The 57,671-nt window shown below is 44.2% G+C and carries 51 protein-coding genes (1 of these 51 running past the window's edge); 14 read left to right on the forward strand and 37 right to left on the reverse strand.

Annotated elements, in window-relative coordinates:
* Positions 1-447: 447 nt before the first annotated feature.
* Complete coding sequence (locus tag AAC006_RS11965) at positions 448-951, reverse strand: hypothetical protein (protein ID WP_339891415.1); 504 nt, start codon at positions 949-951, stop codon at positions 448-450.
* Positions 952-980: 29 nt separating this feature from the next.
* Positions 981-1,223 carry a DUF2798 domain-containing protein gene (locus AAC006_RS11970; protein ID WP_339891417.1) on the reverse strand — a complete coding sequence of 81 codons (243 nt, stop codon included), beginning with the start codon at positions 1,221-1,223 and terminating at the stop codon, positions 981-983.
* A gap of 160 nt (positions 1,224-1,383) precedes the next feature.
* Between AAC006_RS11970 and AAC006_RS11975 the strand changes: the two genes are divergently transcribed.
* Positions 1,384-2,301: a LysR substrate-binding domain-containing protein gene (locus AAC006_RS11975; RefSeq protein WP_339891419.1), complete on the forward strand. Its 918-nt coding sequence runs from the start codon at positions 1,384-1,386 to the stop codon at positions 2,299-2,301.
* A 455-nt stretch (positions 2,302-2,756) separates the two neighbouring features.
* On the opposite strand, the gene AAC006_RS11980 is transcribed toward AAC006_RS11975, so the two are convergent.
* Positions 2,757-3,191: a DUF1499 domain-containing protein gene (locus AAC006_RS11980; protein ID WP_339891421.1), complete on the reverse strand. Its 435-nt coding sequence runs from the start codon at positions 3,189-3,191 to the stop codon at positions 2,757-2,759.
* Positions 3,192-3,486: 295 nt separating this feature from the next.
* On the opposite strand from AAC006_RS11980, the gene AAC006_RS11985 reads away from it, so the two are divergent.
* Positions 3,487-3,867 (forward strand): glutaredoxin domain-containing protein, encoded by a 381-nt coding sequence (locus tag AAC006_RS11985; protein ID WP_339891422.1) that lies wholly within the window; start codon positions 3,487-3,489, stop codon positions 3,865-3,867.
* Positions 3,868-3,927: 60 nt separating this feature from the next.
* On the opposite strand, the gene AAC006_RS11990 is transcribed toward AAC006_RS11985, so the two are convergent.
* Positions 3,928-5,631, reverse strand: coding sequence for a protein adenylyltransferase SelO family protein (locus AAC006_RS11990; protein WP_339891424.1), 1,704 nt, complete (start codon positions 5,629-5,631; stop codon positions 3,928-3,930).
* A 243-nt stretch (positions 5,632-5,874) separates the two neighbouring features.
* Here AAC006_RS11990 and AAC006_RS11995 point away from each other — a divergent pair, with 243 nt between their 5' ends.
* On the forward strand, positions 5,875-6,231 hold the full coding sequence (locus tag AAC006_RS11995; RefSeq protein WP_339891426.1) for a HopJ type III effector protein: 357 nt from the start codon (positions 5,875-5,877) through the stop codon (positions 6,229-6,231).
* A 4-nt stretch (positions 6,232-6,235) separates the two neighbouring features.
* Here AAC006_RS11995 and map read toward each other — a convergent pair whose 3' ends face one another.
* The 4 genes from map to AAC006_RS12015 form a co-directional block, all read right to left on the reverse strand.
* Positions 6,236-7,006 (reverse strand): type I methionyl aminopeptidase, encoded by a 771-nt coding sequence (gene map, locus AAC006_RS12000; protein ID WP_339891428.1) that lies wholly within the window; start codon positions 7,004-7,006, stop codon positions 6,236-6,238.
* The gene (locus AAC006_RS12005) at positions 6,999-7,205 is read right to left on the reverse strand and encodes a ParD-like family protein (protein ID WP_057792933.1); all 207 of its coding nucleotides are present in this window, start codon (positions 7,203-7,205) and stop codon (positions 6,999-7,001) included. Before AAC006_RS12005 ends, map begins: the two co-directional genes overlap by 8 nt.
* Positions 7,206-7,357: 152 nt before the next feature.
* Complete coding sequence (locus AAC006_RS12010) at positions 7,358-8,734, reverse strand: amidohydrolase (RefSeq protein ID WP_339891429.1); 1,377 nt, start codon at positions 8,732-8,734, stop codon at positions 7,358-7,360.
* Between the two features lie 6 nt (positions 8,735-8,740).
* The gene (locus tag AAC006_RS12015) at positions 8,741-10,093 is read right to left on the reverse strand and encodes a nucleobase:cation symporter-2 family protein (protein ID WP_339891430.1); all 1,353 of its coding nucleotides are present in this window, start codon (positions 10,091-10,093) and stop codon (positions 8,741-8,743) included.
* Positions 10,094-10,190: 97 nt separating this feature from the next.
* On the opposite strand from AAC006_RS12015, the gene AAC006_RS12020 reads away from it, so the two are divergent.
* Positions 10,191-11,075, forward strand: coding sequence for a LysR family transcriptional regulator (locus tag AAC006_RS12020; protein ID WP_339891432.1), 885 nt, complete (start codon positions 10,191-10,193; stop codon positions 11,073-11,075).
* A gap of 151 nt (positions 11,076-11,226) precedes the next feature.
* Positions 11,227-11,718, forward strand: a complete 492-nt coding sequence (locus AAC006_RS12025; RefSeq protein ID WP_339891433.1) for a VOC family protein — start codon at positions 11,227-11,229, stop codon at positions 11,716-11,718.
* A 52-nt stretch (positions 11,719-11,770) separates the two neighbouring features.
* Here the strand turns inward: AAC006_RS12025 and AAC006_RS12030 are convergent, their stop codons facing one another.
* The 10 genes from AAC006_RS12030 to AAC006_RS12075 form a co-directional block, all read right to left on the reverse strand.
* Complete coding sequence (locus AAC006_RS12030) at positions 11,771-12,652, reverse strand: TauD/TfdA family dioxygenase (protein ID WP_339891434.1); 882 nt, start codon at positions 12,650-12,652, stop codon at positions 11,771-11,773.
* 17 nt (positions 12,653-12,669) lie between these two features.
* Positions 12,670-13,995 carry a hypothetical protein gene (locus tag AAC006_RS12035; protein ID WP_339891436.1) on the reverse strand — a complete coding sequence of 442 codons (1,326 nt, stop codon included), beginning with the start codon at positions 13,993-13,995 and terminating at the stop codon, positions 12,670-12,672.
* On the reverse strand, positions 13,992-14,633 hold the full coding sequence (locus AAC006_RS12040) for an isochorismatase family cysteine hydrolase (protein ID WP_339891438.1): 642 nt from the start codon (positions 14,631-14,633) through the stop codon (positions 13,992-13,994). Before AAC006_RS12040 ends, AAC006_RS12035 begins: the two co-directional genes overlap by 4 nt.
* Positions 14,626-15,681, reverse strand: coding sequence for an LLM class flavin-dependent oxidoreductase (locus tag AAC006_RS12045; RefSeq protein ID WP_339891440.1), 1,056 nt, complete (start codon positions 15,679-15,681; stop codon positions 14,626-14,628). The genes AAC006_RS12040 and AAC006_RS12045 overlap by 8 nt, the downstream gene beginning before the upstream one ends.
* A 25-nt stretch (positions 15,682-15,706) precedes the next feature.
* Complete coding sequence (locus AAC006_RS12050; protein ID WP_339891441.1) at positions 15,707-17,005, reverse strand: MFS transporter; 1,299 nt, start codon at positions 17,003-17,005, stop codon at positions 15,707-15,709.
* Positions 17,006-17,061: 56 nt separating this feature from the next.
* Positions 17,062-19,533: a TonB-dependent receptor gene (locus AAC006_RS12055; protein WP_339891443.1), complete on the reverse strand. Its 2,472-nt coding sequence runs from the start codon at positions 19,531-19,533 to the stop codon at positions 17,062-17,064.
* A gap of 141 nt (positions 19,534-19,674) precedes the next feature.
* Entirely contained in the window at positions 19,675-22,041 is a 2,367-nt protein-coding gene (locus AAC006_RS12060) for an acetamidase/formamidase family protein (RefSeq protein ID WP_339891445.1), read from the reverse strand.
* Positions 22,042-22,218: 177 nt separating this feature from the next.
* The gene (locus AAC006_RS12065) at positions 22,219-23,307 is read right to left on the reverse strand and encodes an acetamidase/formamidase family protein (protein WP_339891447.1); all 1,089 of its coding nucleotides are present in this window, start codon (positions 23,305-23,307) and stop codon (positions 22,219-22,221) included.
* A 105-nt stretch (positions 23,308-23,412) separates the two neighbouring features.
* Positions 23,413-24,216 (reverse strand): 4,5-DOPA dioxygenase extradiol, encoded by an 804-nt coding sequence (gene ygiD / locus AAC006_RS12070; RefSeq protein ID WP_339891449.1) that lies wholly within the window; start codon positions 24,214-24,216, stop codon positions 23,413-23,415.
* 70 nt (positions 24,217-24,286) lie between these two features.
* Entirely contained in the window at positions 24,287-25,489 is a 1,203-nt protein-coding gene (locus tag AAC006_RS12075) for an SRPBCC family protein (protein ID WP_339891451.1), read from the reverse strand.
* A gap of 342 nt (positions 25,490-25,831) precedes the next feature.
* On the opposite strand from AAC006_RS12075, the gene AAC006_RS12080 reads away from it, so the two are divergent.
* Positions 25,832-26,440 (forward strand): NAD(P)H-dependent oxidoreductase, encoded by a 609-nt coding sequence (locus AAC006_RS12080; RefSeq protein WP_339891453.1) that lies wholly within the window; start codon positions 25,832-25,834, stop codon positions 26,438-26,440.
* Between the two features lie 2 nt (positions 26,441-26,442).
* On the forward strand, positions 26,443-27,249 hold the full coding sequence (locus AAC006_RS12085) for a TauD/TfdA family dioxygenase (protein ID WP_339891454.1): 807 nt from the start codon (positions 26,443-26,445) through the stop codon (positions 27,247-27,249).
* Positions 27,250-27,285: 36 nt separating this feature from the next.
* Here AAC006_RS12085 and AAC006_RS12090 read toward each other — a convergent pair whose 3' ends face one another.
* Genes AAC006_RS12090 through AAC006_RS12100 form a run of 3 tightly spaced genes read right to left on the reverse strand, consistent with a single transcriptional unit; the run spans position 27,286 to position 30,630 of the window.
* Entirely contained in the window at positions 27,286-28,374 is a 1,089-nt protein-coding gene (locus tag AAC006_RS12090) for a serine hydrolase (RefSeq protein ID WP_339891455.1), read from the reverse strand.
* Positions 28,375-28,398: 24 nt separating this feature from the next.
* The gene (locus AAC006_RS12095; RefSeq protein WP_339891456.1) at positions 28,399-29,403 is read right to left on the reverse strand and encodes a carbon-nitrogen hydrolase family protein; all 1,005 of its coding nucleotides are present in this window, start codon (positions 29,401-29,403) and stop codon (positions 28,399-28,401) included.
* Positions 29,404-29,430: 27 nt separating this feature from the next.
* Complete coding sequence (locus AAC006_RS12100) at positions 29,431-30,630, reverse strand: MFS transporter (RefSeq protein ID WP_339891457.1); 1,200 nt, start codon at positions 30,628-30,630, stop codon at positions 29,431-29,433.
* Between the two features lie 406 nt (positions 30,631-31,036).
* Here AAC006_RS12100 and AAC006_RS12105 point away from each other — a divergent pair, with 406 nt between their 5' ends.
* Positions 31,037-32,200, forward strand: coding sequence for an iron-containing alcohol dehydrogenase (locus tag AAC006_RS12105; RefSeq protein WP_339891458.1), 1,164 nt, complete (start codon positions 31,037-31,039; stop codon positions 32,198-32,200).
* Positions 32,201-32,258: 58 nt separating this feature from the next.
* Here the strand turns inward: AAC006_RS12105 and AAC006_RS12110 are convergent, their stop codons facing one another.
* A complete protein-coding gene (locus AAC006_RS12110) occupies positions 32,259-33,215 on the reverse strand; it encodes a LysR substrate-binding domain-containing protein (protein ID WP_339891459.1) in 957 nt (318 codons plus the stop codon).
* A gap of 130 nt (positions 33,216-33,345) precedes the next feature.
* Between AAC006_RS12110 and AAC006_RS12115 the strand changes: the two genes are divergently transcribed.
* The 4 genes from AAC006_RS12115 (at position 33,346) to AAC006_RS12130 (ending at position 38,212) form a co-directional block, all read left to right on the forward strand.
* Complete coding sequence (locus AAC006_RS12115; protein WP_339891461.1) at positions 33,346-34,254, forward strand: arginine deiminase family protein; 909 nt, start codon at positions 33,346-33,348, stop codon at positions 34,252-34,254.
* Positions 34,255-34,263: 9 nt separating this feature from the next.
* Complete coding sequence (locus AAC006_RS12120) at positions 34,264-35,493, forward strand: Zn-dependent hydrolase (protein ID WP_339891463.1); 1,230 nt, start codon at positions 34,264-34,266, stop codon at positions 35,491-35,493.
* Positions 35,494-35,513: 20 nt separating this feature from the next.
* The gene (locus tag AAC006_RS12125; protein ID WP_339891465.1) at positions 35,514-36,944 is read left to right on the forward strand and encodes an aldehyde dehydrogenase family protein; all 1,431 of its coding nucleotides are present in this window, start codon (positions 35,514-35,516) and stop codon (positions 36,942-36,944) included.
* Between the two features lie 71 nt (positions 36,945-37,015).
* Positions 37,016-38,212, forward strand: a complete 1,197-nt coding sequence (locus AAC006_RS12130) for an aminotransferase class I/II-fold pyridoxal phosphate-dependent enzyme (RefSeq protein WP_339891466.1) — start codon at positions 37,016-37,018, stop codon at positions 38,210-38,212.
* Positions 38,213-38,328: 116 nt separating this feature from the next.
* Here AAC006_RS12130 and AAC006_RS12135 read toward each other — a convergent pair whose 3' ends face one another.
* From AAC006_RS12135 to AAC006_RS12185, 11 genes are all read right to left on the reverse strand, one after another.
* Positions 38,329-38,652, reverse strand: a complete 324-nt coding sequence (locus AAC006_RS12135) for a 2Fe-2S iron-sulfur cluster-binding protein (protein WP_339891468.1) — start codon at positions 38,650-38,652, stop codon at positions 38,329-38,331.
* A 2-nt stretch (positions 38,653-38,654) separates the two neighbouring features.
* Complete coding sequence (locus AAC006_RS12140; protein ID WP_339891470.1) at positions 38,655-39,878, reverse strand: FAD-dependent oxidoreductase; 1,224 nt, start codon at positions 39,876-39,878, stop codon at positions 38,655-38,657.
* Entirely contained in the window at positions 39,875-41,179 is a 1,305-nt protein-coding gene (gene gabT, locus AAC006_RS12145) for a 4-aminobutyrate--2-oxoglutarate transaminase (RefSeq protein ID WP_339891472.1), read from the reverse strand. The genes AAC006_RS12140 and gabT overlap by 4 nt, the downstream gene beginning before the upstream one ends.
* A gap of 22 nt (positions 41,180-41,201) precedes the next feature.
* A complete protein-coding gene (locus AAC006_RS12150) occupies positions 41,202-42,653 on the reverse strand; it encodes an NAD-dependent succinate-semialdehyde dehydrogenase (RefSeq protein ID WP_339891474.1) in 1,452 nt (483 codons plus the stop codon).
* A gap of 17 nt (positions 42,654-42,670) precedes the next feature.
* Positions 42,671-43,804, reverse strand: coding sequence for an aromatic ring-hydroxylating dioxygenase subunit alpha (locus tag AAC006_RS12155; protein ID WP_339891475.1), 1,134 nt, complete (start codon positions 43,802-43,804; stop codon positions 42,671-42,673).
* 102 nt (positions 43,805-43,906) lie between these two features.
* Complete coding sequence (locus tag AAC006_RS12160; RefSeq protein WP_339891477.1) at positions 43,907-45,277, reverse strand: nucleoside recognition domain-containing protein; 1,371 nt, start codon at positions 45,275-45,277, stop codon at positions 43,907-43,909.
* Positions 45,278-45,279: 2 nt separating this feature from the next.
* A complete protein-coding gene (locus AAC006_RS12165; RefSeq protein ID WP_339891479.1) occupies positions 45,280-46,254 on the reverse strand; it encodes an NAD(P)-dependent oxidoreductase in 975 nt (324 codons plus the stop codon).
* 11 nt (positions 46,255-46,265) lie between these two features.
* The gene (locus AAC006_RS12170) at positions 46,266-47,882 is read right to left on the reverse strand and encodes a 5-guanidino-2-oxopentanoate decarboxylase (RefSeq protein ID WP_339891480.1); all 1,617 of its coding nucleotides are present in this window, start codon (positions 47,880-47,882) and stop codon (positions 46,266-46,268) included.
* A gap of 88 nt (positions 47,883-47,970) precedes the next feature.
* Positions 47,971-48,828, reverse strand: a complete 858-nt coding sequence (locus AAC006_RS12175) for a hypothetical protein (protein WP_339891482.1) — start codon at positions 48,826-48,828, stop codon at positions 47,971-47,973.
* Positions 48,829-48,841: 13 nt separating this feature from the next.
* Positions 48,842-50,434, reverse strand: coding sequence for a sulfotransferase (locus AAC006_RS12180; RefSeq protein WP_339891484.1), 1,593 nt, complete (start codon positions 50,432-50,434; stop codon positions 48,842-48,844).
* Positions 50,435-50,472: 38 nt separating this feature from the next.
* On the reverse strand, positions 50,473-52,908 hold the full coding sequence (locus AAC006_RS12185; protein WP_339891486.1) for a TonB-dependent receptor: 2,436 nt from the start codon (positions 52,906-52,908) through the stop codon (positions 50,473-50,475).
* Between the two features lie 293 nt (positions 52,909-53,201).
* Between AAC006_RS12185 and AAC006_RS12190 the strand changes: the two genes are divergently transcribed.
* Both AAC006_RS12190 and AAC006_RS12195 read left to right on the forward strand, forming a co-directional pair.
* Positions 53,202-54,110 (forward strand): LysR substrate-binding domain-containing protein, encoded by a 909-nt coding sequence (locus tag AAC006_RS12190; protein WP_339891488.1) that lies wholly within the window; start codon positions 53,202-53,204, stop codon positions 54,108-54,110.
* Entirely contained in the window at positions 54,111-54,929 is an 819-nt protein-coding gene (locus AAC006_RS12195; RefSeq protein WP_339891489.1) for a helix-turn-helix transcriptional regulator, read from the forward strand.
* A gap of 31 nt (positions 54,930-54,960) precedes the next feature.
* On the opposite strand, the gene AAC006_RS12200 is transcribed toward AAC006_RS12195, so the two are convergent.
* The 4 genes from AAC006_RS12200 to AAC006_RS12215 all read right to left on the reverse strand — a co-directional run.
* Positions 54,961-55,638: a hypothetical protein gene (locus AAC006_RS12200; protein ID WP_339891490.1), complete on the reverse strand. Its 678-nt coding sequence runs from the start codon at positions 55,636-55,638 to the stop codon at positions 54,961-54,963.
* A gap of 174 nt (positions 55,639-55,812) precedes the next feature.
* Entirely contained in the window at positions 55,813-56,529 is a 717-nt protein-coding gene (locus tag AAC006_RS12205; protein ID WP_339891491.1) for a HupE/UreJ family protein, read from the reverse strand.
* On the reverse strand, positions 56,530-57,048 hold the full coding sequence (locus AAC006_RS12210; protein ID WP_126873980.1) for a DUF6644 family protein: 519 nt from the start codon (positions 57,046-57,048) through the stop codon (positions 56,530-56,532).
* Positions 57,049-57,059: 11 nt separating this feature from the next.
* Positions 57,060-57,671 carry the 3' portion of a DUF6152 family protein gene (locus AAC006_RS12215; RefSeq protein WP_126873979.1) on the reverse strand. Its footprint extends 1,149 nt past the window's final position, so 612 of the gene's 1,761 nt are visible here — the last part of the coding sequence; the start codon falls outside the window, past its right edge — the gene reads right to left on this strand; its stop codon occupies positions 57,060-57,062.

Here is a 57,671-nt window from a genome sequence, read left to right on the forward strand (position 1 = left end):
CTGCCGATGTATTGCTGAGCGAAATGTGTACAGCAAAGATCAACAGGCCTTAGCACTTTTAATTAATGTAAATCTGTAGATAAGAAAGAGAGGGGCCAGAACTGAAAGGAATATTCCCCATCCGAGACCGAGTATGAATCCTCGAACTTTGTTTTCTTCTAGTTTAGACGCGATTGCTAAGTTCAGCACACCTGTAACCAAACCCATAAAGATCAAAGTGTAACCTGCGACAGTACCATCGATATCATAGCTTCCATTCCAAAACTCCATCTTTAAATCCTTCTATTAATCACTAATGATAGGTGCATGTATGAATTTCCCCTAGTTCAGTAGACACATCATAACCATAATTTGGAGTGGAATTGAAACTGATTCCTTGACGACCGCTCTACGTACGTTTCAGCCCCAAATGTGCCAATAGTAGATATGGGCAAAGTACAACGATTCTTAACTATTACGTTTGTTCACGATAAATATACCAAGAGAAATGAACATCACTATTAGCGTCAACAGTGGCGGCTTGGATTGAAATGGTAATACTTCAGCAGGTACGTTTGGCAATAAATGAACATAAACGGCAACAGTCATAATTACTACAGTTAACAATGTTGCGCTCTTAAGTAACGTATCAGCGCTCCTTGCGGGGATTAACTTACCTTTGGCTAGTGCAAGTAAATACAGTACACCAGCAGTGATTTCACCCATTTGCCCTGCAAATTTGGCGAGTTTAGGCAATGGCAAGCCGCTTAGCTCAATTTGAGACGCGAACATAGTTGCAAAAGGTTCAAAGAACTTTGCTGTTCCACCTAACACCATAAAACCGCCTAATAACGCAATAGCGAAGGTTTGAACCTTGTTTCCTGCACTTGCGTTTGAGCGAAAGAGGTAAGCTATTGTGATTAATGCCATTACGCTAATCATACTAACTTCCAATACAACTTGAGTATTCATAAGGTTAAAACTCCAATCTAGAAAGAAACCTATGCTTCTTCTGGCTTCAAAAGGAATTTAGTAACAAACAACCTAACGATAGGTGCCACTACAGCCAAAAGTAATAATGCAGGCGGTACTACTTGCGCAATAGCAGCCCCCCAAGCACCAAAGAAATCTCCATCAAGTGGTAAATTACGATAGGCCATTATTCCAGACATTCCCAATAACATGGTTGGTAACACCATAGACATCATTAATGGATATTGAAATTTACGTGGAAACTTTTTCATCTTTAACTCCAAAACTATTCACTTAATTTAGTCACTGCGACTAATCAATGGATCTATTCTAACCACCCATCATTAATTCAAAAATAGACAATAATGAGTTTTATAAGTACAAATATGTAATCATTAACTAACTGCAACTCTAAAGATGAAAGATGGATATATGATAAATACAAAGCAAATGACAAATTTATATTGGTTTTGCTTATCTGTTGAATTTGGAGGGTTTGCAGCTGCAAGTATCAAGGCTAAAACCTCTGCACCTACGGTTTCTCGGTCAGTTGCTCATCTTGAAGAATTGCTTAATGAAAAACTTCTTCATAGAGATGCGAAAAACTTCAGACTGACCAACGCTGGAGAAGAGGTCTACAAGAAGTTTTCTCATGTTTTCGCTCAACTAGATGAACAATGGCTCAGCTTATCAAATAGCCAAGGAGAACTTACTGGAGATATTCATATATCCTGTCCAGAGCCTTTTGCTGATTTCTTTTTACAACCGCTAGCCATAGAGTTTATGAAACAGCACCCTCAAGTGAATATTTTCGTTCATTTCGCTTCCGATGCTGAAGGCTTTATCGATGAGCAAATTGATTTAGCAATAGTAACTATGCCAGCTACATCCCCAAATTTGGTGCAAAAACGCTTATTCGAGGCCGAGCTAGCCTTGGCTGCTTCTCCTGAGTATTTAAAACATCATCCTGCTCCGCAATCGGCAGATGCATTGTTAGACCACCGACTTTTGGCAGGAAATAACTTTCCCTATTGGCACTTAATAGAGGAAGGAAAGACGATAAAAGTCCCCGTAAAACCAAAGTATGCAATTAATAGCTTGCGTTTAAATATTCAGGCGGCTGTGGCTGGAGCAGGTATATGTTTATTACCTAAAGTGGCACTAAAGCGTTTAGCTAAAGATAACAAGTTAACTCCTATTTTACCCACGGTAGAGTGCCCCAAAGGAACCGCATACATTGTCTGGGCTGACAGGAAAATGATAGCGTCCCGTGTAGTAGCTTTTCGAGATGAGGTTTTTAATCAAATGAATACGGGGGCTGATAATCTCTGGGGAGCGATGTTTAAATAAGTGCTGCCACTTTATTTATGAAGCTAAAAAAAGAAACCGACCTGTGGAAAGGTCGCTTTATACGATACATAAACTAGCAGATATTACTGCGAAAACTTTTTAACGGTTACGGGATTTTGAAAGCGTTTCTAATGTCCGCTTCACGTACACAAGAGACTGTCAGCTTTGGTAATCACACTAATCTACATAAATCTACTTGGATTAGCTCATTTCAATCCTTGGAGGGACCTTGACTCTGTCACAAACCTCTGTCACATTGAATGCATACTTACTCACAGACCACGAGTTCTGTAGGCTTCAGTTTTGTGGAGGAGAATCTCTCTCTCCGCCAAATAAACAAAAAAGCCCCGTTTTCTTTGCGAAGAGCGGGGCTTTTTTGTGTCTGTAATTCTATGTTTTATAAACACTTGAATAAACAAAATCCCTTAGTTATTTGGGTTTTATAGTATTCAGTATCACTGTGCGAACAGAGCTTTAATCTTTTTCATTCGCGCTTTGTTTACGCCAAGATCGGAAAGGCCCAGCCGCGATGCCGATCTAAAGTCAATCTGCGTCCTACCACCTTGTTCTTGTGAAAGTAAAAATTCAACGTCATCTACAAAACCAATTAATTGCGACCTAAATTCTACTCTTATGTAGTTACTTCGTTCTTCAATTATTGTGGTTCGAGGTAGGGAATTAACAATGCCAACTAGTTTTTCTCTTGCTTTTGCCCTTGAACCCTCAAATATAATAGGTGCATTATCTTGAGAGTCATTATCCATACTGCTAAAGCAGTTAGGGGTAATAGGGCAGTCCTTAAGCGTTTCTCCGCTTACACCTAGTTCGGGTGGAGTAACAGAGCAACCGACAAGAGGTAACGAACAAAGTAGCAAATACCGCTTTTTCATAATTTCTCTTTTTGTTTGAACATCGTTTTATACTACAGGTACAGACTAGCACATGTTTTTCCCGCTTTTACTATTCAGCGGTCTGCGTGTTGTTTGTTTGGTGTTTAGCCCGTAAGTAGTGTTGGCATATTATGTTTCAAACTCAGCTTATCGACATACCAAAATTAAAGCCCTTTTGAATGAGTAGATTTGTACAAACGATACATAAATAAATTTCATGATCTTAATTATCAAAGAGCGGCATCAAGTAGTACAATCGCGTTTTTGTTTCATCATTTGTTAGTAGAGCCGTAAAATGAAATTCTTTATCACCCTTATTCGCAACTTACTTGGGGCTATCATTGCATTTGTCGATGTAATAACCCGTGGCACTAAACTAAAACGTTCGCCAGAAAAACAAGTGCAGGTGGCAGAAGAAAGCCAAAAATTGGCTTTATACCAGTTCTTTGGTTGCCCTTTTTGCATTAAAACTCGCCGAGCAATGTACAAGTACAATGTGCCCATTCAAAAGCGAAATGTGTCAGAAGGTTCGCCGTATAGGGAAGAGTTGTTACAAGGCGGCGGAAAAATTCAAACGCCATGTCTTCGAATTGAAAATAACGATGGCGTTGAGTGGTTATATGACTCTAAAGCAATTATCGGCTACTTAGAAGCGCGCTTTGTTGAAGCAAAGTAACCGCACGCAGTAGTATCTAACTTCACTGTAACTGCTGGCCCTACAAATAGGGCTCACCTTCTACGAAGAACAGCTGTAGTGGGAAATACCGCCAGCACCAAAATATTCTCTAGGGCGCAAACGGTAGTAATCACTTTCTGTTTGCGCTGATTGTTCTTCATAGGGCTTGGTAAGCACTTCTTGTAGTGCTTGAATGCGTTCAAAGGTACCCACTTCCGCCTCTTTATACGCTGGCACTACTAGCCATTCACGCCAGGTAAACTTAGGGTTCGTAAGCTTCATTTTTGTCGCGCATTCGTTAATATCACCCGACTTTTCAAGTTGAGCTCGCCAATGTTGAAGCCATTCATTCCACTGGGAAATCATGTCTTCTTTTAACGGAGCATAAAAACTCGTTTTCAGCGCATCAACATCATTAGGAAGGTTAGATAGCTCTCTGAAAAAGTGGTTATAGTCCACCCCGGTGCGCATCATTAAGTGTAACAGTTGCAGTAAAAGGTCATTGTCGTAAACCGCAAGCCCGAGTTTTGCGGCCCACATGTTGTTCATTTTTTCTTGCATGACCGTGGCAAAGTTGCTGCTCACATCGCGCAATGCTGCTAGTTTATCTGGTGTATCGGCAAGCAATGGTTCGATGGCGCGACAAAACATAGCAAAGTTCTTTTCTGCTGCTACAGGTTGATTAAGAAACGAGAAGTGACGACCTCCGCCAGTCCATGGTTGGTAAGCAGGGTCGAACAACTCACAGAATCCAAATGGCCCATAATCTAATGTATATCCTCCCGCCGCGCAGTTGTCGCTATTGAAATTCCCTTGGCAGTAACCTACTCGAACCCAATGGGCCACAAGTGATGTGAGCCTGTCTTGAAACGCAGTAGCAAGGGCAACAAGCTGATCTTCAAAGGGTTGCGCTGTATCGATATCACTTTTATATTCACGTTCAATCAAATGTGCTGCCAACAGCTGAAGCTCTTTTAAAGCCGTAGGATGTTGGTTACTTCGCGCTCGTCTGCCAAAAAGCTCTAGCTGACCCACTCGAATAAATGAAGGGGCAACACGGGTGGAGATGGCCACAAGGTTTGGCACCATAACTTCTGGGTCTTGAGAGTTCGAGCCCTCTAAATACCAAGGCCTGTCGACAGTTTCCGACTGAGACATGAATAAACTAAGAGAACGAGACGTAGGAACGCCCAATGCGTGCATATGCTCTTGTACTAAGAACTCTCGCACACTGGAGCGCAATACCGCTCTGCCGTCTGCACCTCGGCAGTATGGCGTTCTTCCTGCGCCTTTCAACTGCATTTCAAAGCGCTTTCCACTGGTAACCGTTTCAAGCACAGAAAGGGCTCGACCATCTCCATACCCATTGCCCGTTGAAAATGGACATTGCTGAATATATTCGGTGCCATAAATAGACAGTGCGTAGCCGGTAGCCCACCCATAGGGCTTTATCTTGGCGGGAAGGGAAGACATGTCACCTGCAAACAAGCGCATGAATTCAGGGGTTTGAGCAAGGCTATTATCAAACCCTAATTCTTCAAAGAAAGTGTGGCTATGAGCAACGTATTTGGGGTTTTCTATGGGGGTTGGTGTTACCGGTACATAATGACCAGAGAATACCTGCCTTGGGTTATGCTCATTGCCGTCATCTTGCGCTTGTGGATCTACAACTAGGCTGTTAAGAAACGAATAATCAACGTAGTTTGCAAGGTCGCTAATAGTTTGAATTGGCTGTTCAGTTTTACTTTCTTGATTATCTAACATTGGCGCCTCTTTAAAACGTTTGATTTAAACGGCATTGTACTACATATGAATCTCGTTGCTTTACACTGCGATGAGTAAATGAAGTAGCACTGCATAAAAATGTTCGCCGATAAGCGGCATCATTAGCTATTGCTTCCAGGCTTAGCCATGAAAAACGCGTTCTTCTTGAATAAAAGCTGCTTGCAACCCTATAGATACGATTTTAAACTCTCATTTTTTTCAGATCCGTTACGGAAATTTTATATGAGCTACAATAATGTCGATGCGTTAACAAAGCACCTTAATGATTCTCCCGAAAGCGTTGAGTTTGGTGATGTTATTGCTCTTATCGATAGTGCATTTACTTTCACGCCAACGGCTTTTACCAATGGCGAAGTAACCAATGATGCTAACCAAAACAATGGTTCGTGCAAGTTACTCGCGCTAGGGCAGCACCTTCAACTTAGCCAAGGGCAAACGTTGGCACTGTTTGGTGGCTTCTATCGTGATGACGTTTTGAAAAATCCTGATGGTGATGACCACGCAAATATTCGCAATTTTATGCAGTCAGGGCATGAAGGCGTGAGTTTTGATACTTTCCCGCTATCCGTTAAAGGCTAGGCTTTTATCTGGTCTCAGAAGCCCTTAGCGTTAGCACTTCTGCGCCGGTCGCCGTTACCAATACCGTGTGTTCCCATTGAGCAGATAGCTTCTTATCTCTTGTCACAACGGTCCAACCGTCTTTTTTAAGCTTTGTTTTGTAAGTTCCTTGATTAATCATGGGCTCTATTGTGAATGTCATACCTGCTTCCAATTTAAGCCCAGTTCCCGCGCTACCAAAGTGGAGAATTTGAGGCTCTTCGTGCATTTCCTTCCCAATGCCGTGGCCACAATAATCTCGAACAACACTGTAACCATGTTTCTGCGCATGCTGTTGAATAGCAAAGCCAATATCACCAATTGTCGAGCCGTGCTTAACGGTGTCTATGCCTTTGTACATCGCTTCATACGTTACATCAATCAATCTTCTCGCTATGGGTGACACAGTGCCAATAGCGTACATTTTGCTGCTATCCGCAATATAACCATTTTTTTCAAGGGTAATATCTATGTTGACGATATCGCCATTTTTGAGCTTTTTGGCAGCAGATGGAACGCCATGGCAAACAACGTCATTCACAGAACTGTTAAGCACAAATTTATATCCGTATTGCCCTTTACTTGCGGGTCTCGCATTAAGGCAGTCAACAATGTACCGCTCTACAAAGCTGTCAATTTCAAGGGTGGTAATACCTGGGGCAATAAAACTATCTAGTTCACTGAAAACCTTTGCCAGTAATTTGCCAGACTCTCGCATGAGTGAAATTTCACTCGCTGATTTTATAAGGCTATTCACTGACTAACCTTACTGAAAATACGTTTTGAGAGCGCATCTCCAAATCAATGATCTGTTCGTAAGATAATTTAGGGTTTTGCTCTGCTAGCCGACCGACTTTCATCCAAAATTCTGCTTGCGAATTAATAGAGCGTTCCATAACCGCGCTGGTTTTACGCACCTCTTCATGTAGAGCATCAGATATTTTAACAATTCCCATAATCAATCCATATAATATATGCAATGCTACATAATGTACTAATGCGTATGTTATGTCTAACGAAAAGTAGTCAATAAGCGCAGATTAAACCGCGCTACTAAATGCACAAACTTGAGTTTGGTCCTTTAATTTATTGGTAGAAAGCCTTAAAACTATTCGGGCTCATAGAGGGCATTTTTCCCGCCACCTGACTGGTGAAGCCAGTTTTCTCTACGTGTAAATAGGGCAGGGGCTGCCACGTTAACCTTATCAATTAACGCATTGATATCGTGGTGAACGAGTTCACCATTTTCTACTACTATTTTACCTGCCACCATGGTCATATCCACATCTTGCCCTTGTACTGCATGCACTACATTATGGTGAATATTCATAAGCGGGCCGTCATCGATAAGGGGGGTCATTCGCGGTGTATCGGTACGAATGCTAATGATATCTGCTGATTTCCCCACTTCTAGCGAGCCGGTTACGTTATCCAATCCAAGAGCTTTGGCGCCATCAATGGTTGCCATGCGACATATGCTCCAAGCGTCTAAGGCGGCGGCGTCTAAATTAGAAAACTTAGCAAGTAACGAAGCGGTTTTCATTTCTTCAAACATATCCAAGTTGTTGTTTTCTTTTTCGCCATCAGTGCCTAATCCAACTGAAACGCCAGCGTTTAACATGGCAACTACTGGGGCTGCGCCAGAAGCGAGTTTCATATTACTCACAGGGTTGTGCGCTACCCCTATTTTCCGTTCAGCCATTAGCGCTATTTCACTGCTATCAGCCCAAACACAATGCGCTAGCAATGTTTTTGGCGCATTGAGTAAGCCGAACTTTTCCAATGCGTGAATAGGTCGAATATTGTAGCGTTCAAGCGTTTGCTCTACATCAAAATGACTTTCGTTACTGTGGGTATGAAAACCTACCTGATAGTCGCGACACATATCGCCTATGCGTGTAAGTGCTTTGGGCTCTGCATAGAATAAATGTTCTAAGCCTACCCATACGTGAATACGACCCTCTGCCTGCTGATGCCACGTATTAATAAGTGATTCATTACTGTCGAGAGTTTCGAAATAATTATGCTCTGGGTGCTCCGCAACATAAGGCACTAAACATGCTCTTATGCCTAATTGTTTCGCAGCCTCAGCACTACCTTCCATATAGCGCCACATATCAACAATACAGGTTGTCCCAGACATCAAGGCTTCTGCGTAGCATAGCCACGATGATAGACGTGCATCTTCTGGGGTTAAAACCCGGTGCATGGGGTCGATAAATTGTTGTAACCAGTCCCACACCGGCAAGCCTTCAGCTGTGCCGCGCAACATGCCTGAATGGCAGTGTGTATTAATTAAGCCAGGCATTAAAATACGCTTAGCCATACGAGTTATGTTTGCATGGGGATAGCGGGCTATTACATCATTTGCTTTTCCTATGTGCGCTATCTTGCCGTGCTCTACTACGATTGCGCCGTCTTTAATAACCGTATTTTCACGGTCCATAGTCACGATGTAATCTGCGTGATATAACATTTGAGTCATGATGGTTTACCTTTTTAAATCTTGATTTAATAGCGCGTTAAGCACAATAGCGGTACATACACTTAAAATAATGCCACTGTCGGTAAACACGTGGCTCCATTCAGGTAAATACTGAAAATAGGTAGGGGTAAGCATGGGGATTAAGCCAATACCTAAGCTTGAAGAAACAATGAGCAAATTTGAGCGTGAGTGATTGAACTCAACCTGACTTAAAATCCGCACGCCCATGAGTGCCACTGTGCCAAACATCACCATAGCGGCGGCGCCTAACGCGTATTGGGGGATAGAGGCAACAATAAATGCCATTTTAGGCACACAGCCAAGGGCAATTAAAATAAGCCCGCCCGCTGCCGTTACATACCTACTTTTTACTCCGCTAATGGTTACTAAACCTATATTCTGAGAAAAAGAGGTATACGGGAACGCGTTAAAAATTCCCCCAATCAAGGTGCCTAAGCCATCTGACCTAAGACCGCGAATAAGATGTGGTTGATCTACTTCTTTGTCGACAAGCTTTCCCAAGGCTAAAAACATTCCTGTCGACTCGACCATGGTGACCAACATCACCAAGCTCATTGAAACAATGGCAAAAATATCAAAAGTTGGCATCCCTAAACTGAGGGGCTTGATAATGTGAAACCACGATGCTTCATGCAACCCATCTAGTTTTACATCACCGAGTAACCAGGCGGAAAAGAAACCGATTAACATGGCCAATAGCACAGCAACATTGGCGATAAACCCGGTTGCAAACCTATTAATAACTAAAATAACGGCTAATTGTATTAAGCTAATAAATAGGTAAATGGGTTTGCCGAAGTCAGGGTTTGGCGAACCGTCCATTAACGTAGGGCTGCCTCCTGCAGACCACTCAATCGCTACTTTCATCAGGCTAATGCCGATGACTAACAACACAGATCCCGTGACTACGGGAGGGAAAAATCGGATAAATCGCCCCATGAGGGGAGCACACACAATGCCGACTATGCCAGAAACAATAATAGCGCCATAAATACCCGGCAAACCCAGATCTGGGTTCAGCCCTATCGCAATCATGGGGGAAATAGAGGTAAAGGTTACGCCCATCATGATAGGTAGTCGTATACCAAAGTATTTATTGCCAAAGCACTGGACCAGCGTGGCTAAACCAGCGGCAAATAAATCGGCATTAATAATAACAGACAGGGTGTCTTTGGGCAGTTGCAACGCAGCGCCTAAAATTAGCGGAACGATAATACACGCCGAATACATCACAAGCACATGTTGTAATCCAAGCAGGAAAGTATGCGAAAGGGGTAATCGTTGATCGACGGGGTGAACGTGACTGGTTATTTTTGTTGTGGCGTCATGGTTAGGCATTGCGTTCCTTATCAACATAGCAATATCACTAATTTACTCTGTCGAATTTCATGTGCAAAATGGGAACTATTAAAATTTTTAATACAACGAGCCGTAAATGCGTTTATCGTTAGAACAATTGACCGCGTTTTGTAGCGTAGCCAGTGAAAAGTCGTTCTCAGCCGCGGCAAGAAAATTAGGCAAATCTCAATCTGCGGTAAGTATTTCTGTGGCAAATTTAGAGATTGATTTAGGGGTAATCCTATTTGATCGCAGTAGTCGCTATCCTAGTTTAACCAATCATGGAATATCGTTATTACGAGACGCTGAAGCGATATTGCACCAATGTTCGTCTATGGAGAACCGTGCAAACAGCATAGCGTCTGAGCTTGAAAGCCAAGTGGTGGTGGCCATTGATGACGCTATTCCATTTCAATTGTTAAATCACAATTTAGCTGCGTTCGGGGAAAAATTTCCGTTTGTAGACTTAAATATACTGCACCCGTCTTCGCATTATGTACAACAGTCTATTGAACAAGGTGATGCTTCGTTGGGGGTGATGTGCGCGGGCACTAACTATCCACAACACCTCCACTTTAAGCGCTTGGGTAACATTACTTTCGTTAACGTGGCACACAAGAACCATCCACTTACTCGATTACCCCAAGTTAGCTTTGACGATTTGAATCGACATAGGCAACTGGTGTATCTGCCATTACGAGATAGCTTACCAACAAGCGAGTACCTAAGTGGCAGTAGTCAATGGCGCATGGGCAGCTATTTAGCGCTAATGAATACCCTTAGTGCCGGTATGGGGTGGGCTACCGTACCTAAGCAATTAATCATCGATTTGCAGCTACAAGATGAATTGGTTGAACTTGCCTTAACCTCTTATCCCCACACACAATGGACCGTTGGCGTTGATTTAGTCTGGTCTTCAAACCAACGTTTTGGCCAAGCGGTAGGGTGGTTACGAGATGCATTGGGGTTAACGCCTATTTAAACAGGCCGCGGGTTAACTTGTAATAGTGCATAGGTTGCTAATGGCTGTGCAGATAACGGCCTAAAATCAAGCTAATGGGCATATAAATGAAAGTATATTCTTTGGATTAATTCATTATTGGGGGGAATTTATTAACCTGAAGGATTAATCTATGAGTTACCCCAATACCCTTATTTTTGTCGACTTAACCGCTGACGAACCAGCTGCGGCGGGGGAGTTTTACGCTGATGTATTTGGTTGGGAAAACGATCCTCGTCCTATGGGCGTTTTTCATCGTTTGGTGCCTGGTGGCGTAATGCGTGACAGTGATGGCAACGATACCGCTATCGGTAATTATCACTTGGGTATTCACAAAGCCTCGAATGTCAGGCCTCATCCTAATCCAGAAGGGGTGGAGCCACGCACGGTATCAGAACACGGTCGTAAGTCTCGGGTTTGGATTTTAATTAGCGACGATGACAGTATTGAAGCTGTTTTAGACAGAGCGGTTTCTCGCGGGGCCACAGTGCTGTGGACAAATCATTTTTGGGCCGAGTTTAACGGGATTAACTCGGCCTTTAGAGACCCATGGGGCAATGAAATTATTTTATGGATTAAAGGTGGAGAGGACCCCCAAATACCGGCACATTTTACGCAAGAATAAGGGCGCTGCGATTACCTGTTAGGCGTTGCCTAACAGGTAACCTAACGTTGTATTAACTCTTCACTGCAATGGGCTTCTCTCCTTTAACCCAAAGTCGGTGGGCCATGCGCTGGTATTTTTTATCATCATATAAGGTGCCTGTGTGCAGCGTGCAGCGATTATCCCACATTAGTACATCGCCTTTTTGCCATTTGTGAGAATACACATACTTAGGCTGAGTAATAAATTCTACTAGTTCATCTACCAGTTTCATCGCTTCGTCGTCGTCCATACCAATAATATGTTTTACGGTGCCTGTACTTATCCAGAGTGCTTTACGGCCATCTTCGGGGTGCACGCGTATCATAGGGTGAATAACGTCGGGGTTTTCTCTACGTATTTCATCGGTAATTTCATAACTATTGAAGTCGCGGTTTTGAATGAAATGTACCAATGAATGATGAATTTTTAATGGGTCAAGTTGTGCTTTTTTACTCTCGGGAAGGTCTTCGTATGCCGCCACTTGGTCGGCTAATAAGGTCTCGCCTCCCTCATCAGGCACGGTTACCGCATACAACATCGTACACATGACTGGCTCTTCTTTATAAGAATAGTCAGTGTGCCAACCAAGGCCATCGTTATGTGCGCCTAGCGGTTCACCATTTTCGTCAAGCATGTTAGATATTTTAAAAATATGCGGGTAGTCAGGTAAACAAAACTTGGTTTGAGTGTGTAATTCTGGCTCACCAAATACCTTAATAAAACGCATTAAGTCATCAGGTTCCATGGTTTGATTGCGCAGCAAAATGGCACCGTGTTGTTGAAACGCGGTCGCCACTTTTTCTAACGTTGATTGATTTGCTGCCTGCAAATCAACATCAATTATCTGCGCGCCAAAATCGCCTTTTAGTGGCTTAATCGTAAGTGCATCGTTATTTTCTAAAGATGTTGTCATAGCTTTACTCTCGTCGTTCACGATTTGCGTTTGCCGCACACTGACAGCGCCGTTAATGCGTATATTAATGCACTATCGACAAGATCTTGTGGCGTGGCATGGGATCGTGGCATGCCAGACGTTACCGCAGGTACGCGCTGCATGTTGAATACGTTGTGATCGCGCCACATGCTTGAGTATGCAGGGTGGGCGAGGGGGATTGCATGTCCCTTAGTGGCTTGAGTTGCATTACATAGCGATTTTACTAAGGGAGATACGGCTGATTTGTCGGCTTCAAAACCATGGCGAACCACCATAGGTTCAATGTCAAAACTGTCAATGTCTAGGGATGACATCACCTTTTTTAGCTCGTGATATGATTGCGCAGCGGTTTGCTTAGCGGTTAACCCTACTTCTACGTATATTGAGCAAACATCGGTCCCTGCTCCGAACGTTAAGGGAGAGCCAGCCTTAATGGCATCTATTTGTACTTTAGGTACAGAGCTGCCACCTTCGGTATTGTAGTGGTTATCACGTTCATACTGTTGCGACCATTGATGCAGCGCATCAATCACGTCGCCTAGCTTATAAATAGGGTTAGGGTGCTTATTCGTTTGGGCGGGGGCATCTAAAATAGGAGTGAAAACCCCTTCGCCAAATATTTGAATACGATACAGTACATATCCGTTACCTTGCCAGGTTACGCCCCAGTCGCAGCCTTCCGCGGCAATAGCATAATCAGCAATAACGCCGCCATGGTGAAACAGATAATGGGCCCCTATATCTTTTCCCATATAGTCAACACCTTGCCATTGTTCCATAGGCTCAGGGCCAATTTCACCGGGGCAGGCGGTTAAATATAACTTGCCGTTAAGTTCAATGCCTGCTGTTTGCAATGCTTTGGCAGCCATTAAAAAACAGGTCATTGGTCCTCTGTCGTTACTAATAGGAAAGCCACGAAATGTGCCGTCTTCAAGCCAACATTGCTGCCATTCAGGGTTGCTTAACGTTTTTTGAGAGAACTTATGTCGGTTTATATGCGCGTCGTCACTGGGGCTCTCGGTGTCTAAATGAGCAGTAAAAAGCAGGTTTTTTCCCTCGCCCCTACCGCCATATTCACCAATCACATTTTGACGTTCAGGTGTAGCACCACACTGGCGAGGGTTAAAGCCGTTGTGCTTTAACCATTCAAATACGAATGCGGAAGATTCAGCCTCGTAGCGAGACTGGCTTGGAATATTGCCTAACGTTAGCGCCAGTTCGGTTATTTCATCTATGTCGATGGCATTTTTCAACGTGTTTATATCATCATCAGTAATCTGATAAGCCACATTGGTATCGCAAGAATAGAGAGGTTGCGTCATTTGGTTGCTTCCCACAGTTGGCAAATTTTCTGAGTATTACTGAGAAGTGCGAAATTAATTTCCATCGCTCGTAAACTGGCGATATGTAAATCTTCTTCGTAAGCAGCACAGGAGTCGGTGGCCACAATAGCGTGATAATCGTAATGAAATGCGTCTCTTACACTCGACTCTACGCAGCATTCAGTGGTTACCCCACAAAATACCAAGGTGTCTCGTTGCATGGCTTGAAGTTGCTGATGAAGCGGGGTTGAAAAAAACGCACTGTATCGGGTTTTATAAATTACCGTGTCTTTATCTGTGGGCTGTGGTCCATAGAACGCCATGCCAGCCGTTCCCTCTCGGCAAATAGCGCTTTCAACTTTTGCATCTCTTCCTTGGCGTTTCATCCATTCTTGCCACGTAGCAGAATCGTCTTGTTCACGGGTTTTAAGGCCAATAAAAAAAACCGGAATGCCGTTTCGATGTGCGCAGTCAACCAAGGTTTGCATGTTATCTATGGCTGGCTTTACCACGTCCATATTAAGACCAAACTGACCCAGCAGCCCCGTAGGGCTAGCAAAGTCATTTTGCACATCAATAACACACAGTGCAGTACGTAATGGGTTAATCCACTCTGCTTGTAAGGAGGTGTTAGCCATAATGTGCTCGAACTGCAGGAAGAATATGTTGGCCAAATTGGTGTAAGCCTTTTTCATAATCATCAAAAATAACCATGACACCGTCCATCTCAGTGTTATCGATCATTTCGATAAGCTGTGCTTTTACCGACTCAACAGTGCCAATAAGTTCTCTGCTCATAAAGGCGCCTTGTGCACGAATAACCATGGCGTTATCTTTTAAGGCGGGGTCTATTCCATAGGAACGCATCATACCTTCTATGGCACCTGCATCTTTTCCTTCGCGGTAATAGTCGGCTTTGGCCTGCGCTTCTTTTTCGGTGTCTTCAATAATCAGCGTTGTCATGCAGTAACATTTCACAGATGTATTAATCTCTTGTGCAATTTTGCGTGCCATTCGCGTTATTTTTAGGGTTTCTTCATCATCTTTGCCACCAACAAAACAGGCATCAGTATTTTTTACCGAAAATCTAAGTCCACGCTCAGATTGACCTGCACACACGGTAAAGGGTTTCTGTGCTGGTTTTGGCTGTGATACGCAATCATCAAACTTAAAATATTTGCCGTTATAGTCAACGTGATCGTCTTGCCATAATTTATGCACTAAGTCGCTCCACTCTTGTGCGTATACATAGCGTTCGTCGTGATCAATATCGTCGCGCCACGCGCCCATTTGATTTAGTTCGTCTCTAAATGAACCCGACACAATATTTAAACCTGCGCGGCCTTCTGATATCTGGTCAAGGGTGGCCATCATTTTGGTAACCGCACCTGGATTCATCATTAGCGTATGTACGGTGGCAATAATCTTGGCGTGTGTGGTTGCCTCGGCAATGCCTGCCATCATGGTTAACGACTCTAATGAGGTTCCCCAGTGTTCGGTTTTACCGCCATAGCCGCGCCATTTTGCCATAGACATAATGAAGTCCATTTTGTAACTGTCAGCAATCATGGCTGCACTTTTATTTTGTTTATATGAAGCATCAAGTGTTGGGGTGTTTTCTGACACAATCCATCCGCCATTTGCGATGGGCAAAAATACACCAAACTCTTTAGTATTCGTTGTCATTTTAGCTACTCCTTCACGACAGCTATTACTCGCCAACCTTGGCGGCAAGCATTTTATTAATGGTTGGATCGGGGGAAATGTTTTGTTTCTTTCTTTGCTGATCAAGTCTTGGCGGGCGCATAAAGCTTATGCCCAGAAATACCACCAAAGGTAAGGTTCCTATCAATAGAAAAGGGGAGACAAAAGAGCCGGTTGCATCGCTCATATAGCCACTGATTAGGGGCGCGGCAGACGCCACTGTGGCGCCAATATTCATCAGTGAAAAAAGCGGTAAGTAAGGCCCTGTGCCAAAGTACCGAACTAATAGCACGGTGCATGACAAAAAGGTAAGGCCAAACCCAAAGCCAATGGCAAATGAATAAAAGCCTAGGGTGACTAACGATTGCCCAAAACTTAATGCAAACATGCCTCCGGCTAACAACATCAGTGCGACTTGCAGCATTATTTTAGGGTCGAAAAATTCGCCAATGAAGCCGCCTACAATGCGGGAAATAGCATTACAAAAAGCCTCGGCTGACAGCAATGTGCTGGCAATGGCAAAAGAAATACCTACTTCAGTTAGATGTGCTACAGAAAAGCTATTAACTGTAATGCCTACAAATAGCACGGTAGAGTAGGCCGCTAATAGAAGAAGGTATTGTGGTGTTCTCACCGCCTCACGAAATGTCCATACTTGTTCGGTTTCATACACCCTTTGTTTTTTGGGTTCTGATTTCATGTGCTCAGGAGGGCGTTTTAACCGTTGTGAATCGGTGAAAAGTAGCGAACCCAGCATGAAAATAACCGACACAATAATGGCCGCTAACATGACTAGCCAATGGAAACGCCAATTGCCTAGCACATCGGTTGCCATCCACACTACCACTGGGCCTACCACGCCGCCTAGGCCGCCAACGGTATAGTAAAAGCCAAATGCCGTTGAGTGCTTTTTAAAGAAGTGGGTAATAATGTACGTGCCAGGCACTGAACCTACAAACGTGTAACCCATACCGGTGAGTATACAGCCTCCGAAATAGGTTAGAGGGGTGGTGGTTTGAAACAGCATAACAAAGCCAGTAGACAGCAATAGCAAACCAATAACTAAGGTGAAAGGTACTCCCCATTTCCTGATGGTGAGTGTAGGTAAGTAACCACTTAGTCCACATGCTATGCCTAGGAAGGTGAAGCCTAGGCCCGCAGTTGTCCAATCCCAATCTAGCTCACTGACCATGGCAGGTAAAATAACACCCAGTGAGGTGAAAGTGGCCGCGGTAATCACGAAAAAGCAGAGACTAAAAGCGCACAACACAATTCGCGCCTGTGTGTCAGCGGTTAACTTACCCATATACGTCTCCAATAGTTTTGTTGTTTAGAAAACTTGTAAATAAACAAATGTTGTCATTAAAATTTGTAGTTGAGTGATGCGCGCCACTCGCGACCTTTTCCGGGTAATACAGCAACGTCACCATATAAATCCTGTAAGGGCGTGAAATACTCTTCATCAAATACATTGTCGATATTTAGGCTAAACGCCCAATCTTGGTATTCTAAAAAGAAGGCACCTTGTACTAACCAGTAACTTGGATATTTAACGGCATTTTCTGCCAAACCCGATGTTTCGGAAACATGGCGAACGCCCCAGGTTGACCCTACGCGGTCAAACATGCCCGCTTCCGTAACATACGTGGCGTAAATACTCGTGACCGAATCAGGAATGCGTCTGTCTTGTAACTCACCTAGGTAATAATCGCTTCCAGTCTGGGCGTAAAGGCTGTCGTTAAACCCAAAGGCAGCGACAGATACTCCGTAATTGCTCACGTCATCTAACCCAATATCCCGAGGATTAATAATGTAGTAGCTGTTAAAGCCATCTATATAGGTGGTTTCTTGCGTATTACTGGTTAAGCTAAAGCTTAAGTTTTCGCTAGCAAGAACCCGCAACTCTAGTTCCGCACCTTCACTTTGCGTTCTATTTACTGTGGTTCCACCCACAGTGCTTAGTTCTGTACGCTCTTGTTGGTAGGCGGCAATCGAGCCGGTTACAATACCTTCAAATAGTTCTAGTTTAACCCCACCCTCTATGAGCTTGCCTTCAGAGAGCCACTCTGAATTGGCGATAAGATCGGGAGATACTTCACCCGCCTGACTGAATTCTATTGCCGATGATTCGGCATAGCTAACATAGGGTCGAATGCCTGATTCAAAATTCAACAGCAGCATTGCGCTATAGGTAAAATCACCATCGCTCGCTGTGGCTTGGGTTTCGGATGCGTAGGAGTAAACGGGGTCACCATTCTCGGTAGACTCTAAATCGTAATAGTCATAACGGGCACTAAGCGACAGGTTCCACACTGAATAGGCGTTGATATCGACCATGGCAAAGGCCGCCGTATCAGTCCATGTTGATTGGGTGTCTAAATCCCAGAAAAAATCAGAGTTGAACGGTGAACCCATAATGTCGTTAGGCATAGCGCCAACGGATATATCACGTCGGCTAATGGCTATTTGGCCACCGTTATAAGACTCTTTTTTATCCGCATCGTAATAGCGGCTGCTTAGGCCAATATTATACGACCCGGTAATATCATCGCTAATGCGGCCAAATGAACTAATATAAGACACTCTGGCTTCCACGGTATTGGCTGAATAATCGGCGGGGAATCCATAGCTTACAAAGCGTTCGTTGCTCAGGTAATCAGCAAACAACTGAAATTTTAACTGGCTGTCATCGTTAAATAACTTAATAAGATCAACATAGCCCGTTAACGTAGTCGTGTCTGAAAAATCACTGTCACTGGTATATACATCTTGGCGAGACAATTGGGTGGTTCCCACCCCTGTATCTAATGCCGCTACGTTAGCGTCGGCGTATAAGTAGTAATCAGGGTAATGAGTCAGCTTGGCAAAATAGGTAGGGTCTTGCGCTGAAAGTTCAGCCCATTCCATTTGGCCATTACCATTTGAGTCAACTAAGTCGGTATCCCTACCGGTAATATAAGTACCATTATTAATTAGTTCTTGTGTAACGCGGTTCCAGCCTGGGGTTTGTACATAGCCTTCAGACGTATAAGACATAATGCCCGCTGCAACTTTCCAATCGTTACTTAACTCGAAATCTGCAGCCACCTGAATCATTTGATGTTCAGGCTCAATGCCATTGTAGAAACTGCCTGAATCTTCAACCTCTACATAGGTATAAATTCCGCCTTCAGCACTTCCAATATTGACCGGTAGCCCAATTTGGAAACTGGCATTCTTTTTATCATATGAGCCAATCGTGACATCAACTTCACCCACTACTTCAGGGAGAAAACCGCCGCTTTGGCTAAGTCGCGCTGTTTTGGGTTCAAGGTTTAACAAACCGCCAATTTTACCAGGGCCAAAGTTAGCTGTGGGAGGCCCTCTAAGAATATCTACTCTTGATGTTGAACCAATTGGCGTTTGATACGTTCCTCTATTTTCAATACGTTTGAAACCATGGAAATACGTTTCAGCCAAGGTTCCTCTTACATTTAGTGCGCCTTCAACACCATAGTAAGACGCTGTGAACGTACCCGGCGCGACGGCGGTTAAATCGTCTACCGTTGTCACGCCAAATGCTTTTAACGTATCGTCACTGACAAACGTTGCCGAGCGCGGTGTTTCTAATAGCGATTTTTCAAAGCCAAAAAGTAAATTGCTTGGCTGGCTTTCAAGAAATCCCGCTATATCCCGTGTTGCTACAACGGAGATGACTTCTACGGGCGCGGTCTCGTTATCGCTTTGGCTTGCTTCGTCTTGTGTGAGTGTTTGTGCAAGTAAATGATTACCCGCGCCATACATCACAACACAAGCAAGCGAAACTGATTTAAATATGCTGTTAAATTTTCGCATTGAGTGAACCCTTCTGTTGTTATTGTTTTGCAGCTGGGTATTACACTATCAAGTTAGTTAACGTCACTTTTGTAGCTATCCGTCTAAGTACTTGACTATTTATGCAATCGCGCACTTTATATCGACGTATCATTAACCTGTTTATTGTTTTGGATGATGAGTGAATATTGCCTTGGGGATAACTGCATGTACGCCCCAGTTTCCATCTACAACTTGTGTCACGCCAAAGTCTACCGCCACTGAAATCAGTGAAATGGCTTCATCTTCGCTTAGTGCTTGTGAGTTCATCAGAAACCGGCGGGCTTTGCGAAACGCATCTCGCATTGCTAAATCAATGGTTGATTGATTATACACTTCACTTTGTGCTTCGTTGCCAAGCTCCTTCAAGTAATTCGGATGACTGAAACCTAATACGACCCATTCGTCATCGGTTTCAATGAGAGGGAAGTCTACATCAAAATACTGCCCAGAAGTATCTGCGCGCTTATGAAGAATAACTTGAAATACCCCCGTTAATGAACACTCTATGGCGGTGCCGCACAGTTCAGAATCACCTTGACTGGCATGAGGGTCGCCCACCGATAACATTCCCCCTTCTACAGCCACAGGAAGAAACACCTTCGATCCTTTACCGAGTCGCCAATTGTCTAAGTTACCACCTTGGTTAGAAGGAGGAACTGAATCTACCGCACCGGTATAATTTGGGGCTAAACCAATAGTACCAAAATGTGGGCGAAGTGGAATTTCCACATTTTTCAAAATATCGAAGTTCTTTTTTGTTTTACTGTGATCGACCGGCACGCCGGGATAATCTATGCGATCATGCACGACGCCAAAGGGGTCGACTTGGGGGATCCAGCGATAGTTATAAACCGCGTGTGCACAGTAAGGTTTTTCCGATTCGTCAATTTCGTAAATCGTAACCACTTCTCTAGGTTTTGGCTCAGTAAGCAGATCGTTATAGTGAAACCCCCAAAAGGTAGCGGCATTTGAACCAAAGCTTCTTCCTTTATATTGTTCACTGTGGTTGTGGCGAGTTTGAATGTCGAGTATTCGTAATTCAACCAAATCGCCTGGCATCGCGCCGTTAATGTGAATGGGGCCTGTACACACATGTACGCCAAACCCTTCACCCGCTCCTCTACCATAAATAGAAGCATCTATAGGGCCTGCGCCGCGTCTATGTACGTTTTTAGTGTCTTTCGTCCATTTGAATACGCTTTCTGCGCCTGGGTCGTCTTTAATCATACGAGCGTAGTCATCGTAGGCGTGGTGGGTTAACGTTTCTATCGTTACTTTTTCATGGGAGTTCATGTACAGCACAGGTGGCAAATCTTTATCGAAATAGCCCCAATGAACGGTATCTTTGTTGACGGGAATATAGTGATGAACCGATGCAGCTTTCGCGTGTGCCTGTGTTACGCTTTTGGGCGGTGTAGAGCGACTGGCTAGGGCATCTAGGCTATCGCTAATTTCCACCTCACTCACGGGTGTGCTTTTTACATGGCTAGATGGCCGCCCACGGGTCTGTTGTCGTTCTTCTTCTTTAGCGGCTTTTAACTTAGAACGTTTGCGGTACTCTCGGGGAGACAGTTCAACATAGTCTTTGAATGACCGACTAAAATAGGCCGAGTCATTAAAGCCCCATCTAAAACAAATCTCTGAAATTGATAACTGTGCATGAACAGGGCTATCAAGGTCTTCTTTGCAGCGCTCTAGTCGACGGTTGCGAATATAGCGGCTGAAGCTTTGATCGACAGACTCAAAGAGTTTTTGTAGATAACGAGGGGAAATTTTGTGTTCTTTGGCGACTTCACTCAAATTCAAATCGGGGTTGGACAGCCTTACTTCAATACCTTGACAGATTCGATGCAATAACGCGGCCTTTACACCAGCGGCTCCCCCTAATGAACGTGTATCGGCTTCTGGAAATAGCGCCGCAATAAGAAACTCGGGAACCGCCAGTTCAATAGGCCTGAGTTGATCTTCTGTGAGTGACTCTAGGTTATTGGCCAGCGACACTAACATCGCTGCTAACGTTTGGGCTGGGCCAGAATGACTAGGTAAGTGAAGCATGTGCGTTGGCAGTGGGGCTATCAGCCTCGCGTTAAAGGCAATATTCGGTATGGTGACGAAGAGCTGTTTAAAATTGGAATGCAAGGTGAGTGATGTTTTAGAGCCCATGGCACCGAAAACCAAGTCGCCAGGTATGACTTCAAAAGAACGGTTTCCTTCACGAATCGTCATTCTACCTTCAAGGGGAAATGCCACCCAAACGCCATCGTTTGAGTTTTCCTTTTTCGCGATAATGTTTTGGGCACCGGAACTTAGCCGGATAAACTCAATACCCTTAGGCGTTGAAATATTGTGCATGTCGGCATAGAAGTCATCAATATTTCCTTTGTACTCACAAAATAAACCCAATTTCCCTAACGCGTCTTGCCATTTAGGCATTTTGTCCATTCTTGAATAGGCGTCAGTTGAAAAGTCCCAACTTCGATTTAGCATAGTGTTCTCGCTTGAAATTCTCGCGTAATTACGGATAACAATTTATTAAAGCCAGCGTGAATTGGTCTTACAATGCAGGACGAAGCAAGTTATATACCAGTAGGGTAAATTAAAAAAGCCGCACCTCATTTTTCAATGAACCACGACTTTCTAAAAGGGGGATGAGTATTGTAAGTACTAACTATTGTCAGGCTCACCAGTATCAACAATGCTCCTAAGAATTTTCCCGTGAACCCCTTGAACAGTATCTACTACTTGTGTCACGCCAAAGTCACTGCCTACACTCATTAAGGAGTACGCGTCATCTTTACTTAACCCCCGATGCGTTGAAAGTAGTTCAAGCATGTCTAATGAGGCGTTTTTCATGGCTATGTTTAAATCTTCATCAAAGCCGTGCACCACAAAGTAGTTCGGCGTTTCTAGAAGTGGCGAGGGAAATGCAAAGTCTTTCCTCAGTATGATTTGCATGGTGACATCCAATGACGCCTCAATGGCAGTGCCACTAATCTCACCATCACCTTGTGAAACATGAGGGTCGCCAATAGAAAATAATCCGCCTTCCACTTGAACGGGGTAGTACATAGTGGAACCTGCACCAATGCGCCAATTATCAATGTTGCCGCCGTGCTTACCAGGCTCAATGGTACTTACGCGGCCGCTAGCATCGGGTGCCACACCTGCGGTACCTAAGTGTGGACGCACGGGAACTCTAACTCCATTAAGGGTAGTTTCTCGCTTGCACTCTGGGCATTCGGTAATGGTTCCTGGTACTTCATATTTTCCCGAAAAGTCGTAGGCGTAATGGCCATGTGCTTGCATGCTAGCCATGTCTAGTCGGTAAATCGTCACGCGCTCTTTTTCGCCCAGTTCACTGTATAAATGCCCCCAATGCGCGGCTAAATTAGACCCGTATGAAAAACGAGGGCGCATAGACAAGTAACGCACTTCTAACATGTCGCCCGGCTGCGCGTCCTTCACATATATGGGGCCTGTCATTAGGTGAACACCAGGGTTTCTATCGGCAGCGGGTATACCTTTCCAAATTTGCTTTAGGCTTTCATCCATCATCAACTCTGGTGCGTCTCCAGCGTGATGAGTAATCGCTTCTGCTTGAATAATATCGCCGCTTTCCACTACTAATGAAGGTGCTTCAGTGGCGGAAAAATAGCCCCAATGGCAAGTGTCTACGCTTGCCTTTAACGTGTGCATTGCGTTTGCTTGACTGCGATCTTCTTGGGTTAAATCATTCACATTTAGCAATGACATAATCACTCCTGAATTATTGTAGTTAGATTACTTGTTGTCAGATTAAGGCTATCGATGCCTATGTTCTTGACTGAGTACGCCAGCTTAATTGTGTTTATTCCCTTTTTATTGCGAACTGAGTATGACCGTTGTCATGTCTAAGGAACCAAACTCTACGTAGTTGGACTCGAAGCGGACTGTGTCTTGCGGATGCCTAGCACCAAGCACATACAGTAAGGGCAGAAAATGGTCTGGACTGGGCACTGCGTTTTGCGCATCAGTTCCCAGCTTTTGGTAATTAATGACGGTGTCGTTGTCATCATTAGTAATAGCGGTACGAATGGCATCACCAAATCGCTTGGCCCAGTCATACGTCTTGTTTCTGCCTCGCCAGTCCATCACCGACAAATTATGCACAATATTGCCACTGCCAATGATTAAGTAGCCTTGTTGGCGAAGTTGCATTAGCTTTTTGCCCACTTGATAGTGAAACTCTGGATCTTGGCTACGATGCATAGAAAGTTGCACTACAGGCACATTGGCTTTCGGGAATACTTTTTTTAATACACACCAGGTTCCATGGTCGAAACCCCAGCTATCATCCAATACCGCTTTTTCGTCAGATAAAATGTCGACCAGCTTTTGAGCAAGCTCAGGGCAGCCTGGTGCGGGATACTGCATTTCATACATCGCCGGTGGAAAGCCCCCAAAATCGTGAATTGTTTTTGGTGCTTCACCTGCGGTTACGCCAACGCCTTGGGTATACCAGTGGGCTGAAATACAAATAATGCCCTTGGGTGTGCCTAGCTCTTCTCCTAACCGAGTCCACATTTGGGTAGCTGGGTTGTCTTCCAAAATATTGCCTGGACTTCCATGGCCAAAAAAAATTGCAGGCATAACGCCATTGTGTTGTTTACTACTTAGTTGCATGGTTAAACCCTTACGCATTTAAATAAGTGGGTTAGTGATAACCCAATCGCTAGCGACAACAAAACTAACGTTAAGCCGTTTGTTTGATGGGAATGCTTTGGCGTGTTTCTGTCCATTTAGTTTGATAGCGTTCAACTAGCCATTGATTAAGTAGCAGCTGTGCTTTTTCTTGCCAAGAGTAGCGACCACGTGGGGCATAACGAGAATTCAACCCTACTTGAACCAAACGGTCTACATGAAGATCTTGTTCAGTTATCTCCATCGCGGCTTTCATATTGAAATCTATTTTGTCTTGGAATAGAGGTGTTTTCATCGCGCCAGGAGCAACCAGATACCCAATAGTCATACTGTGGCTATCAGCCGATTCTGCATGCAATATTAAATAAATAATCATATCGGCAGTAATCACTAACGATAATGTTGGTGGTAAGTTGGCAAATACCGCCTGATGACGGTCTTCGTCGGTTAAGTGGGGGAATATAGGTAAAATAGCCTTTTGCAGTGGATTAAATGCTGCATCGGGATGGTTGGTGCCATTTAATCGCACGTAGCCGGCTTCGTTTTTAGACATGGTGGGAAAGACCGATTTTTCACTAGGAATAAAGTCGTGCAGTGGGCCTCTGTGCAGTTTGGTTGCATGATAGCCATCATTGTTATTTTCCATCATGACTTTCCAATTCCAGTTATAGCGCTCTGGCGCCTCAGGACGGGGGCCTTCTGCGTCCTCTAATTTATAGTTTTCTAAATATTTTGAGACTTCTGGTAACCTTGGAGCCAGCGGGGCTGCCTCTAAATCAAAATTAACGAAAATAAACCCTTGCCAAATTTCTACTTTAAGTCGAGGTAGAGCGATGTCGTCTCTGCTGAAATCACAAGTTTTGTTCATCGCTGGCGCGCCTGATAGCGTGCCATCCAAACGATAACCCCAGTGGTGATAGGGGCATAAAAATGCCTGTGCATTTCCATGACCTTCTGCCACTAACATGGCACGGTGTTGGCAAACCGCCGACATGGCTTTTACTTCTTTTGTTCGGTCTCTGCAAATAATCAGAGGTTCATTAATATGGGTTACCGTGAAAAAGTCGCCAACCTTTGGAATAAGAGACTCACGGCCAACACATAACCATTCATGATTAAACAATGCTTCTTTCTCAAACTCGAAAAACGCCTGACTTGAATAGCACTGGGGAGGCAGGCTTTCTGCAAACTCAATATCTACCACTGAGCTTTTTAAGCTGTTAAAGAATTCTTCTGTGAACACGTTATTTATCATGCAGTTTGTTCCTGTAATTTGGTGCACGCATTGGCATGTATTGTCGTCATATAGACAAACATGGTGCATCTACATTGTGTTTAATTCGGTACTCAGTATAGAAATTTGTTACCCAATCATCTTGGACATATCCGTCTAACAATTTGAAATAACGCGATGCACCTAAAAGAAAAACCAATCAAAAACAGGGTGGGTTGCTTTAAAATTGTGCAGTGATGCACCTTAAAGAATCACTTATTTCACTTCCTATGAATACACACAACTTTTGGTACGTAAAAGGTCAAGAAGTCTGGTGAGATGACCGGTAAGTTAGGTTAATGAATTGATTAAGGTAGAATTTTAATGAAGATTGGAATTATTTGCGGTAGCCAGCGTGTAAAATCTCAGACAGTAAAAGTAGGGCGATTTGTTCAACATTCACTTAACGATAAAGGTATTGATACCTTTTTATTGGATTTAGGCGAGCATCCATTACCAAATTTCGACGACACCTTTTGGTATGAAAAGCAGGGGAGTTTACAAACTGCTTGGCAGAGCGTGGCAGAAGAATTGCAAAGCTGTGAGGGATTTATTGTACTCACTCCAGATTGGCATGGAATGGTACCTAGCTGCCTGAAGAACTTTTTTCTCTATACGGGCACGGCAGAAATGGCGAATAAGCCTGGACTTATCATTGCCATATCATCTGGTGTTGGCGGTTATCTCCCCGTGGCAGAATTACGTATCAGTAGTTATAAAAATAATCGCATATGCTGGATCCCCGACCATATTATTGTACGTAATGTAAAAAATTGTATGAACGATTTTGCTGAGCCTGATGGTGATGATGATAGTTATATACGTGCACGATTGTCACACTCTCTTAGTATTCTTATCGCCTATTCACATGCCCTTGGCGCGGTAAGAGAAAGTGAAATAACAGCGTATGACACTTACCAATATGGGATGTAATAATGAGTAAAATAACCGTCATACCTATGACAAAAAATATAGGGGCGACGATAGACAATGTTGACCTAACCTGCACACTTACTGACACGCAATGTGCTGACATTCAACAAGCATTGATGGACTATCAAGTCATCTTTTTTCGAAATCAAGCGATTACACATGAACAGCATAAAGCCATAGGGCGCATATTTGGAGATCTTATTATTCACCCCGGTGCGCCAGGAATTGAAGGGCACCCCGATATCGTTGCTATTCACGCCGATAAATCGTCAAAGTATGTGGCTGGAGACAACTGGCACTCAGATTTAAGTTGTAATGCTGAACCGCCGATGGGCTCGATGTTGTATTTACATACCTTGCCTGATATTGGGGGTGACACATTATTTTCATCCATGTATGCGGCCTACGATGCGCTGTCTCCAGCCATGCAAACTTACTTAAGTGGGCTTGAAGCAGAGCACGACGCTAACCCTGTTTACCACAGTATTTATAAAGATTATGGAACGGCGTATCCTTGCAGTACACATCCTATTGTGAGAACGCATCCGGTAACGGGAAGAAAAGGCATTTTTGTGAACGCGTCTTATACCACGCGAATAGTCGGTGTATCTAAAACAGAAAGTGACGGCATTTTAAATATGCTGTTTAATTTAGCGAAAGATCCTAATTTCCAAGTTAGATTTGTTTGGCAACCTCATTCAATTGCCATTTGGGATAATCGATGTACGCAACACTTTGCGGTATGGGACTACTTTCCACAAACCCGCTCGGGTTACCGAGTAACAATTGGCGGAGATAAGCCTTTTTAATAGCGAAAATGTGTTGAGTACATTAAGTGGTATTAACTAGGGGCGGTAGTACGAATGAACCTCATGTATTGCCGACTCAACAGTTTGAAAATAGGCGCTAGGCATTGGATCTTCGCCACGAATTCCACCAAAAATAGCCACGACAAGATCCTTTTTAGGGTCGACAAAGATATATTGACCTCCCCAGCCAGAATGTGAATAACCAAACGCTAAACTGGTTAGGGAAAGTCGGTAGGTTTGCGAACTGTTGGGCACGAGAGTGCCAGGTTTACTGTTAACCTTGTCGATGTAAGGGCAATCACGGAGTAACATCCCGTAGCGAGCAAAATCTCTGGCTGTTAGTATTAATCCAGCGCCAATACTGGGTACGCCAGTATGATCGACTGACATATGTACGGTATTTTCACCACCGATGTCATGCATAAGCGTTCTCACCATACACGACAACGGCGTGTTCATGGCACGCTCAATAATCCATCCAGCCACTTCTGTATTAATGGTTGAATATATACGGTTATTGTCGATATTTTCATTGGAATTTGTGTTTGCTGATGGCCTTAATTTTTGTGCAAACTCTCGTCGTGCAACAAATGGCCTACCTGCTAAAGGCAAATACCCAAAGCTCATCTCATCTTCTAAACGTAACTGATAGAGGCGGCTTCCTTCTAAGGCTGTATATGCTGTCATTTCATTGAACTCATGGGCAACATTCATGCTCATAATGTCTTCAATGGTGCGGCCATAGAACCCACTTCCTATTTCGGGTATATATTGCTCAACCTTGTCATCTATCGCGATTTTTCCGGCTCGAATAGCTTGATCTAACAGCAATAAACTAACGGGCTTGGTAGATGATTGGGCACTATGTACATCTGACGCAGAAAAGTCTTGGCCATAATGTTCAAAAACGATATCACTGCCTTTCACCACAACAATAGCGTCTATTTCATCATGTTGCGTTATATTTTTCATGCCAGGTAGGGTGGGGATCTTAGTGTCTAAGGCTTCAGAAAGTGTTCGCGTTTCTCGCGCATTGACACTCATTAAATCAGGCACTATTTTTTCTAAGTGTCGTAGACCTAGCCCTCGGTTAGTTTGCCAATTGGCTAACGATGGTATGTTCAATGGTAAATTCCTTCCCGAATTTTATTAATGGTCATTTTGACGTAAAGAGAAGGCAGAATGGGTAGGTTCGTTGTCTAGAAGCGATACGCTTTCTCTCGCCATACGGTTAACCGATAATTGAAAGACATCACTACGAGAGTAATGACCCACAACATCTAAGTCATGCTTATACTGATAAACCTCTTCAAGATTAAGGCTTGCGTAGATAATACCTGACTCGTTAAACGTCGGCGCGATGACCCACTCTCCATTTGGTCCTGCTACACCACTTCCACCATTGAAAAAAATGCTGTCATCTTCCATGACTGCTCCCGTATTGCCAAGGCCTTTTCGGTAAGCTTCCCGTAGCGGTTCGGGTACATCCGAAGCCCTTAGATATTGAGCTGCTGAAATGACAAAGCATCGGCCTTCAAAGGCGTAGTGTTTAACCGAAACAATATGGCTATCAGCCATATCTGGCCAACAAGCCACATGAATTTCTTCATCCTGAAAGTGCATGGTTTGGCGCATGAGAGGGTGCCAATGTTCCCAACAAATTAAGGAACCAATTCTTCCAACCGAGCTAGCCGTTACGTTTAAACCCGCGCCATCACCTTGCGCCCATGCAATCCTCTCTGTATGAGTAGGAGTAAGCTTGCGGTGAACATTTAATGTCTGCCCTTGGGGGCCTATTAATAAGGTGCTGTTATAAATTGAACCAGCGTGCGCTCGTGCCCTTTCATTTAAGCCAAGCAGCACATTCACGTTACAGTCAGCCGCGGCTTGCCTGATGGGAAGCAAGCTGTCGCTATCTATAGTAGGACATTGTTCAAGGAATTTTCCGTGCCAATAACGTGCTTGGGCATCGTCCCATATGGCTAAATCAAATACCCAAGCAGGGTAACCAGTTAGCCAGCTTTCTGGAAATACGATTAACTCTGCACCTTGGTGCGCAGCCTCTCGAATAGCCGTTACCGCCCGAGCTACGCCTTCTTTTAAATCTAGAATTGCTGGTGGTATCTGAACAATAGCTACTTTCTTATGTGTCATACTTTGCGCCACTACCGAGGTTATTGATTACTGGAATATACTATTTTGGTTGGTGCTAATTTTTTCAGTGCGATTAAAATAAATAACGCTTAAACCACTTATCAAACTTAGTCCGTAGAAAAAGCCGCATGAAAGTAGCGTAATGTGGAAACTGTTCGTGGCATTTAGGATATAGCCATGGATCCACAGGCCAAACGAAAGGCCACACCAGTACATCAGCATAGAGAGCGCGGCGGTGTTTTTGTTGCCATTGGTTATTCGGTCTAGTAACCCTTGGATCATAGGCACGGTATAAGCCCAGCCGCACCCAGTGAGAAATAAGCTAATGGTGTAAAAAGAAAAGCTTTTAATGCTAGTAGACAAAAAGAAAATAGATAACAGTGTGGTAGCGACACCAATAACGATGAGGTAACGGCTTTTGAGCAATTTCTCACTAGACTCCACAAAAAAGGCAGCAAAACCACATACCGCACTAATCGATAAGACAAAAGCGATGTCACCCATGCCAAATCCCCAAGCAAGGCCCAGTCGCTCATAAAAAGCCCATGAGCCACCAATTCCTGTCATCAGAAACAATATACAACTGAGTAGGGTGATGGTTTCTTTATTGTGAACAGACGAGAACATGCTTTGTGAGGGGGCCGTATCATCGTGTTTTTCAGCCACTGGCAGTGTCAGTAAATAAAGCAGCATTAGGGCAATGCCTGCTAGCACCGCTAAAGAAATGAAGAGTCCCTTAGTGCCACTACTGGTAATAATATATGGCAATAGCAATAGCCCAACCCCACTGGTTGCAAACATGCTTAACATGTAAAGGCCAAATCCTCGTTTTTGCCTCGGAAATAGGGTGATAGCGGCTGCTACACTTCCACTAATAATGCCCGATGCTATACCTGAAAGGAACCGAATACTCGCTAATAGGTCGGTATTCACAATAAATGCTGACCCTAATTCGGCACCAAAAAGGAGTGCAATTCCTACTATAAAACAGCCCTTCAGCGTGAAGTGCCGCATAGCAACGATTGACACCAACGTACCAATGGCAATGCCTAAAAAATTACTCATGAAAATAAAACCAGCAATATCAGGCGAAGCCTCAAGATAATCGCTGACAGCCCCTATCATAAGGGGTAAGAATTCAATAACACTTGCGGCGATTGAGCCTATTAACGCTAACAATATATGTTCGCGTAATGGATTGTCTTTGTTCTTTTTATTATTTAACACTATTACCCAACTCTACTTTAAGAATGTAAATTAACGTTTGCGATGCAATACGCTATAGCCCTATTTCTTGTGAGTTCCGTTTGGCCGTGTGCTAACGATTTAACTTAACGGCGCAATGCGTACTAGGTTGCACTATTTTTATTTTGCACCTCCAGTTTATGGACAATCGACATAACATCAAGTGAGAAAATGGAACCGTTGTGGTTGCTTTTTGTTACCAAGTAGATGCTTTTTTTATCAATTATCTTGGAAGTATTGTCGAATGACCAACCGCTTCAATTGGTCTGTTTTTATGACCAATGTGGTAAAACGTCTTTGCTTGTAGAAATGTGGTTACGCCATACACTAAAACTATTGTTGTATTGCGTTCGGTTTTTTAAATACCGCGATTTTATAGGAACTTAATATGGATATAGTTAAATGGCAGGTAACGGTACCCCCTGTTACATTCGGCCCCGGTGCTATAAAACAAACCGTAGAGATGCTTAAAAACCAAGGTATTACTAGACCCATGCTGGTCACAGATCCTGGTGTGCGCCTGCAACCATTTGCAAAAGCGCTGATTGCGCAATTAAATGATGAGCAGTGTGGTGTCAGTGTATTTAGTGATATTAAAGGGAACCCCACAAAAGGGAATGTAGACTCGGGCTTGCACTATTTTACCGAAACAGGCTGTAACGGTATTGTCGCGCTAGGGGGAGGCAGTGCAATAGATGTGGCAAAGGCAATCTCATTGGTCGCGTATAATAACCACGATTTATGGTTGTATTGCTACTTTGAACGCCCAGAAGATCTACCCGTTAACTCAGGTAACCGTTTTTTTGTCCCGCTAATGATAATACCTACCACAGCAGGCACCGGCTCTGAGCTATCAGGAAGCTCGTGCGTAATTAATGATGAAGTAAGCGGTCGAAAACGAGTGGCATATCATCCACAGCATTTCCCTTTTGCAGTACTTGACGACCCTGAGTTGCTGGTAGGCTTACCGTCTAATTTGAGTGCGTGGACGGGAATGGATGCATTAACACACGCAATAGAAGCCTATTGCTCGCCAGAATACCACCCTATGTGTGATGGCGTTGCGTTAGAATCTATTCGATTATGCCATGACTATTTGGCGCAAAGCGTTTTAGAGCCGCACAATATAAATGCGAGGACGCAAATGATGGCAGCGTCGTCTATTGCAGCCGTGGCATTTACCGCCAAGGGGTTAGGTGCTGTTCATTCTATTGCACATGCATTGGGCGCTTTACTTGATATTCATCATGGCTTGGCAAATGCAGTGGTTTTACCGTATGTGCTGCAATTTAACTTTACCGAAATTGAATCAAAACTCACCCGTATAGCCAATTTATTAGATTTACCGAACCGAACGGCCAGCGGAGTTCTTGAGTGGATAAATACATTGCGAGAACAATTAGCTATTCCATTCACACTGCGAGCACTTGACGTTACGCATCAACAATTGCAGGAAATAGCAGAGCTCGCAATAAGAGACACAGAGCATCACACTAACCCCATTGTAATGCGTGAGTCAGACTTTATGACAATTCTAAATGCCGCTTATTAACCCTACTTATTAACGCCGCCTATTCACACCAATGGGCTCACGGGGTAGTTAAACGGTTTCAAGGGGTGGTTTTCGAACCTATCAATTTTACGGGCGCTTCTAACTTGGCGCCTTTTTGTTCAAGGTTTTGCAATATACTGCGCAGCACCAGTTGGGTGCGATAGTTCATTTGTGGCTCTTCATGGGTAATTAAGTATACAGACTGTCCTTCAGTATGTGCCGAGGCTCCTGCCTGCATAAGCTTACCTTGCTCCACATCTTTAGCCACCTCTACAATATCAGCTAGCGCCATGCCCATACCAAGTCGCGCGGCCTCTATCGCTTGATAGGCATATTCAAAGTGGGTGTGCTGCGGTGATTCATGACCGTCAAGCTTGTGATGCTCAAACCATTTAAACCACTGCCCTAAGCCATCGTGCAATAACGGAAAGGCCAGTAACTCCTCAGGTTTCGTTATGTTTTTACCTTTTAGCAATATTGGGTTGCATACCGGTACGTAATATTCATCGTATAGCTTACTGATGGTTCTATTGGTGTCTTCTGGTTTACCTAAACACAAGGCAATATCTAAGTTTGACGGTATAGATTGCTGATGAGGTTCAAGGGTATGCAAATTAAATGAAATTTCAGGGTACTTTAATTGTACTTTTGCCAGTACGGGAAGTAGCCAATTCAGCATAATGGTCGCTGTTGTGCCTATGGTTATTTCCCCTGCCACCATGGTGGGGTCGAGCAAATGTAAACCTTTATTCAATTCTGAAAATGCGTTCTGTATGGAAGTCAGTAAGCGCGCTCCTGGCGCGGTTAAGCGTAGCTTATTGTTCTTGCGCTCAAACAACTGGGTATTTAATCGCGATTCTAGCAACTTAATATGTCGGCTTAATGCAGAGTGTGAAACGAACATTTCTTGCGCTGCCTTTCTCATATGGCAATGCCGTCCGGCAGCCTCAAAGGCGTGAAGTGCATTAAGTGGAATTTGGCGCAAATCGAGGTAAGGGCTTTTGTTAGGTTTCATAAGGTAAGTTTAACGCCGAAAAAGAGTATTAAGGTCTAATAATTAGTCCAAGATGGTTAAAAATGTTTGCTTGAGTAATTGAATAGTCACCATAAACTAAATTAATCAATTCTAATAGGGTAATTTTGATATGAAAGCCAACTATTTTCGACGTAACGTTCAAGGTGGCACCTCACGCTTGAAGCATTGGAGCATGGACTCCGAATATGGTGAGTTGCAAGATGTATTAATTGGGCCTATGGATCATTACGACTGGAAAAGTGGTAATGCAATGTCTCGACGCTCTTTACGGTTAGGGCGTGAATTCAATAAAGACGTTGCCAAAAAGCAGTACCAAGAAATGATCGATGTGTATCAACACTGTGGGGTTAATACCCACTTCTTAGAAGCTGATGAGCATTTACCGTATCAGATTTATGCGCGTGACTCATCGGTACTCACCCCGTGGGGGCCGATTATTACCCAAATGTATAGCCCTTGGCGTCGAGGAGAATGGGTAGGCGTATCTCAGTTCTATCAAAAAAATGACATTCCACTTTACGATGCTGTCACGGCCGGTTCATTTGAAGGCGGTGACTTCATGGTACTAGAGCCGGGAGTTGTGCTATGCGGTTATACCGGTGAGCGTACGAGTGAAGAAGGGCTTAATCAGGTTCGTGGTTGGGTTGAAAAAGAAGGGTGGGAGTTTAAATCGTACCAATTCGACCCTTACTTTCTTCACCTAGACGTGAAGTTTGCCATGTTGACTGAAAAATTGGCGGCAGTGTGCACGGAAGCCGTGGAAGACGAATTACTTGAGTGGTTAAAAGGGCGGGGTATTGACATTATTGATATTTCTTATCGTTCGGTGCTTGAGTTAGGGGTTAATGTTGTGGCCCTTGGAAAAGAGCGGGTGTTGATCCCCGAGGCGAGTAAAGAGCTGGTGGGTAAAGCCAAAGCGCATGGGTTGGAAGTATTTGCTCCCGATATGTCTATGTTTACTTCTGGCGGTGGCGGTGTGCACTGCATGTGTCAGCCGTTAAGTCGAAAAGACGCCTAGGAGTACATAATGACATTGCAGATAAACGGCGAACGGTTATGGTCTAGTTTAATGGAAATGGCCAGCATTGGAGGTACGGAGAAAGGCGGCTGTAATCGGCAAGCCCTGACCGACCTTGATAAAGCGGGCCGAGACCTTTTCGTGAAATGGTGCGAAGAAATTGGCTGCATTGCGAGAGTGGATCAAATGGGTAACCTATTTCTGCGCCGCGAAGGTACAGATAACGATTTACCCCCAGTGCTTATGGGCAGCCACCTAGATACTCAGCCTACAGGCGGCAAATTCGATGGGGTTTATGGCGTATTAGGCGGGTTAGAAGTACTACGAACCCTGCACGAAAATAAAATACAAACGTTGCACCCTATTGAAGTGGCAGTGTGGACCAATGAAGAAGGCGCTCGTTTTTCTCCCGCGATGATAGGCTCAGGGGTGTGGTGTGGCGAGTTTTCGTTAGACTACGGACTACAACGCAGTGATAAAAATGGCTTAACCATTTCTGAAGAACTTAAGCGAATAGGCTATTTTGGTGCGCACCCGTGTGCGCCATTTCCTATCAAAGCGGCTTTTGAATTGCATATTGAACAAGGGCCTATTCTAGAATCACTGCAAAAGCCCATTGGCGTAGTGAAAGGCGTTCAAGGAATGCGCTGGTACGATCTTGTTGTTCATGGGCAGCCGGTACATGCAGGGCCAACGCCGATGGACCAGCGGCGCGATCCAGTAAAAGCGGCGTCACACATTATTCAACAGCTTTACCAATTAGCTGACGAACATGCACCACAAGCCCGTGCTACGTTTGGCGATATTAATGTATCGCCGGGGTCACGTAATACGGTGCCTGAAACACTTACGCTAACCGTAGACTTACGTCATCCGGATCAAGATGTGTTGAATAAAATGGATGAGAAATTTAGGCAAATATCAGCACAAGTTTGTGCTGAATGTGATGTGAAATTTGATATTCTCGATGAGTGGGATTCACCTGCCGTTGAATTTAACAAACAGTGTATTGATGCGGTTAGGGCGTCAGTGGAAGCGGTTGGTTTGCCCTACGAAGAAATGTTTTCTGGCGCCGGTCATGACTCGGTCTATGTGTCTAAAGTGGCGCCAACCTCTATGATTTTTATACCGTGTGAAAAAGGGATTAGTCATAACGAAGCTGAAAATGCCACCCCTGAAGATATTACCGCAGGCTGCCAAGTATTGTTGGGCGCGGTATTAAAATCAGCATCAGAATAATCAGAACTTAAGGTGAATAAATGAAGCGCGTTGAAAAACTGTATATTAATGGTGATTGGGTAGCCAGTCACAGTGCTGAGCTGATAGAAGTGGTTAACCCCGCCAATGGTGACATTTATGCCACTGTACCTGCTGCCGATGAGAAAGACGTTGACGCTGCCATACAGGCTGCTAAAGCCGCATTTGGTCATTGGTCGTCGCAACCCGCAGAGGTAAGAGCGGCTGTCATTAATGAAATTGCTGATGGCATGCAAGCTCGCGCAAGTGAAATGACGGATGCCATCGTGGCATCCATGGGATGCCCCGTTTCAATAGCCCAAGAAATGCAAGTGCAAGGTGCCATTGATGCGTTTCGTAGCTTTGCTGCGCTGGCTAGTAACCTAGATGCCTGTCATGAATTTGATGGTCATATTGAGGTTACAGAAGCCATAGGCGTATGTGTGCTGATTAACCCTTGGAATTATCCGTTATCGCAGTTAGTGGGTAAGTTGGGTCCTGCGTTAGCGGCAGGGTGCTCTGTGGTGGTAAAACCTGCAGAACAAACGCCTATTCAAGATGTTATTTTGGCAGAAATTATTGACCAATCCAGCTTACCTCCGGGAGTATTTAATTTACTTACCGGTGTAGGAAGTGACATTGGTGGAGCGTTATGTAGCCACGAGTTGGTTGATATGGTGTCGTTCACGGGGTCTACCTTGGCAGGTATTAAAGTAGCCGAAGCGGGAGCCCCAACGGTTAAGCGGGTGTGCCAAGAGCTTGGCGGAAAATCACCTTACATCATCACAGAAGGGGCAGACTTAAACGCCGCAGTTCGATATGGCGTAGAAGATGTCATGCTTAACTCTGGGCAAACATGCAGTGCGCTCACTCGTATGCTTGTGCCTGCAAGCAAACTCGCCGAGGTAGAGATGGTTGCAAAAGACGTGGCTTCTGAGTGGCAACTTGGCGATCCCGCTAATGCACAGACGAATTTAGGACCGTTAAGTTCTCACAAACAACAAGCACGAGTACTGGATTACATCAATAAAGGTATTTCAGAAGGTGCCACGCTATTGTGTGGTGGTACTGATGCACCTAGTACTTTCAGTAAAGGTGCGTATGTAGAGGCAACCATTTTCTCTAATGTCAGCAACGATATGGTGATAGCTCGGGAAGAAATATTTGGGCCTGTGCTGTGTATTATTCCTTATGACAACCTTGAACAGGCAATTGAAATAGCGAACGATACCCCGTTTGGTTTGGCATCTGCAGTGTATGCAGAAAATCAAACCGAAGCCATTAAAGTGGGTAGAAAAATACGTGCAGGTCAGTGCTATTTGCAAGGTGCTTACTTTAATACTAATGCGCCATTTGGTGGATATAAGCAGTCGGGCAATGGACGTGAGTGGGGCGCTGAAGGGTTAAAGGAATATACCGAAGTGAAAGCACTGTTTATTGAAGGCGAAGCTTAAAACGGCGTCCTTCGAATACAAGGGGATATGAATCCCCCTATAAAAATTTATGTTATTTAGGTGAGTGTTTTATGCGGTATGCACCATTAACTCAAGCTATCCAGGGAGAAACTGTAGATGCTTGGGATATTCATTTTAAAGCGACGTCGTTAAAGGAAAAAGACGATAGCGTTATTGTACTTAGTATTGGCGATCCTGATTTCGATACCCCGTCACAGGTGGTTGATAGCGCGGTAGCGGGTTTACGAAATGGTGATACCCACTATGTTGAAATAGAAGGGCGAGACGAATTACGAGAAGTAATAGCGGCGTCCCATCAGTCGCGTTGTGGGCAAGAAGTAAGTAAAGATAATGTCATCATGCTGGCGGGTGCGCAAAATGCACTGTTTGCCAGTTCAATGTGTATTTTAGCGCCAGGTGATGAAGCCATAGTGCTTCAGCCTATGTATGTTACTTACGAAGCGTGTATCCAATTAACCGGAGCCACCTTGGTGCCAGTGGCTATGGATAAGCATAATGATTTCTGCTTAGATTATGCCGCGTTAGAAAACGCCATTACCGATAAAACAAAAGCGATTTACTTTGCTACTCCTAATAACCCAAGCGGGTTAATGCTAACCCAAAACGAATTGCAGTTTATTGCCGACCTCGCCATTAAGCACGATTTATGGGTGGTGTCAGATGAGGTATATAGTCAAACGGTTTTTGAAGGTGAGCATATTAGTATTGCGGGCTTACCCAATATGGCTGAGCGCACCATTACGTTAAATAGTTTATCTAAATCCCATGCGATGACAGGCTGGCGAGTAGGGTGGGCAATTGGGCCTACTACGCTGATTAACCATTTAAGCAATCTTTCTTTGTGTATGCTTTACGGGCTTCCTGGTTTTGTGCAGCAGGCTGCGTATACCGCTCTTACCGACCCACAGGCATTAGCGAGTTCAGAACACATGCGGGTAACCTATCAACGGCGCAGAGATAGGTTGGTTTCGTGTTTTCAACAACATCAAAACTTAAGCTGTATTACCCCTCAAGCATCTATGTTTTTATTGGTGAATGTGAGTGAAACCGGCTTAACGGCACAGGCGTTTGCCGAGTCTTTGTTTGAGCAACAGAAAATAGGTGTATTACCTGCAACCGCGTTTGGTGAATGTGCCGCAGACTTTATTCGAATTTCCTACGTGGTAGAAGATAGCGAATTAGAAGACGCGTGTGAAAGAATAGACCGTTTCATGGCGTTGCTGAACGCTAACAAGCAACGCGCGTAATTCCCTAGGGGAGTACGCTAACGATTAGCAACAACGAAAAAGCGCCATACTGAATGACCAGTACGGCGCTTTTTTATGTTGAACGTTTTGGCGAAAGGAAAAATTAGCGCAGCGCGTTACCAATCACTTTCTGGAATTTCTACGACTAATCCATCCAATTCAGACGTGATGAAAATTTGGCAAGAAAGGCGACTATTTTCTTGTGCATTTTCAATGGCGCTTTCAATCAGCGCGGTTTCCATTTCATCAGGCGCGTCTACTTTGTCTTTCCAAGCTTCAGTAACATAGCAATGGCAAGTGGCGCACGAACAACAGCCTCCGCAATCAGCGGTAATTTGTTCAATGCCATTGTCTACTGCCGTTTGCATCAAGCTGTCGCCATCGTTTGCCACTACGGTAACTTGATTTTCATCAGGTAGAACGAAAGTAATATTTGGCATGGTTATGCTCCCACTAATTCGGTGAAAATAAGGTTTAAATCTTGATTTATATCGGCCAGTCTCGTTTTATCAAGCTCTGGTAAATCCTGTATATGCTTACGTGCAATCATAAAGGATTTTGGCTGATTGATAGCCTCAACGGCAATTAACCGCTCATTAAGAAAGTAAAAAACCGCAATGCTGGTTTCAGACTCTTTGCGAACGACGGTGTCAGTATACCCGTCAGATAAGCCTACAATTTGTAATTTAGCATCGTATTGATCAGACCAAAACCACGGCATGGCTTCATAGGAGATACGTTTGCCACAAATGGCCATGGCTGCTGTTTTCGATTGGTCAGTTGCATTTTGGACCGACTCAATGCGTAACTGCTTTTTATAGGTAGGGTGATAAAAACTCACGCAATCGCCAATGGCGTAAATATCGTTATCAGAGGTTTGCATATACTCATTAACAACAATGCCATTTGCTACGTCTAACCCGCACGCTTGAGCAAGGTTTTGGGCGGGAGATACGCCTATTCCCACAACCACTATATCGGCAGGGTAGTGTTGTCCATTGCTGGCGAGAACCCCAGTAACGTGATCTTCGCCCGTAATCTCTTGTGCTCCCGCTAAAGGCTGAATTGTCACCCCGTGGCGTTGATGTAACGTCGTTAAATGGGTACTCACAACCTCACTGGTTAAATGACGTAAAGGGCGTTCCTGATTGAGTAAAACGGTAACGTTTTTCCCTAGTTTTGCGAGTGATGCTGCTGCCTCTAGACCAATATATCCTCCACCAATCACCACAACATTATCCACATCGGGCAGTGATGCTCTTAACCCAACCGTATCATTGTGATCGCGTAAGTAATGTATGCCCGGTAGATTACTGCCGGCAATCGACAAGCGATTTACTGCCGCTCCTGTCGCTAAAATCAACGTATGATAGGTTAGGGTTTCACCACTATCTAGCGCGACTTCTTTCTGCTCTCTATTAATACTGGTAACCCGAGTATTTAGCCGTAGATCAATGTTTTTCGTACGGTAAAAATTTTCAGGCCGTAACCACAAGCGTTGCTCTGGCAAGGTATCTTGCAAAAAGGCTTTTGATAATGGCGGGCGTTGATAGGGCAATACGGCATCGGCGCTAATAAGCGTTATCTCGCCCTCATAGCCTTGCCCTCGAAGGTTTATAGCAGCTTGCACCCCAGCGTGGCTTGCACCTATGATAATACAACTCATGGTGTGGTTAGCTCCTGCGTGCCTTGCAATAAACCGTCTAGTAGCTGTTCAAACTTATCAAGGCCTTCGTTAGCAATGTCATCTGACATAGTAAGTGCAGGCAAAAAGCGGATAACGTTGCTGTAGAAACCGCATGACAGCAAAATTAACCCGTGTTCTGCCGCCTTGGCAATAACCGCTTGCGTTAGCGCAGTATTAGCATGGCCCACATCGGAGTCTTGCATAAACTCTATGGCAATCATTGCCCCCGTGTTACGAACGTCTGAAATGGTGTTGGGGTAACGTTTTTTTAATCCATTTAAGCGGTTAACGAACAGTGCCCCTAACTCAGAGGCTCTGTCGATAAGTTGTTCTCGCTCAATAATATCTAGCACGGTAAGGGCCGCCGCGCACGCAACAGGTGAACCTCCGTAGGTGCCGCCTAAACCGCCAGGAAGTGGTGCATCCATGATGTCCGCTTTTCCTACTACGGCTGCAATGGGGAAGCCTCCAGCAATGCCTTTGGCCATTGTCATCAAGTCGGGTTCAATACCTGCGTACTCACTGCAAAACATTTTACCCGTACGGCCAAACCCTGTTTGTATTTCATCTACAATTAAGACAATCCCGTGCTCATCACACACACTACGTAGTTGCTGCAAAAAAGGAGGCGGAGCAGCGTAGAAGCCGCCTTCACCCTGCACAGGTTCAATCACAATAGCGGCGACATCGCTGGCATCAATACTTGCTTTGAACAAGGTGTGCAAACTTTTCATCGCATCTTGTTCGCTAATACCATGTAGTTCATTAGGAAAAGGAATATGGTAGATATCGCTGGGAAAAGGGCCAAAGTCTTTTTTGTAAGGCGCAATTTTACCTGTCATGGCCATGGTTAAATTGGTACGGCCATGAAAACCGCCGTTAAAGGCAATAACACCCCGTCGCCCTGTATGACATTTGGCTATTTTAATACAGTTTTCAACGGCTTCTGCACCAGTGGTGACAAAAATCGCTTTTTTAGGGCTGTTCCCTGGCGCCAATTGCGTTAGACGCTCAGCTAAGGTTACCGCCGACTCGTAAGGATTTACCATTAAGCACGTATGACTAAACGACGCGACTTGCTTGGTGACCGTTTCTACAACGTCAGGATGACTATGACCGGTATTACACACGGCAATACCGGTGGCAAAATCGATAAAGCGATTGCCTTCTACGTCAAACACTTCAGCATTCAACGCGCGCTCTACATATACGGGGTAGGCGTTGCCTTGGCCACGAGCGAATACTTTGTTTTTTCTTTCTTGCAGTGCTGAATTTTTCATTTGTTCTCTTTCACAATAATAGTTAAGCGATGCCGCCCATGCACAAGTACTTAATATTGGTATAATCGTCTAGGCCATAGTGGGAACCTTCTCGGCCACTACCTGACTGCTTTACACCACCAAAGGGCGCTGCTGTATCTGAAATTATGCCTTCATTAATACCTACCATGCCGAAATCCAATGCTTCAGAGACACGCCACACGCGCCCGATATCACGACTGTAAAAATAAGCGGCTAGGCCATATTCGGTGTCGTTGGCTAACGCTATTGCTTGCTGTTCATCTTGAAAGGACATTAACGGCGAGATTGGGCCAAAGATTTCTTCTTTGAACACTTTCATATCTGGCGTTACGTTACTTAGCAACGTAGGAGGATAAACGTTGTTATCAGTTGCGGGGGTTCCGCCCAAGATTAACGTAGCGCCTTTTTCCACTGCATCGTCTACCATAGACTGTACTTTTACGCACGATTTGGCGTCGATGAGTGGGCCAATGTCTACCCCATCCTCAAGCCCATTGCCAAGTGTCAGCGCGTGAACTTTCTCACGGTAAATGGCGGTGAACTTGTCATACACAGAGTGCTGAATCAATATACGGTTGGTACAAACACATGTTTGCCCAGCATTACGGTATTTTGACTGAATAAGCCCATTTGCGGCAGCGTCTAAATCGGCATCTTCAAATACGATGAAAGGGGCATTTCCACCAAGCTCCATAGAAACCCGTTTCACTGAGTCGGCGCATTGCTTAATTAGCAGCTTGCCTACGTTGGTTGAGCCAGTAAAAGAAAACTTCGCCACATCAGGGTGCTGGGTTAACACTTTACCTATTGCAGATGCATTTAGGCCCGGTACTACATTAAACACCCCATTTGGAATACCGGCTTGTTCGGCCAGTGCCGCCATCGCTAATGCTGATAAAGGGGTTTCTGATGCAGGGCGAACAACAAACGTACAGCCCGCGGCCAAGGCCGCAGCCGCTTTTCGCGCTATCATTGCGTTGGGGAAATTCCACGGCGTAATGGCCGCTACCACGCCAACAGGTTGTCTTATTACGACGGTACGCTTATTTGCAGACGGCGAGGGAATAGTGTCGCCCGTTAAGCGTCTTCCTTCTTCGGCGAACCATTCAACAAACGATGCACCATAACCCACTTCACCTTTCGCTTCTGCTAGGGGTTTACCTTGCTCTATCGACAGTAAGTAACCTAAGTCATCTTGATTTGCGATCATAAGGTTGTACCACTTACGCAACAGCGCACCACGCTGAATGGCGGTCATGGCTGCCCATTGAGGAAACGCTTTCTTTGCAGCTAACACTGCCGTGGTAGCATCATTGGCATCACAATCGCTTACGCGGGTGATTTCTTCACCAGAGTAAGGGTTTGTCACACAAAAGGTCGATGACTTCACCACCCACTGGCCATCAATATAGCCGGCAGATTTTAGTAACTGTGTATTTTCAAGTTGAACCATAACGATCTCTATTTACTTTACGATTGCGCTGTCATTTTGTTTAGCCACATTTGGTGGAAGGTCATGTTGACCTGATCCCATGCGGTATTTAAATGGCCTTGATTAGCGATATCGTTACTGCGGGTGACTTGTAACTTGTCTAGTAGCTCAATATCTTGTTGATTAACTTCATTTAATACATCATGCAATTTGGCACGCTCTTCAACATACTCATCGCTCGCTGCTTCGTCGTTAACCACATAAATACTGAGCGATTCAGCCGTGTGTGTTTCTCCCATTGGCTTAATCACTATGGTTTGTACCCAGCAAGGGTCGACAAAAAATAACGTGTTAGGGAAAATACCAAACCATTGTTGCGTGCCACGCTTCTCGGCAGCAAGGCCAGTAAAGTGTGGAAGTCGTTTAGCGGTTTTGGCAGGTTTTGCACTTGCTCCATTAGGTAAGCGCAAGCCCACGATGTTGTCAGACAAAATAAGATCGTCTTGCTCCAACACCGATTCAACAGTACATGCTTGAGAGTGGACAAAAGGCACATGGTAGCCGTCAAGGAAGTTATCTACGGCGAGCTTCCAGTTTACTTCACCTGAGTAGTCGGTGGTGCTGAGCATGCGGATATCATCTTTAGGATACGATGATAGCAAGTCATCTAACGGCTTAATGAAGTCCTCAAAGGGTTCTGCATTGCCGTTTATATTGACAAAAATGATGTCCCACCACAGCGCAAAGCGTACTTCAATCAAACCTTTGTCGGCTTTATCCTCATTGCTCATCACTTTATTTTCGTTGCCGAAATAGCGTGGCGCACTGAGAAGGTTACCGTCTATTTTGAACGTCCACTTGTGGTAAGGGCAAACAATACTGCGCTTGTTACAAGGTTCATCAATAAGCGGTGCAGCTTTGTGGCGGCATATATTGTGAAAAACGCCGATATCACCGTTTTTACTGCGCGTAGCAATAAGCGAATGGCCAGCAATGCGAACCGGAAGAATATCGCCTGGTTTGCTGATCTGTTGGCCACAGCCAATGCTGGCCCAGCCGTCACCAAAAAGGGTGTCACACTCTTTTTGGTAGGTATCTTTATCTTTGAATACCGCAGCAGGTAACCCGTGCTTTGCGACTTGCTCGCTTTTTATTTGCGTTATAATGCTCACGTTTTGCTCCAAATTATTCATGCTATTTCGTTACCTCTTATCTAATCACAGTGGGTAACGGCATAACATACGAAGAATGTTATGTTGTTCTAGGCTTAACGCCTAAAACAACATATGTGCAATGCCATACAAGATGGGGAAGGCAATAACCGTTCTTATTGCAAAGATTGAAATTAACTGCGTAATGGTAAGTGGAATGGCTGAGCGCATAATTAAGATTGCCGTTTCAGCAAAGAAAATAAGCTGCGTAACAGAAAGTCCTGCCAGTATAAATTTGGTGAACGGATCACTAATACTTCCGGCAATAATGGTGGGTACAAACTGATCCATTAATCCAATAAATAGCCCAGGCGCGGCAAGTTGTGCTTCAGGCACTTGTAGTGCTTCTAATAGCAAATACAAGGGGTAGCTTATGGCTTGCAGTATGCCGGTATTGTAATAAACCGATAAGGTTAAAAACTCAATGGTCATGGCCGCAGGCATCATCATCAGGTAGATGTCAATCATAGACCAAAAGCCTTTGTTCATTGATTGTGCTGGTGATGGAGAACGCTTTGCGGTTTTAATAGCGCGATGAGAGGCGCACATAAAGCGGCTTTCGCCTAGTTCCACGTTTTCATTAAGTTGCTTTTCTCTACCGCCATAGTATTCGTCTTTAAACCCAGATAACGGCGGGAGTTTGGGCGTAACCACAGCACACAAAATACAGATAAAAAGCATGCTGCCGTATAGAGGTAAGAAGTGGCTTTCGATGCCCGCCACTTGTGCGGTCAGCAACACAAAGGGTATGGAAACCACGGAAAAATTAGTCGCAATAACTGCCGACTCCCGCGCGCTATAAAAACCTTGCTTGTATTGATAGTTGGTCATTACCACAGCAATGCTTGAAGACCCCACCCACGACGCTAAGGTATCGATAGTGGCACGTCCAGGCAGGTTAAATACTTTGTGAAAACCTTTTTGTAACAGGGTGCCCACGAAATCTAACAAGCCATAATCGGTTAAGAAAGGCAAAAATAGACAGCCTAAGCCGATAAGCAAAAAGATAGCGCCAGCCACGTCGATGTATGCTGTTACACCGGTTTCTTTAGCGATGACCCAATCAGGGCCAACTTGAAACAAGGTCATGGCGGCGGTAACGCCACCAATAACCGATAGTAGCGTCCATAACCAATGAGAGGCGACGAACTTTTCACTCAATGGAAGACGTGAAGACAGCGACTTAGGAGTAAGGTTGTAAACAACAGACACCACAGCGCCCACAATGAATATGCTACAGGTAAAAAACTTCATGTTTTCACCAATAACACTTGAAAAGTAATTAGACACTACGCCTAGCGCAATTGTCCAAGAGCCTTCGTAAACAAAAGGGGTTAGAAAAAATGCGATGCCAAACAATGAACAACCTAAAAGTTTAGCCCACGTGACGAATGTACTCGTATCTAATAGATCCGGTGAGGTACGTTCTTCCATTATTATTCCCTCAATGGTGCGTTAACAGGAGTAACTGCTTGCGCTTGGTTTAAATAGCCAATCACGTTATCGGCAACAAGGTTAGTCATAGCGGTGTAGGCTTCTTTTTCGAAATTTGCGAAATGGGAGGTAAGTGCCACATTATCGACGTTAATGTCATTCACGTTATCGCTGTAGACATCAAGTCCTGCGCCATGCAATTTATCTGCGTTCAAATGGCTAATAAGCGCTTGCTCATTAACCAGTTCAGCCCTTGCTGTATTCACGAATACGGCGTCTGGTTTCATCATATTGATTAAGTCGGCAGATACCAAGTTATTCGTTTGTTCAGAAAGGGGCATGTTCACGCAGATAAAATCGGCGGTTTGCATTAGGGTGTCTAAGGCGACTTTACGGGCACCGAGTTCGCTTTCCATTTGTTCGTTTTCATACAAATCAAAGTAAATAATGGTATTTTTGAAACCGTGATGCATCATTTGTGCAACCCGAGAGCCTATGCGCCCTAATCCAACGATACCGGTAACTTTATTGCGGATAGACACGGCTGTAGGGCGCTGGAACGATGGCGCTGGATCTTGCTTCATCGCCCGTCGTTCGGTGTTGAGTGCCGGTATTTGCCTTGCAATAGAAACCAATAAGGCTACGGTAGCCTCTGCGGTAGCATGAAAGGCTTCATCAGTAGGGGTGTTGGTAACTAAAATCCCTTTTTCCCGTGCCGCGTCAATATCGATATTTGAAAAGCCAATGCCATAGTTTGCTATGAGCTTTACCGAAGGCGGGAGCTGAGCAATAAGGGCTGCATCGATGGTATCTTCGGTATGCGTAATGAGCGCATCAGCATGTTGCGCTTGTTCGAGTAATGCAGCCGGTGGGCAAATGTCGTCAGAGTCTGTTGTGGTTAAGGTTATGCCTTGGTCTGCCAAACGGCTTTTAAGAAGTTTGGTGTTAAATAAAGGGCGAGTAAGAAAAACGTTCATAGCATACTCCTTTAAAACGCATAGCCACAATTGAGCGCAGATTCACTAAGCTCAATTAAATAGGGGGCGTTGTGTTGCGTGGCAGTAGTAAGTGCATGCTTAAGTTCGGCTAAACTATTTACCTGCTCACCCTTACAGCCCATGGCATTTGCAAGTGCAACATAATTAGGCGGAATAATATCTACACCTACTTTATCTACCTTGGCATCGTCCATAAAACGTCGAATTTCACCGTGCCCTTGGTTATTCCATACAATGTAAATAACCGGAATATTGGCATCTACCGCACTAATGATCTCATTTAAACTAAATTGACCGCCACCATCACCAGTTAAACCAATAACGGGTAAGGAAGGTTCGCCAATAGCCGCGCCAATAGCAGCAGGGAACGCATAACCTAAAGTGCCGTAACCGGTAGTAGAATGGAAGTAGCGTGCTGTTTTGGTTGTTTCATAATAGGCTTGCGCGTAGTAGGCAGGCTGGGTGGAGTCGCCTACAATGATACATTCACCTAACGTGTCTGTCAGGGTTTGGAAAAAGGCGGCATACTCCGGCTTTTTCATGTCTTTGGTTTTCTCTCGTAGCGAATCGCAATAGGCGAGAACTTCACTACTTGCATCTTCATTTTGCGTAGGTAGTTGGGCAAAAATAGCGTTTAAGGCCAATTGTGAGTCTGACAAAATAGGTAGGTCAGGTTTGTGATTTCTCAACAACTGCGCACTGTCGATATCTATTCTTATTAGTTTTCCGTTTATATTAAGGTCGCCAAGAAAGAAGAAGTCGTAATCGGTTTCAGAAAGTTCTGTACCCACGGCTAATACTACATCGGCGTTCTGTTCAATGGCTTCACGTATAGCGGGGTGTGAAGGGGTAGAGCCAATGAATAATGGGTGGTTGGGAGGCATGACACCTTTACCATTACAGGTATTTACCACCGGCATATTCAGTTTTTCTGCCAATTTTTGTGCCGTTGAGTCTACATTTTTAGCCCCGCCACCAATAATCATTAATGGTTTTTTAGCGCTGCTAAGCAAAGAAGCTGCTTGTTTAATGCTGTCTATATCGGGCGCTGGCGCTTTTGGCATTGGCCATGGTTGCATATCGATATGGCTGGCATCGGCGGCAAGCACGTCAATAGGAATTTCAATGTGAACTGGGCCTGGACGCTGGCTACCAAAGACTGCAAATGCTTGGGCCATCACTTTAGGTAAATTATCGGCACTTAATAACGTATGGCTGTAGCGACATACTTGCGAGGTGATCGCTAACTGATTAGGAAGTTCATGCAGTCGACCTTCACCCATAGACAGTTGCTGGGTTCGGTTCACCGATGAAATCACTAACATGGGAATTGAATCTTGCAGCGCTTGCCCCATAGCGGTGACAATGTTGGTCATTCCTGGGCCAGTAATGATAAAGCAAACGCCAGGCTTGTTGGTAACTCTGGCATAACCATCAGCCATAAAACCCGCGCCTTGTTCGTGGCGAGGGGTAATATGTTGCAATGTAGCGTTTTTTAACCCGCGGTAAAGTTCAATAGTATGAACACCTGGAATACCAAAAACCGTATCAACACCGTAGGCTTGTAATAAGCGAGTTAATGCTTCACCACATGTTTGTTGTTGCATAAAAATAGTAACCTTTTATCTTTCATTAATTTTATAAGAATGCGCGTTTTTACGTTCATTCATCAATGTGCAAATTCGTCGCGCTGAACTAGGCTGAAGCGATGGCGTCATTCCACAGTTGCTCAGCGATTTCTTTCATGACGAGTGCCTCTTCCCAGCGGTCGCTCAATTCCGCGCCATTTGCGTCGGTGATAGCGTAGACTGGGGGGCCAAGCTCACACAAAAATACACAAGCATCGTCGCTGACTTTGCCGTGTCTTGAGATCCAATTATCAAAACCTTCTTTCCACCACGATGTAAACAAATCAAGCCAAGGTTTGTTCTGTGGAAATAAAAATGGTACTTGCACTTGCTCTCGAGTGGCCACTCTGCCATGAAACGCTTCTGCTTTGGTTAAAAACTCAGACATTCGCTGGTGTGCTAACTCGTGAAGCGGTAAATAATACTCTTGGTTAACCAGCGCATGAGACAAATCTGCGACCATTAATAAGTCGGGAACCGCTTGCATAAGCTGAAGCGTGAAAAGTAGGTCGTTGGTCATGCAGTTGCGATGAATTTCAACGTGGGAAGGAATACCTACTTTTTCACTTGTTGCCATCCACTGTTTAGTGACATTCGCCACGTCATCCACGTTCCACGGTTCAATTTGGCCAACAATAGCGATGAATCTAGGTTGAATGGGCTGGCTCGCGACAAAGTCGATAATCTCTTGATAGTGCGGCACGCTTTTCACAAAGGCGTTGTACACTAAATCGAGTTTATATTTTGCCAACAATGGCATAGCTTCTTGAATAGTATCAAATGTGTGATAGCCAATGTCAAAGCTTACTCCTATGAACCCTGCATCAGATATCTTTTTAATTTTCTCTTCAAGACTAAGTTCAAACCCGTCAGGGCGTCGGTATTCCATAGCCCACATAGATTGGAAAACATCAAGCTTTGCCATTATTGTTCCTTGTTTAGTTTGGCGTAATGCCATGCTTTTCAAACGCATGGATTAGCGGTGTTAATTCTGATTCAAATTGACGCCACAAGTTGACAGAGCGACTGTAAATAGGCTCTCTTACTTGGCTAGCGCTTGCCGTGTGACTAGCGCTGTCGTTTTGATGAAAGTTCATGCACTCGGGTGCCCATGAAAGGTCACAAAATGCGAGTAGTTTTTGCGTTTGTGCTTCTTGTGCGCTTACCAAGTGCTCATATTCGATAGTATGAATTTGGCCAGGAAATAAGGTTTTCCATTGGCTCATAAGCGCGCCATAAGCCGCGATGAAATCGGCGGTGTCACGTAAGTCGTAGGAGTACTCGTACCCTCTATCGAACAACATTTTGAAATTACTCAATGCGGCGTCGAAGGGGTTACGTTGTACATGAACAATCTTTGCATTAGGGATGGCTTGTAAAATAAGGCCACAATAAAGAAAGTTGTACGGTAGTTTATCGACAAAAACAGGCGCATTGTTCACATGGTTGTTGGCTAATTGAATATAGCGTTTGGCGATGGAATGTAATGCTTGTGGTGACAGCTTTTCGACCAAGTCACCGTCTAGACCTTCTAAACCAGCGGCAAGCGGTTTGCCTCCGGCTTCAAGAAGTGCCATTGGAAAGGCATTCAGTTCGCCGCCGCTAATGACATCAGGGTGGCTAGCAATAATGCGCTCTACTAAGGTCGTCCCCGTTCTTGGAAGTCCAACAATAAACACAGGGGTTTGTGCTGCGTGTTGGGGTGTTTCTACCGCAGACGCTTTTAATGCCGAAGACATCGATAACAACGATTGCATTAGCGCTTTATCGTTGTTGATATCGTACAAGCGTTGATCTCGCTTACGCTTTGCACCTTGGGCATAGTGCGTGAAGGCGGCTGAATATTGGCCAAGATCTTCACATACTTTGCCGCTGGCGTAATGCAGCATAATATGACCTTTGTCGGCAGGTGGAAGCTGTTGCCTGCAGTCTTCTAGCAAAGGCGTAATATCATCATGAGGTTTGAAACGACGTAACTGAGATAAATTATAACAAGCTTGGTAATTACCCTTGTCCATAGCAATGACTTCACGATATAACACCTCAGCGTGTTCAAGGCTTCCATTAAAGCGAAGTAACGCGGCTAACTGATTACGTGTAGATACGCTGGAAGGCTGAAGAGATAAGGCTTTTTGATGAGCCGAAATTGCTAACTCTAATTGATCGACTCGATACCTTAGCTCACCCAGTTTATCCCACAACGCTGCACTGCTTTGGTCATTCAGCAGTGAATGCGCTTTGTTAAGCGCGTTAATAGCCCGGTCAAATACCTGAAATTGAAGATAACACCCTGCAAGATGAAAAATATGCCATACATTATCAGGTTCACAATCTATGGCTTTTAACGCACAGTTAATTACCATTTTGTTCTGGCCTAAGCGTTGGCTTATTTCAGAAAGATCTATCCAAAGTAGTGCATTTTTAGGTTCATGACTTAGTCCCTCAGTGCATGTTTTGGCCGCTTTTTCTAAATGATTAGCGGCCAAACTTGCCTGAATCAACTCATGATAACTTGCGTCGTTTTGATTCAAAGTTTCTATTCTCTGTTAGGTGTAAAGCGTACAATCTATTAGAATTCATAGCTAACAGATACACCCACCGTGCGAGGACGCACACGATAGAGTTGGTCACCTAATTGCGAAATACTGTATTGCTCACCCGCTTTACTTTCTCCCGCGGCAGTATCGGTTATGTATTTGCCATCGCCGTCTGATGCGGTAGGGGCATCGCTGTTAAACAGGTTTTCTGCAAACAATGATACTGACCAACTGTCGATAGCAAACTTAGCACTGGCATTCCACAATACCGATGAAGGTATTTCATCGTAGCCTTGTTCGTAGAAAATAGAAGGCATTTGATAACCCGTGGTGAATTCGTCTTTGAATGACACCCCAATTTGTGCTGAGAACATACCGTCACCAAGGGCTTGTTGGTAATGCAGTGAACTTACTAAGGTTGATTCAGGAATGCCTGGTAATGACTCGCCATCAACCGCACCTAAGCTGCCTCCAGGTGTAATGAAGTCTTCGGTTAGTTCTGCGTTGGTGTAGGTGTAGCCAACGTTTAGTTTAAATGCGTCGCTTAATCGCGCATTCACTTCCAGTTCGATGCCTTTTGAAACCGCGCTTTGTGCATTAATCATGGCCGGGAACCCACCATTAGGCGATTGCACAAGCAGGATTGGATCTTCCCAGTCGATGTAGTAAGCCGTGGCACTGTAGTACACATCGCTATCTAGCAGGTTGCCTTTAATGCCAACTTCATAGTTCGTGGTTTTATCTGGCTCAAAGAATAGATAATCTTCACTTTCACCGAATATGCCGGTAGTAGGGAGCCCGTTAGCGCCACCATGGCGGAAGCCTTGGGAAATGTTTAAATATAACTTAGTGTCAATATCAACATCGTAGGCCACGTTGAAACGATATAGTAAGTCACTAAAGTCTTTCTCATCTTGGCCCGCAGCGTAACCTCTGTTGTCAATACCCGCATTTTCAGCATCACCACAGGTAAAGAAACCTAATGTGGTATTCCAAAATTCTTCACATGCCGGTAATAGCACTTCTTGTTTCGCGTAGAAGTTTTGCTCGAAGTAGCGAAGACCTGCCGTGACGCTCAATTTATCGGTAGGGTAAAATGTTACTTCACCAAAGATGGCATAGTCTTCAAATTCTGTTTCTTGAAGATTGCCATAGCCAACATCAGTAGCGACTGGGTTTACAATATTGAAGGCAGCGTCAAGTCCATATACGTAGTCGTACGCTACGGTATTAAAGTCTACCGAGTTGTAGTAAACCCCTAGTAACCAGTCGATGTCTTGGGCGGTGGTGCCGGTTAAACGAAATTCTTGTGTAATGGTGTCGGTTTCATAGGTTTTTTCGCCAACGATAACCTCTGCTTCTGGTGATACACCGCCGGTATAACCGTAGTACGAAATGTAGTAAGGTCCCCACCATGAAGAAAAACCGTAGTTATAGCTTTGGTCGTACTTGCTTTGTGCTTCATTTTTTGTGAGTGACGTGGCCGAGGTTAAATCAGCAAAACCTAAGTCATGTTCAATCACCAGTGACGTAATATTGGTCTCACGTTCAAATTGCTCAATAATTTTTGCGGCAGTTTCGTAGCTGTCTAATGCCTCTGAACTTGCTGATGAACCTTGAACTTCATCTTTTTGCATGTTGTAAGTCAGTAGCACTTCAGTATCGTCTGTTGGAACCCAGCGCGCTGAAATTCGTGCCATAGAGACATCTTCATCATTGATGTCTTCTGCAGTGAAATATTCACCAGTAGGTTGGTTGTTGGCATCTAACCCAGCAATATAATCACTGTCAATATAGCCCCCATTTTCTAGTTGGGTGACAACACCGCGCACCGCAAAGGTATCGCTAAGAGGAACGTTAAGTACAAACTCGACATCATGATTTAAGTCACCCGCGCCATCAGTACTGGACAGTTTTGCTTGAACCTTTCCAGAGACTTCGTCAAATTCAGGCTTATTAGGGATATAGCGCATAGTGCCGCCTAAAGAACCCGAGCCATATAAAGTTGATTGCGGCCCTTTAAGCACTTCAACACGATTCATATCTCGTAATTCTAAGTTAGCGAAAAGTGGCGTTTCGCCCAAATACACAGACACAACAGGATCGGTGGTCATGGTGAAATCTTCTTGTGCACCACCGGTTAAATTAAGTCCGCGCATAATAATGCCCGACGAAATACCGTTTTTACCGCGACCCACGTCGGTCAATGTTAAGCCAGGAATAGAGCGAGCTAAACTTGAGAAATCAGTAATGCCAGCCTCTTTGAGTGCGTCTCCGCCGTAGGCTGAAATACTGTATGGCACTTCTTGAATTGTTGTTTCTCGGCGGGTAGCCGTTACCGATATTTTTTCGACGTTATTGGCTTTGGGGGTTTTCTCTGTAGATGTTTCTGTTTGCGCCATACTCACTAACGGCGATCCTAGACAGGCACAGCAAATTGCAACTCTTAGCTTGTTTGGTTTAAACATTGAATTTCCCTTAAAAAGTGACTTTCTATAACTAATTATTTTCTTTTGATGCACTCATATTATTCATTGCAATTTTAACCAGCAAACAACGAAAAATACTGGCGCTATTCCAAAATGGAATGGCTTGTGAAACAATGCCATTACTGGCTTGGTTGTTTATGTTTAAATACGTAAATTTTTAGTAAGGTACTGTTAATAAAGTGTTTTAATTGATGCTTCACAAAAGCGCTGAAAAATAGTTTAAGTCATCACCGCATGTTTTAGGTGTTGAATACGTGAGAAGGGTGATGTGAGTGAGAGGAAGAAAACTCCCGAGTATTATTTCGCTACAATGTTTTGATGCGGTAGCGCATCATTTGAACATGACCTATGCAGGAGAGTCGTTACATTTAACGCAGAGTGCCGTTAGTCGTCAGATAAAAAATATCGAAAACTTGATTGGAAGAAAGTTGTTTTATCGTCAAGACAATCAGTTAACACTTACCCCCGTGGGCGAACAGTATGCAGAAGAGGTACATAAAATATTAAACAACCTCAATGCCGTTACACAGAAGATATCTTCCAATACCGACTATACGAAAAAATTGAAATTGAAGGTGGTCACTGAACCTACTTTTGCTATTGCCTGGTTAATGCCAAAACTCAATGAATTTTATATTAACTACCCTGACATAGAAATTGACTTAGGTACTGATTTTGAAGCCGTCGCGAGAAACACGCGGTTGTGTGATTTCGCGATATTGTGGGGAGATGGAGATTGGCCGCATTATTACGCTGAGCCGCTTAGGAAAGATACTTACTTAGCCGTCTGTACTCCTAAATATTTGCGTGGCAGAAAGCCGGTAAAAACAATGCGTGAAGTAGCAAATTTTGACTTTATTCATCAAAGTAATGTTATATCTACCACCGATAAGTGGTTTTTAGAAGCAGGGTTAACAGAAAATGAAATATCGATGATTGGTGGCCAATATTTCGACCATTTTATTTATTTGTTGCAGGCGGTTAAAAACAATATTGGGGTTTCTATACTGCCTGAATATTTGGTAAAAGACGACATTCTCAATGGCGATCTTATTGTAGCGTGTGAACAATCATTCACACCAGATCACAAGTTCTATGTATTGTATGATGAAGAGAGACAGGAAGATTATGCTATCCGTCAATTTCGAAAATGGTTACTCACCCACAAAGATGACATGTAAGTGAAAGACAACCTAGCGAGTCCTTCTGCCAATTTATTGCGCGCCCAAGAATACACCGCGCTGGTGGTAGCATTGGGGAGTGAACATTTTTTTAACGAGCTTGAGTATACACTTAGCCGTTATGTAGCATTCGATAGCAGTTCAGCCATTTGTTATAACAAAAATACGGCCCCCCAGTTACTGTTTTCAAATTTACTAGCGCATGAGCAAGCTATCTTTTACGCTCGATTTCTAGACGGCGCTTATGTGGCTAGCCCAGCCTACCAGGGTTTCATGAATGACTATTCTGACGGCGTGTATCCATGGACAGGCTTAATGCCAGAAGGGTTTATGCAGTCGCAGATGTATATGTCTTACTACCGAACCAGCAATATTGAAGACTTGTTGTATATTTTCGTGAATTGCGGCGATATCGGATTTATACAATTTTGTCTTGGTCGACATTCACCTAATGCGAGCTTTAACCCGCAAGAAATAAAGCTCATCGAAGATATTTCTCAGTTTATTGTGCCCTTGCTCAATAAGCATTGGGAATTTGCAGCACAAAAGAAAGCCCAAGAAGTACGCCCCCTGTCGTCTATTGTTTCTCAGAGGGTGAGTTATTTGCTAAACAACTTTGAGCCCGATTTACTTACTTCCAGAGAAAGGCAAATTGCTAAGCTGGTGATTACCGGGCATTCATCACAATCTGCCGCCGATACCTTAAATATATCGCCTGGTACTGAGCGAGTACATCGCGCTAAGCTTTACGCAAAATTAAAGTTACGTTCTAGCTCGGAGTTATTTTCGTATTTTTTACAGCAGCTTACAGCTCTTTGAATGTTGCTCGAATTGACGCAGTTTTAATTGCTCAAAAAGGTACGTTGGTTATCACTTTGCCATCTACCGCACGGAACATTTCTTTATGTTTTTTCCAGTAGCCGCTTACCGTAACCCTAACGGTAATAGGGCCTTGTTCAATATTCATAAAGTAAAAGCCATGGTAGCCAGGAAAAGGCGTTGTGAAAGCGCCACTTTGGCTAGTACCTTCACCTCTGGCATAGGCCATTTCAAACCCTTCAGGGTAGTTGGTAGCGTTTTGGCTTGAGGGGTGGCCATGAAAATCGTAATACACGCCTTCGCCACTAGGATTGAGTACTTTCCAGCTATACACGAATGTACTGTCAGCGGGCATAATGAATTTATGCTCTATTTCGCCGTAGTCTTCAATTTCAATATCAAAGATTTCTGATTTAAACGGTGTATCCTCAAGGTGAATTAGCCCTTGTACCGACTCGTTTATACGCTCGGCGGTGGGATCGTATTCACCAATGTTAAATGACAGCGTTAAGTCTTGTGTATCAAAACGGTTAGCGTTTTTATCTTGTGAAAGCTCCGCTTTCGCCCCGTCACTTTTAGCAATGTCGACAAGGCCAAGTGTACTGCCTAAACCTGTAGGGTCGATGCCATACTCTGCGGGCAAAATAGCCACCACTAAAATAGCGCTAGCCGCGACGGTGGTGAGTATTATTTTGTTCAACAATGTCATTATTAACTTTTCCTTCACTGCGTTTTTTTCGCCGCAGTATTAATGCTTTCTTTTGTTGTTAGCTGTACTATTTGTAACGCATTTTTCAGGGCGTATTTTATGTCTATTGGCATTACCCAAATGCATTACCCAAATACGTTAACCATTACATATCTCACGCATATCTAATACATGTCAGCGCAACAAATAGCCGGTAATGTGCATGCCGAATAACACAAGCCCTGCACCAAATAGCCCTATATTCACAGTGTTTGATACAGCACGGTAGTGGGGCTGCTTACGTAACCAAGATAAGCTACTAAGCAAAATTACAAGGGCCAACAATTGGCCAATTTCGACACCCAAGTTAAATGCCAACATGTTAGGTATAAGTCCGTTCGCTGACAGCGCTAAGTCTTGTAGTTTACTTGAAAGCCCAAAACCATGGGCTAACCCAAAACCAAATACGGCTATCTTAGGGTTTAAAAAGCGAAACTCGCTTAGGTTTTCCAGTGCTTTATAACAAATAGATATGCCAATAATGGCATCAATAAGATAGAGCTTTACATGAAGACCAGACAGCACACCAACCAGCAGTGTAATGGAATGCCCTAAAGCAAAAAGGCTTACAAATATAGCTATATCGCGAAATTTCGATAAGAAGAAAATGACCCCCACAAGATAAAGCAGGTGGTCGTATCCAGTTACCATATGTTTGGCGCCCAAATACATAAAGGGCCAAATGTGAACACCGAAGGCATTTGCTATAAAGCCTTGATCTTGTTGTGCTACACCGTGGGCAAATGCCACCGGTGACGATAACAGACAAGCTAAGAGGCCAGCTAAAATCAAGGCTGGCAGTAAGGTTGAAGAAAAAGCTGACAGAGCCCGTGCACACACAAGCCTAGTCAATTACGGGGTTTCCACGTAAGGAATAAAGCGCCCTAAAATAATAACGCTAGTCCACAAGAATAGTGATATCCAAGCTACCACCTGCGCATTTTTATCTAGTTGCGCCGGGGTATTCAACGCACGTGCAGACATGGGCATAGTAGCCATTTGCGGCTTAACACGTATTACAAAATAAAGCGTGTTAAGCCCCGCCAATATTATGCATCCCATTTTGGCCCAAAACGCAATATTCACAAGATACCTATCGGCATCGCCTACAACAAAGAGTAAGCCCGAAACCACATTGATGGCGAAACCAATCAACGCCCAACGTAAGAATACGTCAACCTGCTTGATGGGCACAGCCTTAGCAAAGCCTACCATTCTTAAATCAACTACCAGCAGCGAGCCAAAAAGCAAACACAGCCCTAAAAAATGTGACATTTCTAATGCTGGAAATACGACGGCATTGTCCATAACAAAACTGCTGATAGGGCTAGCATTAAGGGTATCGATAACCCACGAAAGTAATGAATTCATAGGTAACCTCCTTAAGACATGTAGCCAATTAATCGGCCAGCAATAATTGCGGCCACCCAACTGACCATGGCAACGGCAGCAAGTTTTTTATGCTTCGTCGACACGCTGTCAGTTTGTTTAATACAAATAATGACTAACCGCCATGTCAGCACAAGGCCTGCAACAACCAACAGAATTTTAATCCGAAATGCCCAATTAAAATAAAGCTCTGATGCATTTCCACAAAATAGCGCCACACCTGAAACTAAATTAATGCCAAACCCAACTAAAGCCACTCTCCAATAGTTTGCCATTGCAGTAACCGGAATAACTGAAGCGAAGCCAAGCACCCGAAGGGTTAGCATTAATGCTATGCCCACCATGGTAGCCATGCCTATTGCATGTAAGGACAGCACGATAGGGTAGCCCCATTCGGTATTTGATATGGTTTGACCTACCTTTGAGTCTTCAAGCTTGTACAGCGTACCCATGGCTGATTGACGGGCTGCGTTGTCGTCTTTTAAATTGTCATTTCCTGCAGTTTTGTTGTCGAGTGTTGTGGCGCTAGGCTCAAGATTACCTGAGCCTCGTTCGGCAGTAAGGTCGTCACAGTCATAAGGCTGATAGCTGTCTTGTGTGAAGGT

Origin of the sequence: uncultured Alteromonas sp., from assembly GCF_963976965.1 — a bacterium.
GTDB classification, from domain to species: domain Bacteria; phylum Pseudomonadota; class Gammaproteobacteria; order Enterobacterales; family Alteromonadaceae; genus Alteromonas; species Alteromonas naphthalenivorans.

Bases quoted from the DNA above. Each gene is read 5' to 3' on its own strand.
- AAC006_RS12060 (WP_339891445.1), bottom strand. From the start codon at position 22,041: ATGCTAAATCGAAGTTGGGACTTTTCAACTGACGCCTATTCAAGAATG.
- AAC006_RS12170 (WP_339891480.1), bottom strand. From the start codon at position 47,882: ATGCAACAACAAACATGTGGTGAAGCATTAACTCGCTTATTACAAGCC.
- AAC006_RS12075 (WP_339891451.1), bottom strand. From the start codon at position 25,489: ATGATAAATAACGTGTTCACAGAAGAATTCTTTAACAGCTTAAAAAGC.
- AAC006_RS11970 (WP_339891417.1), bottom strand. From the start codon at position 1,223: ATGAAAAAGTTTCCACGTAAATTTCAATATCCATTAATGATGTCTATG.
- AAC006_RS12020 (WP_339891432.1), top strand. From the start codon at position 10,191: ATGCGTTTATCGTTAGAACAATTGACCGCGTTTTGTAGCGTAGCCAGT.
- AAC006_RS12095 (WP_339891456.1), bottom strand. From the start codon at position 29,403: ATGACACATAAGAAAGTAGCTATTGTTCAGATACCACCAGCAATTCTA.
- AAC006_RS11975 (WP_339891419.1), top strand. From the start codon at position 1,384: ATGATAAATACAAAGCAAATGACAAATTTATATTGGTTTTGCTTATCT.
- AAC006_RS12120 (WP_339891463.1), top strand. From the start codon at position 34,264: ATGACATTGCAGATAAACGGCGAACGGTTATGGTCTAGTTTAATGGAA.
- ygiD (WP_339891449.1), bottom strand. From the start codon at position 24,216: ATGCAACTAAGTAGTAAACAACACAATGGCGTTATGCCTGCAATTTTT.
- AAC006_RS11990 (WP_339891424.1), bottom strand. From the start codon at position 5,631: ATGTTAGATAATCAAGAAAGTAAAACTGAACAGCCAATTCAAACTATT.
- AAC006_RS12110 (WP_339891459.1), bottom strand. From the start codon at position 33,215: ATGAAACCTAACAAAAGCCCTTACCTCGATTTGCGCCAAATTCCACTT.
- AAC006_RS12160 (WP_339891477.1), bottom strand. From the start codon at position 45,277: ATGGAAGAACGTACCTCACCGGATCTATTAGATACGAGTACATTCGTC.
- AAC006_RS11985 (WP_339891422.1), top strand. From the start codon at position 3,487: ATGAAATTCTTTATCACCCTTATTCGCAACTTACTTGGGGCTATCATT.
- AAC006_RS12015 (WP_339891430.1), bottom strand. From the start codon at position 10,093: ATGCCTAACCATGACGCCACAACAAAAATAACCAGTCACGTTCACCCC.
- AAC006_RS11965 (WP_339891415.1), bottom strand. From the start codon at position 951: ATGAATACTCAAGTTGTATTGGAAGTTAGTATGATTAGCGTAATGGCA.
- AAC006_RS12210 (WP_126873980.1), bottom strand. From the start codon at position 57,048: ATGAATTCATTACTTTCGTGGGTTATCGATACCCTTAATGCTAGCCCT.
- AAC006_RS12035 (WP_339891436.1), bottom strand. From the start codon at position 13,995: ATGACGCAACCTCTCTATTCTTGCGATACCAATGTGGCTTATCAGATT.
- AAC006_RS12125 (WP_339891465.1), top strand. From the start codon at position 35,514: ATGAAGCGCGTTGAAAAACTGTATATTAATGGTGATTGGGTAGCCAGT.
- AAC006_RS12050 (WP_339891441.1), bottom strand. From the start codon at position 17,005: ATGGGTAAGTTAACCGCTGACACACAGGCGCGAATTGTGTTGTGCGCT.
- AAC006_RS12005 (WP_057792933.1), bottom strand. From the start codon at position 7,205: ATGGGAATTGTTAAAATATCTGATGCTCTACATGAAGAGGTGCGTAAA.
- AAC006_RS12025 (WP_339891433.1), top strand. From the start codon at position 11,227: ATGAGTTACCCCAATACCCTTATTTTTGTCGACTTAACCGCTGACGAA.
- AAC006_RS12080 (WP_339891453.1), top strand. From the start codon at position 25,832: ATGAAGATTGGAATTATTTGCGGTAGCCAGCGTGTAAAATCTCAGACA.
- AAC006_RS12085 (WP_339891454.1), top strand. From the start codon at position 26,443: ATGAGTAAAATAACCGTCATACCTATGACAAAAAATATAGGGGCGACG.
- AAC006_RS12185 (WP_339891486.1), bottom strand. From the start codon at position 52,908: ATGTTTAAACCAAACAAGCTAAGAGTTGCAATTTGCTGTGCCTGTCTA.
- AAC006_RS12115 (WP_339891461.1), top strand. From the start codon at position 33,346: ATGAAAGCCAACTATTTTCGACGTAACGTTCAAGGTGGCACCTCACGC.
- AAC006_RS12105 (WP_339891458.1), top strand. From the start codon at position 31,037: ATGGATATAGTTAAATGGCAGGTAACGGTACCCCCTGTTACATTCGGC.
- AAC006_RS12045 (WP_339891440.1), bottom strand. From the start codon at position 15,681: ATGACAACGAATACTAAAGAGTTTGGTGTATTTTTGCCCATCGCAAAT.
- AAC006_RS12010 (WP_339891429.1), bottom strand. From the start codon at position 8,734: ATGACTCAAATGTTATATCACGCAGATTACATCGTGACTATGGACCGT.
- AAC006_RS12055 (WP_339891443.1), bottom strand. From the start codon at position 19,533: ATGCGAAAATTTAACAGCATATTTAAATCAGTTTCGCTTGCTTGTGTT.
- AAC006_RS12065 (WP_339891447.1), bottom strand. From the start codon at position 23,307: ATGTCATTGCTAAATGTGAATGATTTAACCCAAGAAGATCGCAGTCAA.
- AAC006_RS12150 (WP_339891474.1), bottom strand. From the start codon at position 42,653: ATGGTTCAACTTGAAAATACACAGTTACTAAAATCTGCCGGCTATATT.
- AAC006_RS12140 (WP_339891470.1), bottom strand. From the start codon at position 39,878: ATGAGTTGTATTATCATAGGTGCAAGCCACGCTGGGGTGCAAGCTGCT.
- AAC006_RS11980 (WP_339891421.1), bottom strand. From the start codon at position 3,191: ATGAAAAAGCGGTATTTGCTACTTTGTTCGTTACCTCTTGTCGGTTGC.
- AAC006_RS12135 (WP_339891468.1), bottom strand. From the start codon at position 38,652: ATGCCAAATATTACTTTCGTTCTACCTGATGAAAATCAAGTTACCGTA.
- AAC006_RS12030 (WP_339891434.1), bottom strand. From the start codon at position 12,652: ATGACAACATCTTTAGAAAATAACGATGCACTTACGATTAAGCCACTA.
- AAC006_RS12200 (WP_339891490.1), bottom strand. From the start codon at position 55,638: ATGACATTGTTGAACAAAATAATACTCACCACCGTCGCGGCTAGCGCT.
- AAC006_RS11995 (WP_339891426.1), top strand. From the start codon at position 5,875: ATGAGCTACAATAATGTCGATGCGTTAACAAAGCACCTTAATGATTCT.
- gabT (WP_339891472.1), bottom strand. From the start codon at position 41,179: ATGAAAAATTCAGCACTGCAAGAAAGAAAAAACAAAGTATTCGCTCGT.
- AAC006_RS12040 (WP_339891438.1), bottom strand. From the start codon at position 14,633: ATGGCTAACACCTCCTTACAAGCAGAGTGGATTAACCCATTACGTACT.
- AAC006_RS12165 (WP_339891479.1), bottom strand. From the start codon at position 46,254: ATGAACGTTTTTCTTACTCGCCCTTTATTTAACACCAAACTTCTTAAA.
- AAC006_RS12175 (WP_339891482.1), bottom strand. From the start codon at position 48,828: ATGGCAAAGCTTGATGTTTTCCAATCTATGTGGGCTATGGAATACCGA.
- AAC006_RS12130 (WP_339891466.1), top strand. From the start codon at position 37,016: ATGCGGTATGCACCATTAACTCAAGCTATCCAGGGAGAAACTGTAGAT.